Source organism: Bradyrhizobium sp. Gha (assembly GCF_900113735.1).
Lineage (GTDB): Bacteria > Pseudomonadota > Alphaproteobacteria > Rhizobiales > Xanthobacteraceae > Bradyrhizobium.
In genome coordinates, this window is sequence record NZ_FOQM01000030.1 from 1 (window position 1) to 57,671 (window position 57,671).

Below are 57,671 nucleotides of genomic sequence, written 5' to 3' on the forward strand. Positions count from 1 at the left end.
CTAAAGCGTGATGGCATTAGGTTTGATATCCTGAATTTCTGAGGTAGTTGGCGCACTCCTCGGCTGAGAAGGCATCGAGTGCGTGGCCGATTGCGGCGCAGACGGCGTCGACGGTTCGCGCGGCAGCTTTGCGGAGCAGATGTTTGAGCTTGGCAAAGACCTGTTCGATCGGGTTCAGGTCGGGGGAGTATTTTGGCAGGAAGAAGAGTTTGGCGCCGACCGAACGGATGAGCAGGCGAACTGCTTTGCTCCTGTGACTGCCGAGGTTATCCAATACGACGATATCGCCAGGTCGAAGGACGGGCAGGAGAACCTTCTCGACGTAGACCCGAAAGCTCACGCCATCGATCGGCCCCTCGATGAACCATGGCGCATCGATCCGGTCGTGGCGCAGTGCCGCCAGGAAGGTCATGGTCTTCCAACGCCCGTGAGGAACCTTGGCGTGAAGTCTGTGCCCACGCGGTGCCCATCCGCGCAAGGGCGCCATATCGGTCCTGGTCCAGGTCTCGTCGATGAAGACCAATCGTTCAGCTTCGATGCGACCTTGATACTTTGCCCACTGGGCTCGCCGCCGCGCCACCTCGGGACGATCGCGTTCGCCAGCCGCCACGCTTTTTTTTGAAGCTGAGCTTCTCGGCATGCACGAAATCCCACACCGAGTGGTAGTCGACCTTCAGGCCACGCCCGGCGAGCTGGGCAACGAGCCCGCGTATGGTGAAATCGCCGTCTTTGATCCGTTGCGACAGCCAGACCGCATGCTCGCCGGAGATTGCCTTTGGCTTGTAGCCACCGATCTGGCTGGGCTCAACGCTGCCGGTCTCATCGACCCGCTTCATCCAGCCAATCGCCGTGCTGATTGCCACCCCAAACTGTTTGGCAGCCCGATTACGGGACATCCCGCCCTCAATCGCGGCTACCACACGCTTGCGAAGATCCAGAGAATAAGGTTTGCCCATTCATGCTGACCTCCTATCCAGCCAGCATGGTGAATCAGAAACGCGCTGATTTGGGAATCCCAAATCGATTCAGACTAACCCCATCCCGCTTTAGCCGATGGACGGATCTCGTGGTGAAGACGCTGTAGACAAAGCGTCGCCGTTACGATTTTTCACTCGCTGGCCCCATATTAAAAATGGCTTACGCGATCAGGGCGCCGCGCTTTTCGCACAATGCTCGCTGCCGGGAGCCGCCGCGAAGGGGCAGTCGGAAGAGATCCGAAAATTCTTCTCTCAGAAGAAGAATAAACCCGCCTCGATGCTCCAGTGGCGGCTTGAGGCCTATCGCTGCGGGCTGATCATGCAGGAGCCGACCCGGGCCCGCGTCAGTTATCCCAAGATTGACTTCGAGGACCTATATTTCTACGCGGCGCCGAAGCCGAAGAAGACGGTGACCAAGCTCGACGGGATCGACTCGGATATCCTGAAGACCTACGAGAAGCTCGGCATCTCCTTGCGGGAAGTCGCGATGCTTCGAAAGGCGTCGAGCCGAAGCCCGACGAGGAAAATCCCGCGCGCCGCAAGGTCGCGAGCGATGCGGTCTTCGATTGGGTCTCGGTTGCGATCACGCTGAACAAGTTCGGCCTGATCTTCATGCCGATCTCGGAAGCCATCCGCGAGCATCCCGGGCAAGTGCAGAAATATCTGGGATCGGTGGTTCCGATCTCCGACAATTTTTTCCGCGACGCTGAACTCGGCGCGTTCTCGATGACTCGTTGGTTTACGTGTGGCCGGACGTGCGCTGCCCTCTGGAGCCGTCGACCTATTTCGCATCAACGAGCGCAACACCGGTTAGTTCGAGCGCTCGCTGATCATCGCCGACGAGAGTTCTTAGGTTAGCTATCGCGAGGGCTGCACCGCGCCGCAGCGCGACGAGCACCAGCTACACGCCGATACAGCGATTGTGGCCGATCGCGTCACGCCATGTCGCAGCAGGCGGGAAAAAAAGTCCACGCAGTGGTCGATGATTGCGGACGCTCGGTGTTTCAGGGGCGAATTGTCGTTCGTCCCTTCCGTTCGGAAGACAGACGCGAGCGATGCTGCTATCCGCCCGGGCCGAGGCCGATAACAAGTCGGAGCTCGAAATCCTGGTTGAAGACGTAACCTGCAACCACGGAGCGACGTCGGGTGCGCGGGACGGCAATCTCGTATTCCGTTTGCGCGCGGGGCTCTCCGAAAAAGATGCGCAGATGTATCGCATCAAGAATCTTCGCGAGTGCGTGACCGCGTGAGCTGAACACTGGCTGCAGGGCGGGGTTTCAGCAAGATAGACGCTTGGCAAGCCTGGATTGGTCAGCGCGCATTGCAGGCAACTTCCCCTTGGTCGGATGGAGCTGCTGCCGCGGGCAAGCTCCAGACCGCGAGGAAGGTTCACCCACGACCCGCCTTGTTCCATTTCGAACAGGGGCAAAGCGAGGGTTCTATGACAAAGCGTGATGTCGGATTGGCAACAACACCCGCGATCGCTGGACTAAGCGCACTAAGCAATTTTGATTGTTGGACTTTTTGTGCTCGGGGCACGCTGGCATGCTGGTTGCAAAAGTTTTGGATCAAGAAGCCTCCCTCGCAACAGCTAACCTTAAGGACATCAGATGAGTCTCGCCACGACCCGGAGCACCGCGGAAATCAGGGCTCGCAACAAAGAGCTGATCGAGGAGGTGCTGAAGGTCTATCCGGAGAAAACCGCGAAACGGCGTGCCAAGCACCTCAACGTTCACCAGGCCGGCAAGGCCGATTGCGGCGTGAAGTCCAATATTAAATCCATACCTGGCGTGATGACGATCAGAGGATGCGCCTATGCAGGCTCAAAGGGTGTGGTCTGGGGACCCATCAAGGACATGGTCCATATCAGTCATGGCCCGGTAGGCTGCGGCCAGTATTCGTGGGGGTCGCGGCGCAACTATTACGTTGGGACGACGGGCATCGATAGCTTCGTGACTTTGCAGTTCACCTCCGACTTCCAGGAAAAAGATATCGTATTCGGCGGCGACAAGAAGCTTGTCAAAGTCCTTGATGAGATCCATGAGCTCTTTCCACTCAACAACGGCATTACGATCCAATCTGAATGCCCGATCGGCTTGATCGGCGACGATATCGAGGCCGTGTCAAGAGCGAAATCGAAGGAATATGGAGGCAAGACCATCGTTCCGGTCCGTTGTGAGGGCTTTCGGGGCGTGTCGCAATCACTAGGCCATCACATTGCAAACGATGCGGTGCGCGACTGGATTTTTGACCACATCGAGCCCGACGGAAAACCGAAGTTCGAGCCGACACCATACGATGTTGCGATCATCGGAGACTACAACATCGGCGGTGATGCCTGGTCATCTCGAATTCTGCTGGAGGAAATGGGCCTGCGGGTAATTGCTCAGTGGTCCGGAGACGGTTCACTGGCAGAGCTCGAAGCAACCCCGAAGGCAAAACTCAACATTCTGCATTGCTATCGTTCCATGAACTACATCTCGCGTCACATGGAAGAAAAGTTCGGTATCCCTTGGTGCGAGTACAACTTCTTCGGACCGTCAAAAATCGCGGAGTCGTTGCGCAGGATTGCCGGATATTTCGACGACAAGATCAAGGAGGGTGCCGAGAGAGTGATCGAGAAGTACCGGCCGCTGGTGGACGCCGTGATCGCAAAATATCGCCCGCGCCTGGAGGGCAAGTCGGTGATGCTGTACGTCGGTGGCCTCCGTCCACGTCACGTGATTGGCGCATACGAGGACCTCGGCATGGATGTCATTGGGACCGGATACGAGTTCGGTCACAACGACGACTATCAGCGCACAGCTCAGCACTACGTGAAGGACAGCACGCTCATTTACGACGACGTCAATGGCTACGAGTTCGAGCGCTTCGTCGAAAAACTCCAACCCGATCTTGTCGGCTCGGGCATCAAGGAAAAGTACGTTTTCCAAAAGATGGGTGTGCCGTTCCGGCAGATGCATTCATGGGACTATTCGGGGCCATATCACGGCTACGACGGTTTTGCCATCTTTGCGCGCGACATGGACATGGCCATCAACTCGCCGGTTTGGAAAAAAACGAAGGCCCCCTGGAAGAAAGCGCCCATCGCCAAGCTCCAGGCTGCAGAATAAAGCCATTCATCTCGCTCTTCGGGAAAGCCGGGGCGATACCAATCTCGATAGTGAAGGATTTCACCAATGGCGCAGAGTGCCGAACACGTGCTGGATCATGTCGAACTGTTTCGCGGTCAAGAATACCAGCAAATGCTGGAGAAGAAGAAGATATTCGAGAATGCTCGCGATCCCGCTGAGGTCGAACGTATAAAGGAATGGACGAAAACGGCCGAATACCGCGAGAAGAACTTCGCGCGGGAGGCGCTAACTGTCAATCCGGCCAAGGCGTGCCAGCCCCTTGGTGCAGTATTCGCTTCCGTTGGCTTTGAGCGCACGTTGCCCTTCGTCCACGGCTCGCAAGGCTGTGTGGCCTATTACCGCAGTCATTTGTCGCGGCACTTCAAGGAGCCTAGCTCCTGTGTCTCTTCGTCAATGACGGAAGACGCCGCCGTATTCGGCGGCCTGAACAATATGACCGATGGGCTCGCGAACAGCTACAACATGTACAAGCCCAAGATGATTGCGGTCTCCACAACCTGCATGGCCGAGGTGATCGGCGATGACCTTAACGCCTTCATCAAGACGTCGAAAGAAAAAGGCTCGGTTCCGGCGGACTTCGACGTGCCGTTCGCCCACACGCCGGCCTTCGTCGGCAGCCACGTCACCGGTTACGACAATGCGCTCAAGGGCATTCTCGAGCATTTTTGGGACGGCAAGGCCGGAACAGCGCCGAAGCTAAAGCGCAAACCTAATGGGGCGATCAACATCATTGGTGGGTTCGATGGCTATACCGTCGGAAACCTTCGTGAGATCAAGCGCATCTTGGAATTGATGGGCATCCAGCACACGGTTCTCGCCGACAATTCCGAAGTGTTTGATACTCCTACAGATGGCGAATTCCGTATGTATGACGGTGGCACGCCTCTGGAGGATGCCGCAAGCGCTATTCACGCCAAGGCGACTATCTCCATGCAGCAATGGTGCACGGAAAAAACGCTGACGTTCGTGGCGGAGCATGGGCATGACGTCTTATCCTTCAATTACCCGGTTGGCCTATCCGCGACGGATGACTTCGTCGTCGCGCTGTCACGCATCAGCGGCAAGGAAATTCCCGAGCAGCTCGAGCGAGAACGTGGTCGCCTGGTGGATGCCATTGCCGACTCAAGCGCTCATGTTCATGGCAAGAAGTTCGCGATCTATGGCGACCCGGATCTTTGCTATGGATTGGCTGCGTTTCTGCTGGAACTCGGCGCGGAGCCGACGCATGTGCTGTGCACCAACGGCAACAAAGCGTGGCAGGAGAAAATGCAGGCGCTGTTTGCAAGCTCGCCATTTGGGCAGGGCTGCCAAGCGTATCCGGGCCGAGACCTCTGGCACATGCGCTCACTCTTGTTCACCGAGCCGGTCGACTTCCTGATTGGCAACACCTACGGGAAGTACCTAGAACGTGATACCGGAACACCGCTGATTCGTATCGGCTTTCCGATTTTTGATCGGCATCACCATCACCGCTCCCCAGTATGGGGCTACCAAGGCGGCCTGAATGTGCTGGTGAAGATCCTGGACAAGATCTTCGACGAGATCGACAAGAACACTAACGTTCTTGGCAAGACGGACTACAGTTTCGACATCATTCGCTGACGGGCGATCGGACGCGCCATCGCCCAAAGCAATGGCACGTTCCATGCTACGCGATGGCTTTTCATTGTTTGCCCTGAGAGGACACAGGATGAGTTCACTAGCGGCCACGGTCCAGAAGGTCTTCGATGAGCCGGGCTGCGCCAAGAACGGCAGTAAGTCGGAGGCTGACCGCAGGAACGGCTGCACCAAACAGCTGCAGCCGGGTAGTGCTGCCGGCGGCTGCGCCTTCGATGGCGCCAAGGTTGCGTTACAGCCGTTCACCGATGTCGCTCACTTGGTGCATGGTCCCATCGCCTGCGAAGGTAATTCCTGGGATAATCGCGGCGCGGCGTCATCAGGTTCGAACCTATGGCGCACCGCATTCACAACCGATTTGACCGAAACCGATATTGTCTTCGGAGGCGAGAAGCGGCTCTGCAAAGCGATTAAGGAGATCATCGACAAGTGGGATCCGCCCGCCATCTTTGTCTATCAAACCTGCATCCCCGCGATGATCGGCGACGACATCAACGCAGTTTGCAAGGCAGCATCTAAAAGATTTGCCAAGCCCGTCATCCCAATCAATTCTCCTGGGTTCGTCGGCTCGAAGAACCTCGGTAACAAGCTCGCGGGCGAGGCTTTACTCGACTATGTGATCGGGACGCGTGAACCTGACTACGTCACACCGTATGACATCAATTTGATCGGAGAATACAACCTTTCGGGAGAGCTCTGGCAAGTAAAGCCGTTGCTGGACGAGGTTGGAGTGAGGATACTCTCCTGCATCTCTGGCGATGGCAAATATCACGAAGTCGCTTCATCTCATCGCGCGCGAGCAGCGATGCTGGTGTGCTCAAAGTCCATGATCAACGTGGCACGCAAGATGGAGCAACGATACGCGATCCCATTTTTCGAGGGGTCGTTCTACGGTATTCAAGATTCAAGTGAAGCGCTACGGCAGCTAGCCCGCTTGCTGGTTGAACGCGGCGCCCCGATAGATCTGCTCGGGCGCACCGAAACGGTGATTGCGCGCGAGGAAGCGCGGGCCAGGGCTGCCATCGAGCCATACAAGCGGCGGTTCGAAGGTAAAAAGGCCTTGCTGATCACGGGCGGTGTAAAATCATGGTCGGTCGTTGCCGCACTCCAGGAAGCCGGGCTGGAGTTGGTCGGAACCAGTACCAAGAAATCGACCCGAGAAGACAAGGCGCGCATCAAGGAGCTGATGGGGCAGGACGCCCACATGATCGAGGACATGACCGCCCGCGAAATGTACAAAATGTTGAAGGACGCAAAAGCGGACATCATGCTATCGGGCGGCAAATCGCAGTTTGTTGCGCTGAAAGCGGCGGTGCCATGGCTTGATATCAACCAGGAGCGTTGCCACGCCTATATGGGCTACGTCGGAATGGTCAAGCTGGTGCAGGAAATCGATAAGTCGCTCTCCAGTCCGATGTGGGAGGAGCTACGCAGACCAGCGCCATGGGAGGCATTGGCCAAGGCGAGGGAGCAGATGCAATCTCCGATGGTCGCGGTCGCCCCTGATCCGGCACACGCCGAAGCGGCGCGCCGCAGGCGAAAGGTCTGTGAGTGTAACAGCGTTGATCTGGGTACGATTGAGGATGCAATTTGCACGCACGGATTGAGGAGCGTCGCCGCGGTCCGAAAGTATACCAATCCGGTCGGTGGCTGCTGCCAGAAACGCATCGAACGTATATTGGTGTCTGAGCCATCTGACATGCGACAGGCCGCAGAGTAGGGAATCGTCATGGCCCTCGTCGTGCCGCCATCAAAAGCCTGCGCTGTCAACCCGCTCAAAATGAGCCAGCCGATCGGCGGCGCATACGCCTTCATGGGGTTGCGCGGGGCGATGCCGCTTCTGCACGGCTCCCAGGGGTGTACATCCTTTGGATTAACGCTCTTTGTCCGGCATTTCAAAGAAGCAGTACCCCTGCAGACCACCGCGATGAGTGAGGTGGCGACCGTCCTCGGCGGCTGCGAGAATCTCGAGCAGGCGATACTGAACATCTCTAACCGCGCCGCGCCGAAGGTCATCGGAATCTGTTCGACCGGTGTCACCGAGACCAACGGTGACGATGTAGATGCGTACCTAAAACTGATCCGGAGCAAGTATCCGCAGCTCGCAAAGTTGCCGCTCGTATATGTGTCAACGCCTGATTTCAAGGGGGCGTTCCAGGATGGCTGGGAGAAGGCGGTCGTACGCATGGTGGAGGTGCTGGTGGACGGGGCCAGCGCCCATGGTCTGCGGGATCCCTCGAAGGTCAATGTTCTACCGGGGTGCCACCTGACCCCCGGCGACCTTGATGAACTCCGTGTCATCATGGAGGATTTCGGATTATGCCCCTCCTTCCTCCCTAACATTGCGGGATCGCTCGACGGGCATATCCCCGATGAGTTTACGTCAACAACCCTCGGCGGCATTGACATCGACGAAATCGCGAGCATGGGGCGCGCGGGCTGGACGATTGCAGTCGGCGCGCAGATGCTGCGGCCAGCTGAGGTCATGCAGGCTAAGACCGGTGTGCCTTTTCGTATGTTCGACCGGCTGTGTGGTCTCGGTCCCAACGATGAATTTATGACGTTTTTGAGCGAGATTAGCGGTCGCCCCATACCCCAAAAGTATCGACGTCAGCGTAGTCAGCTCGCGGATGCTATGCTTGACGCTCACTTCCACATTGGTGGTCGGAAACTCGCGATCGGTGCTGAGCCAGACCTTCTATTTGATTTATCCGGCATGCTGCACGATATGGGTGCGCAGGTGACCGTCGCCGTGACGACCACTCAGTCAGAGGTGATCGAGCGGATTAAGACCAAGGAAGTTCTCATTGGCGACCTCGAAGATCTGGAAGGGCTTGCCAAAAAGAGGCATTGCGACCTGCTGATCACGCATTCGCATGGAAGGCAAGCGGCGGCGCGGTTGAAAGTGCCGTTCCACCGCGCAGGCTTTCCGATGTTCGATCGAGTTGGCGCTGGGCACCAGGTATCGGTGGGCTATCGTGGTACCCGCAATCTGATCTTCGAAATTGCCAATCTCGTGATCGCGCATCGCGACGAGAACGAAAGGCCTACGCCAGATAGCTGGCGGACGACGCCCGGACTACCGCAACGTTTGTCGCATCACCGCTCCGCCGGGGCGACTGAAAGGTCAATTGCATGAAGGTCGCTTTTGCCACTCAGGACCTGAGACGCGTCGACGCTCATTTTGGTTGGGCAAAGAATATCGCAATCTACGATGTCTCGCCCTACGGGCATGTCTTCCTAAATGCGATACAATTTGAGGGTGATCTTAGGGAAGACGGCAGCGATGATAAGTTGACGCCGAAAATCGAGGCGATCAAGGATTGCGCGATCCTTTATGTCGCTGCCATTGGTGGTGCCGCGGCCGCGCGGGTGGTGGCTAACAAAATCCATCCTATCAAGGTGGGGAAACCAGAAAGCATTCTGGTGTTACTAGAAAAGCTCGAGCGGGTGCTGAAGGGCACGCCACCTCCCTGGCTGCGCAAGGTCCTGGCAAAGGACCAACGGCGAGCGTTCGAGTTCGACGAATGAGGTGATATGACCACAAAAGGTGAGCATGAGAGCAACGTGATCGAGGCACCGTTCCTCACCGAACTGGCCAAGATTTGGCGTGCTCAGGACACCAACGGAGCCTGGGGCGGGAAGAGCGATCTCGATCTAGTTGAACCCTATATCCTGAACAAGGAGAAACGGCGCGCATTGCCGATTATTGGTGATCCAGATCCCAATACACTGTGGCGACTTGAGCTGTTCTTCAATGCGGTCGCGCTGTCAATAGAGCGGGAGACCGGCATTATGATCCAGCCGATACTGAAGCTGCATCCTGAAGGGTTCGGCCGCATAGTGCTCATCGCGGGGCGGTTGGTCGCCGTAAACAAGCAGCTTCGCGATGTGCATCGTTTCGGGTTCGATAATTACGTCAAGCTAGCTCATGAGGGCGACAAATACGTCAGCCAGGGTATCGGTCTGATCAGGAAATTTCCAGACGTGGCGAACTATTGAGGATACCCACTCATGGGCGAGCGTGAAACACTTAAGGCTGAGCTAAGGAAATTGTCCGTCAGGGCGATACAAGCCAAGATGGATCTGCACGACCTTTCGGAAGAATTACCTAACAACTGGATCTCGATCATGGCAGTGGCGCAGAAGGCGTACGATGCCTATGCCGAACTTGAGCGCAAGGCTCGCGACTTGAAGGCGCTGGAAAATACCTGAAGGGGCAACGCATGTCGTTTCAAACACGAGACGGGCGCAACTGGATACCACAATACCTGATCTCGATCGATCCCAAGAAGTGCATCGGATGCGGCCGCTGTTTCAAGGTGTGCGGCCGAGATGTCATGACTTTGAAAGGAATCGGTGAGGACGGCGGACTTATCAACGCCGACGACGAAGACGATGAGATCGAAAAGAAGATTATGGTTCTGAACGATCAAGGCGCCTGCGTTGGCTGCGGTGCATGCGCCAGGGTTTGCCCGGCCAATTGCCAGACTCACAGTTCGGCCGAATCTGAAGCGGCTTGAGCGAACACTCCCGTCGCGGCCGGTGAGATATAAGGAGCGAAAGCGCAATTGTGATCAGGTGAACTCATCGCGAGGCGGCGCGCCAGGAAGGTGTCGGTCAGACATCGAACATCAGGATCGAGCGAGCTAAGGCGCAGGCAAGGAGCGGCAAGCGTTGGGCTCCAGCTATGCACGCCGATAGCATAACCGTTGCCCGGAAACACTCGTTCTCCAATAGTCCACGTATTCGTAGAAGGCGAACTGCGCCTCGCGCAAAGCTAAGTAGATCAAAGTGTATCAGCAGAGTTCAAAGACAGTTCGCCAAACATCAGGCGGGTATGATCGAAGCGGATGCTATGCACGTTCGCTTGCCGATCGTACGAAGGCTAGTTGGCCCCCGCTGCCGATTGTGGCCAATGATGTCCGCCTAGATGGTTGGTTGATTCCTTGATAAGGTGAGCGGGGAACGCTTCAGATGGTCTCTGGGCGCGTCCGGGCGGCACGACATTTCTCTGGACAGCAGTCCTTGCAATCGAGCAGCGGGCATCGAGAGCACATTGCAAAAGCACGACGCAGTTCGCGCTTTTTTCCAATTCCCGTTGCTCGCGTTCTCGGGCCAATGTTCCTAGTTGGCCGAGCACCATGTGCTGTTAGGAACGGGCGGGTCATCGCCATTAAGTATTGGCTTCTTGGAAGGACCGGGTTTAGGGGAGTCCACCTTACAGCTCGCCGCGGTTACAAGTAGATATCTGTAATTCAGGCGCAGATTGCACCCGTAGTCGCGAGGAGGGCGCTCAGAAAGCTCTGGTCAGTTTGTGGTCAGCTAGGATTATTATCCTTGTCGGCAGAGCTTGCACGGCACGAGCTCGTTTGCGTGCAATTTTGCCGACAGGAGAGCGGTCTGATGTATGGCAGAATCGTTGGCTCATCCAGCCAGTTCACAAGCGGTAACCAAGCTGACGATTCGTCAGACGCGGGAGATAGTCCTCGGTTTGCGGATACAATTGCGGGGATGGGGCCAGCGGGCTCTTCATCCGAACCAGCGGCGTCATACTTTCTCGTCCCCGAGCCGCCCATTCGAGAGATCGACCGCAAAACTTTCAACGATGAAGTTGGCAGATACTTGGGCAGTGATATCAGGGACATTGCCAAGAGCCCAGAAGAGTACTCGGAATTCGTGTCTAACAAGGCTGCGCGTGCAGCAATGGTCGCTGGAAGCTACGCCAACACCTATGACGATTCAAATAAGCCAGCACGATTTTTCCGCTACAGTTTGGGCGACGAAATTGTCGGGGTTCTAAGAGCCGGAGGTCCGGTGTGGATTAAAGGAGATGATTTTAAACAACAGTTTGGGCGCAACGATATCACATCCGTGGTAGATCTTAGGCTGACTCATCCACTTGTCGAGAACGCTGGCGATATCCTGCTAGAACATCAACTGCGAGAGGACGGCAAAGATCCGCTCATTCTGTCGCGGCCGGCGTTACCAGGCATGGAACCGCGTCTGGCCGAAATGGGGTTTGTTCACGTAGGTCGTAACCACTGGGTGCTGGATCCTCGCCAGAACCCGGATGTCTGGACGAAGAACGACAATGACAAGTGGCAGCGGGTAGGCAAGCCTACGCAGTATCTTTCGAAGGCTGGCGGCAATGACGTCGGTCCTCAAAGAGGCTACGAGACGGATTCGTCCGACGATGATCCTTCATTCTACTTGGAGCGGGCTCTTAGTGGGATGCGCATGGAGTGAATTGGTTGCAATACAGCAACGCGTTGCGGATTTCACCGTTCTAACCGGGCTCGGTTTCAAAGGGGGGACGCACGCTCGCCGCGTCCCCCTCGCGGGCTGAAATGACTGTTCAACCCTTCTCAAAAGGCAGCTATGGCGCTGCCACGAGATGCACAATCTGCGGGCCTAACGGAACTTGGTGGTATTAATGGGAAGCAACGACTAGCCAAGGCGTCCAGCTATCCGGCCAACGGAGTAGAATGCCCAGAGCTCAAAGCTGCAGTTGCGCAGCCATCATGGAAATGGCATCGGGTCCAATTGCCGAACAAGTCCGGAGTTTGCGCCGGATAGTTGGATGAGCCACCAGCACGGCTTCGGGCTAGGTCACCACGGACACGAAACGCTCCAAGACTTGTACGGTTCTTGCAAGTCGATTGCACGCCGGCATGAACAGCGTCTTGCAACAAACGTGCGATGAAGCAGACAATACCAATCTACGCCATTTGCGGCTTTAAAGACATTTCGAACCGCCAGGCCATAGGATTCCATCTTATGATCGTCGAAGATGACGGCAAGCAACGGCCGTGGCCCGTTGTCGTAGTTCGGTGGGGCAAAAAGGTGCTTGGCTATGTCAATGAATGTCCGCACAACAGCGTCCGCTTGGATTGGGAGCAGAACGAATTCCTCGATCCATACCGTATCCGGCTGATGTGCGGCAAGCACGGTTCGACCTTCGAACTCGGTAGCGGCCGGTGCGTCGAAGGTCCATGTCAAGGTAGGGCGCTCACGCCGATCGCGTTGGCCGTTCTAGAGGGCGATATCTGCGTCGTGGGAGTTCATCTTGTCGAAGACGATGCATCGACCATCGAGTGAGAACCCCGCTCAGACCGGTCGGTTCTCGTTGCGGTTTTTCACAGCGTCCATTCTCTTCAGTCCATCCTCATACGAGATGTCATCATAGGACAGATCGATATTTTTTGCAGCGTCGAGGAGGATATCTAGCTTGCCGCCCGGGTCGAGCCTCTTGATGTCGTCCTTGTTCAGCCCAGTCAGGTCCATCATCTCCTTCCAAACTGTGGACTCGTCGCACGGTAAGACGTGGAAGTTTATATCGCCAAACTTGACTCGGTACTTTGCCAGCAGATCGACGTTGTTGCAGAACATAAAATAGCTGCCTGTTGGGCGTAAGGCACCGTTAAGAACGGTCGAAACGTCGCCGAGATAGGCAAAGGAGTGTAGGTAGCCGGCCAGCACCGGAATGGTGCGTTCTCCTTCCTGCGCGATGGTGAGAACTTGCTCGATCGAGTAGTCCGGCGGTCGTTTCTCATCCGCGACCTGAGTTTGGAACTTCAGCGCGATGTCGCCGCGAAAGCCGAATCGACCCGGCTTAGTAGTCGCGCCTTTGAGTACGGCGTTGAGCAGGCGGCCCTCCCTCTCAAATCTGCCGAGTGCGGTATTTTCGATTGAAGTCATCAATTTCGTCCTCGATCTAAGCTCTTCACCGACCCTGGGTCAGGAAGCCAGATGCGATGCAATTTGCCTGCCGCCGGATGTGCAGCGGCCAAGCTTGGAAGAAAGCGGGCGGGGCGACTCAACTACTTGTCAGGAATCTGACATCTGTTCCAAAGCCAACGGCACCGAACCAAGCATCAATGAGGAGCTGCGCGGTGGCACGTGACTTGCTCTTTGCGAGGTACACAACTGATGGGGCAAAGACATGATCAACCTGACCGACAGTGCTGTGACTGCGATCAAGGGCGCGATGTCGTCATCGACGCACTCGCCTGGCGGTCTGCGCGTCGCGATTGAAGCGGGCGGCTGCAATGGATTCAAATACAAAATGGGTCTTGCGGAAGAGCCAAAGCCTGACGAGACCGTGATCGAGTACGCTGGTCTGAAGGTGTTCGTCGATAACAACAGTCGAGAGTATCTGATCGGTACGACCATTGATTTCGTGCTGGCACCGGAGAGCCCTGGCTTTACCTTTCACAACCCGAACGCGACTGCAAACTGCTCCTGCGGAAAATCGTTCAGATGATGGAGGGACCTGATCAGCCGATGAGGATGAAGACATTGAACCATGCTGACCGAGCCAGAGTAACTGACGAAGTTGTCGCTGCGGCGAGGCTGGCCAGTACTTGTACGTCGTCAGAGATTTCGAGGGTGCGGCTTGCAGGTATTCAGGCGCAATTGGGGCGTGAGATCGGAGGATTGGATCGCCTGGTCCTCGTTACTGCTGCAGGCGAGGTGCTGGATTGAGCAAAAATCGAGTGCCGATTTACCTCGATAACAATGCAACAACGCGGACTGATCCATCCGTCGTGCAAGCGATGTTGCCGTTCTTTACCAAGCAATTCGGCAACGCGTCGTCCACGCATGCCTTCGGCAACGAGGTCGCAATCGCTCTGAGGCAGGCCCGGAGAGGCTTGAGGAGCCTATTAGGTGGTGCATACGATCACGAAATCGTCTTCACCTCGGGAGGGACCGAAGCCAATAATGCGGCAATCCTATCTGCGCTTGCGACGCAGGAAGGTAGAGACGAGGTGGTCACCACATCGGTTGAGCACTCGGCTGTACTTGCGCTGACGGAGCAATTGACGACAAGGCGTGTCAAGACGCACATTGTACCCGTAGATGCCCGGGGCCGGCTCGACATCGAGGCGTTTCGCTGTGCTCTTGGACCACGGACAGCGATCGCCTCTGTTATGCTGGCCAATAATGAGACCGGAACGATGTTTCCTGTGGAGTTTTTGGCCGAGTTGACCCGAGAGGCAGGCGCGCTGTTCCACACGGATGCGGTGCAAGCCATTGGTAAGGTGGGTTTGAATCTAAAGGACAGCGCTATCGACATGCTGTCCCTATCCGCGCACAAGCTGCACGGTCCCAAGGGCGTCGGCGCGTTATATCTCCGCAAAGGGACGAAGTTCTGGCCGCTGATCCGCGGCGGATCACAGGAACGAGGGCGTCGCGGGGGGACCGAGAATGTTCCCGGAATTATCGGCCTGGGAAAAGCTGCCGAGCTTGCGGCGGAACGGCTTGAACCTGAGCGCATTCGCATCGGCGCTTTACGCGACCGCCTTGAGCAAGGGATTTTACACAATGGCGGCTGCGTCGTGCTCGGCGACGTCACAAATCGGCTCGCGAACACGACGAATATTGCCTTCGACTATCTCGAAGGCGAAGCCATTGCGCACCATCTCAATCAGGTCGGCATCGCCGTGTCGCTCGGATCAGCCTGCAGCTCCGGCTCAATGCAGCCATCGCACGTCCTGCGCGCTATGCAGGTGCCTTCCTGGCGGATGCACGGCGCTGTGCGCTTTTCGCTTTCGCGTGAAACCTCGTTCGCTCAAGTCGATGAAGTCTTGTGCGCAGTGTCAGATATCGTGGCTCGCCTGCGCGCCAACTCCCGCGTTACAGCCGGAGAGTAGACCCATGAAAATCATGATCCGCCGTTCTCCGGATACGGGTCTGTCGATCTACGTGCCAAAAAAGGATCTCGAGGAGCCAATCATAGCCTCGGAGTACGAGACCCTTTGGGGCGGCTGGATCAAAGTAGCTAACGGCTGGGTGCTCGATCTGCCCGAGATGGCGAGCGACACGCGATTACCGATTACGATCGACGCGAAGAAGCGGGACGGAAACGGCAGCAATCCGTGAAGGACTCACGCAAATCACCCTGCTGATGCGGATGCAGAGGTCACTCTCGTGGGGCCCCAGCGCCGGGTCTTCGGACCGCGAGCATTGCACTATCTCATTCGGGCTCAGGGAACTATGCAGATGCGATGTGCTGAAGACCGGCCAGAGGCGTCGGCCTGCCTTTGCGCCGGCAAGTTGGCGAGACCCCGCCGTCTCTGGGAAGCGAATGGCTCTGTCGACATCAGCAAAACGCCCTCCACGACGGCGTTGATAATACAAGGACTGCTCGACCAGCCGGCAGAAGAGATTGCACTACCATCTTTGGCACTCATTGCTGCCCGTCAGCGTAGGCCGCGTCGTAGCGACTATTGGCCTTATAAGTCCGAAGCGGCCGGTTCGGATCCGCTTGCTGTGAGAACGGCAATGCGTGAACCCCCTTTAGATTTAGCCGGGTCGGGCGAGCGCAGCGCGAGAATGAAAGGACAAGCCATGGAGCTCTGGGTGAGAATAGAGACCCATCTGTCGCTTTGCCAACAAGCTCATCATTGCTGTTCCTGCAAGCGCGAATGCGAGCTGCGCTACACCGCGACCGCAATTACTTAATTCTTGCTATGGCATGCAAGTTGCTACCCCGCTTCCTGAGGCTCGCTCGAGGATGATCTTGGGAGGGCGATGATGGTGGGGAAAGTGGGAATGATCGCGGTCGACGGACGCGGAAAATATATCAAAGCTGCACTCAACAGCAGCCAGATGATGCGACCCGTCACCGAGCACAAGGGCTGCAGCGCTTCTGCCAAGACCGGACAGGCGAGCTGCGGCTCGGCGACCGGCCAAGGCGCGCTCCCGACCGAAATCTGGGAAAAGGTCAGAAACCATCCTTGCTATAGCGAGGATGCGCACCATTACTACGCTCGCATGCATGTCGCGGTCGCGCCTGCCTGCAACATCCAGTGCAATTACTGCAACCGAAAATACGACTGCGCCAATGAATCGCGCCCGGGTGTGGCGAGCGAGAAACTCACCCCTGAGCAGGCGGTAAAAAAAGTGATCGCAGTCGCGACGACAATTCCGCATATGACAGTGCTTGGCATTGCTGGTCCCGGCGACGCCCTGGCCAATCCCGCAAAGACGTTCAAAACGTTCGAGCTAGTCACCAAGGCTGCTCCCGATATCAAGCTTTGTCTGTCAACCAACGGACTCGCGCTGGCAGACTATGTTGACACCATCGCGAAGGCCAAAATCGACCACGTCACCATCACCATCAACATGATCGATCCGGAAATCGGAGCCAAGATTTATCCCTGGATCTTCTTCAACCACAAGCGATATACCGGCGTCGAGGCGGCAAGGATACTCAGTCATCGCCAGCTGCAAGGCCTCGAGATGCTTACCAGTCGGGGCATCTTGTGCAAGATCAACTCAGTGATGATCCCCAACATCAACGATCACCACCTGGTCGAGGTCAACAAGGCGGTCACCTCGCGCGGTGCCTTCCTCCACAATATCATGCCCCTGATTTCCGCGCCCGAGCACGGCACAGCGTTTGGCCTCAAAGGTCAGCGCGGGCCGGCGGCACAAGAACTGAAGGAGCTGCAAGATGCTTGTGAAGGGCAGATAAGCGTGATGCGGCATTGCCGTCAGTGCCGCGCTGATGCGGTCGGTCTACTCGGCGAGGATCGCAGCGCAGAGTTCACTACGGATCAGGTGATGAAAATGGACGTCCGGTATGATTTGGAGAAGCGCAAGGCGTATCAAAAGAGAATAGAGGATGAGCGAGTTGCCAAAGCCGCGGGCGGCCAACAGGAGCTGACCCAAACATGTGGAAAGATGAGCGCGATAACCCTTCTAGTGGCTGTCGCAACCAAAGGCTCTGGGTTGATCAACGAGCACTTTGGACATGCCAAGGAATTCCTGGTCTATGAGCTTTCCACATCCGGCGCCAAGTTCATCGGACCGCGTCCTGTGCAGGGGTACTGTCAGGGCGGATTTGGCGAGGAAGACAGGCTGTCCGCCATCATGCGCGACATCAGGGACTGCCATGCGGTCTTCGTGGCTAAGATTGGCGGCTGCCCGAAAAACAATCTGATCGAGGCGGGGATTGAGCCGGTTGATCAATTCGCCCATGAGTTCATTGAGAAATCGATGATCGCCTGGTTCGAAGCCTATCTAGGCAAGGTGAAGCGCGGTGAGATCCAGCACGTGCAGCGCGGCGAGCACGCGTAGCGTTAGATAGAATCCATCTCTACGGCATAAGGAGGAATATGTGCCATTCAAAATCGTAGCCTCGCAGTGCACCGGCTGCTCAGCTTGCGAACCTCTATGCCCGAACGTTGCTATCTCTGAGAAGGGCGGGAACTTTGTCATTGAAGCCATCAAATGCACCGAGTGCGTTGGCCATTTTGATGAGCCGCAATGTGTCGCTGCCTGCCCGGTCGACAATACCTGCGTGGTTGACAGGTCCTTGCCTCGCTACCAAGCGCCGGCTTAAAGCGCGAAGCCTCATCGGCGGTGCGCCATTGCGTTGGCATGAGGAGTGGGAATGAGCAGAATTCTTCGGGACAGCGACATCGTCGAGCTAAGCGGCCCGCCGGTCTTCAGCTTTGGCCAAAAGCTTCGAGCCAATCGCGTCATCCGAAATGATGGCACCTATCGCGGCAGGGAGGTTGGCGACGTCTTAGTAAAAAGAGGGGAGGTCGGTTACGTCGTCTCGATCGGAACATTTTTGCAGCAATTCTACATCTACGGTGTGGAGTTTTTGGAAAGTGGCCACCGCGTTGGCATGAAACGCAACGAACTAGAGCCAGTGGATGCCTGCGAGGAGGTCGATGATTTGCCGTTACCGGAGGAGTCATGACTCAGCAGAAACTTCCGAAAGATCAGCGGGGCCCGCGGGTCGAAGCTGCAGTCGACCTTGTCAAACACCGCTCATTGGGAAGAAACGGAACACCATGGAGCTTCGCTCCCCGTCGGAGCGACACGCAAGACCATCATCGCTGTTCTCGATAACGAAGCTAACGAGCCAATCTATATTGTTTGATTCTGTCGAGGCGTCTCATTGGCTGTATTGAAGAGGAAAGGAGGCCTTCGCGATGAATGGCGCGCTGATGAGGAAAGTAAAGACGGGACCGGTGCCTCACCCCAACGAGCTTGATCGCAAGCGCATCCAACGCGGCTTGTGCGAGCGCAAGCGTTATCTCTATGTCTCACCAAGCGTGAGGCCGGTGAGGGGCGGCTATCTCATCGAGAGCCCTTGTTGCTCGCGCAACATCGACAAGGACGGCGCTCTCGTCGATGTAGCTCTGATTCTTTATGATGCCGTGAGCGGTATCTGGAAGCTGTTTCGCAAGAATCACGCGGTCGGAATCTGGGAAATTTACAGCCTTTACGATCGCTTGACTCCTGCTATCGAGGAATTGAGCGCGGATCCAGAGCGCCTGTTCTGGCAGTGAGGGACAACCGTCCTCGAGGCACAGAGAGCGACAATGGCACTCAGCACGGAGGAGCTGATCGAAATCGAGCGACTGCTTTCTGCTGGTGGAACCGAGGTCGGGCAACTTTCTGAGCTGCGGCGCCGCTTTCCGCAGCTTGCTTTTGTGCGGTGTGATGCGTCGGACTTATCAGATATGCCGTTTCGGCAGGGTCCTCGCTTCGATCTTCATCTGCTCGATGGATCGAACTACTGCGCTCAGGGCGATCCAACGCGAGTGGGATCGTATTGGCCAAAAGGAAAGATACGAGGTGAGTACCGGGCCCCAAGCCTTGAGTGGTGTCGAATGGCCGAGCAGCGTTCCGAGCGCATCTGCAGCTTCCGATGCCCAAAATCACCTTCAACTCCGGCTGTCACGCGGCCAATTCCTGGATTGGATGGGATGTGCGATCGCGTCATGGCACGCCCATTTCATGTCAGTCCCATGAACAAGTGGCTCGAGTTTATCGTTTAGACCGGGATGCATCGACAGACCTCGCGATCGAGCAAGAGTCTCGTCCCTAAGATACGGAAGCACGAGGAGTTCATTGTGGACATTGTAGGGTTTATCAGCGGGAGGTGGCAAGCTCACGAGTAATGTGTACCAGCGCCGCCAAGTTTGAAGTGCGTGCCAACATCTCCGCAATCAAACACATGAAAAGCGAGATTGTCGGTGTCCGGATCGTGATCGTAAGTGACCAAAAGCAGGGACCGATATGGACTCACAAGAAATCATAATCCACGTCCGCTTCGCCCCAAACGGGAGAGTGATACAGATCAGCGAGCGGCCAGCAAAGCTCACTCCGAACCAATGGTTTGATGTCCTAAACACCCGTGCCGCCTCGGCTTATCGGCCGCTGTCTCGTGGCCGCGGGGTGTTTCGGTTGAGCCGGACTGCCGTCGATGAGTTAAAGCAGCAAACAGTGAGAATTGGATGAGAAAACCGAGAACCGGCGACTTGATGAGCCGCGTCTGTTGGGCCGATGCCATCAGTCTAAGTGAGAGGAAGGGCTTTTAGCACGTCTCCATCGCTCAACGGGGCGATGAGCGCTGGCAATGACGGCGCTAATTGTGAAGGACGTCCGGGACGCATCTGGTGTTCAGCTTCCGTTGGAGCGTTTTGATCATGAGTGGGTGATGCGGGTGATTGCAATGATGGACGAACGGGTTGGTCGAAATCAGGACTTCCCACGGGAATATATCGCTCGCTCATTTTCCGCGAAGATAACGACTATAGCCGCCGATGGCTCTCAGCGGCTTTCGCAAGCGAGAATGGGAATCGTAACATATACCGGCCAACGAGGGTTCATCGTTAGGCATTGTGGGGCGCTATGTGCTCACATGCCACGCTTCAGCTGAAGTTGAGTAATGAGAGGATATTCGCGTGAGCTCAGAAAATAAATTCGTTCTCCCTCAGATCTACAGGCATCATGTCTTTGCGTGCAACACGCAACGTCCGGCAAGCCATCCCCGACGGCAGTTGTGGTGCCTCGGGGGCGCAAGCTTTGTGGGATCGAATGAGCAAAGCGATCGAAGCGCAAGGACTAAACGATATTGGCTTCGCGACGGCGGGGTGCCTCGGCTTTTGTAACTCTGGTCCCTTGCTGGTTGTCTATCCTGACGGAGTCTGGTATCGCGCGAGCACGCCTGAGGACGTCGACGAGATCGTCAGCTCGCACCTCAAGCAGGGCAAACGTGTCGATCGACTTGTGATGGTGCTCAAGCGAAGCTAAGGGGGTGGCTTGGCGGCCGCTTGCCGGTGCTGGCAAGCATGGGTGGCTTGTCGACCATGAGTCTGCCGCTGAGAGCTCGGCTGGTCTGAGTTAGCCTGGCACTTCGCGCTTCGGCGTCATGTGACTGGTGCCTACGTCCGCTTCGCTCCAATAGCGACCAAGTTCGTGCGGCAGCGCGATATGTCGCGATGGCCCATAGGCGACGTTCTGGCGGCGCGTTCGTATCGAAGTCGCTCAGATCATGCCGAGCCACCGCCAGTACGTCGATGCGCAAATCGCATAGACGATGCAGGCGAGTAGGCTGATCGGGACACCTACCTTTGGGAAGTCGAGGACCGTCAAGCGGCCCGTGCCGTAGACCATGATATTCGGCAGCGTGTTGTAGAACATCAGTACGGGGTAACCGCCGATGATCATGCCAGCCGGCAGGACGAGTACACGCGGATCCACCTGAGCGGTCTCCGCGAGAGCCAACACGATCGGAATGATGCCTGTCGCCATCGCAGTTGTCCCGATGAAGAGCACATGCAGCAGCTGCAGGACGATCATGACAACAAGCAGCATAGTGAGCCGACCTGCCGCGCCCAGACCGAGTCCATGAAAGATCTCCCCTGCAAGCCAGTTCGCAGCACCGGTCTTGATCAGCAGATCGCCGAGCGTGATGCCGCCTCCGCATATGAGGATGACTTGCCAAGATATCTCGCCGTTGGCATCGGCCCAGTCGATCACGCCGAGTTTCGGCAGGAACAGCAAACTGGTACCGGCCAGGCAGATGACGGTCGTGTCGAGCTTCGACCATCCCTGGGTCACCCACCCGACCACGACTATAATGAAGATTACAAGGGTTCGCCATTCCGCGGCGGTGGTGCGGCCCATCTCGGAAAGCGGCTTCGCGATGGCATCGCCGGCCAGAGGCGCGTCATGTCGCTCTTCGGTCCCGACGACCACTTGAATGACGAACCACGTCAGGAAGGTCATGATCAGTGCCGGCGGAAAGCCGAAGGTCAACCAGTCGACGTAGCTCACCGGCCGTTCCGCCTTGGCAAGAAAATCCGCGGTCGCCGGATTCGGTGCCGTCGCGGTCAGGATGCCGGCGCTGATCGCCGCATTGGTGAAGGCAAGCGTCAGGAGCAGATTCACGACGAATCGGGTGCGGCCTTCGCCTCCGATGACAGAGGCGATGCCAAGGCACACCGGGAGCAGCACGGCAGTTCGTGCGGTTGAGGACGGGATCAGGAAGGCAAGCACGATATTGGCGATCGTTATTCCGAGAGTGATACGGGTCGTCGTCCCGCCGGCGATCTTGAGAATCCCGTATGTCATCCGCTCGGCCAGCCGCGTCTTGACCATCGCTGCGGCGAAAATAAATGCGCCGAGGATGAGATAGACGGAGGGCGAGGAGAATCCACTCAAGGAACTCGCCGGGCTCGCAATGCCCAGAAGAACCGCTGCTGGCGCGATGACCAGGCTGGTGATCGCGAGCGGGATGGCTTCCGTGAGATAGAGAATGAACACCGCCGAGAACAGAACGAGCGCGCGATGACCACTCGGCGAGAGCCCCTCGGGCGCGCCAGCCGTCCAGACGGCGAGGCCTATGCCTACCGCGAGCGGAATACCCATCCCGCGCCGTATCGCGTCAAACGAGGCATGATCCGTCAACGTCAAAGCGCTCATTGCGCCTCCCCGGCGGCTCTAAGTTGATAAAAGCTGGTCGCCTTGTCGCGGAAGAGTGCAGCCCTTTCGGAGGGAGACGCACCCGACGCGAGGCGCTCGAACGCTTCCAGCAGGGGCCGTAGGCGAAGGAGCCCTTGTCGAGCGGGAAATTGCTTTCGAACATGCAGGGCTCGGCGCCCAAAGCTTCGATACACGTCTCGAAAGGACGCCATGCACTCGCCAGTTGTCTGGATGCCGGCGGATCTGCTTCCTTTTCGAACCAAAGCCGTTGATGCGCATGCCGAGGCCGCCGAGCTTTACGAAGACACTGTCGTGCCCGGGGGCGAGCCGCGCAAGAATGCGGCGCGATATCAATGGACGACATTTAGTGCTCCCTAGGGTCTTTGGTGACCACGCTTCTTTTGGCGCTTGGTTCACGATCGTTAGGCCGGGCTGAAGTCGCGTGGTGGCTTACCAGTGTAGGAATAGGGGACGCCTGGAGGCATCGGCCCCTTGATACGACCGCCCTGCTGCTTCTGCTCCCAGGCATGCGCGAGAATACCGACCGAGCGCGATAGGATGAAAAGTCCTCGACCGAGTGGCGGCGCGAAACCGAGTTCGGAGTAGATGAGGGCGGTGGACCCGTCGATGTTCATCGGGACCTTGCGGCCCTTGCCCTTTTCCAGATGTGCTTCTACCGCACGGCCGATGTCGGCAAACTTGCCGGAAATCACGCCGCGCTCATGAGCGGCATCGACCAGCGACAGCAGCCTCGGCGAGCGAGGGTCGATCGGGTGAAAGCGATGGCCGAAACCGGGCAAGATTTTCCCGTGTGTCTCGACGAAGGCGGCGATACCGGCCTGCGTCGCCGCTACAAGCGGCATACCTTCACTCATCCGTCGAGCGATGTCGGCGTACAGCTCCATGCATTGTTGACCGGCGCCTCCATGAACGTCGTCGAGCAAATTGATGGCGGACGCCATTGCTGAATTGAGCGGCAAGCCGCAGGTGATGGACATCCTGCTAACCGCGATCGAAGGCGCCTGCGGTCCGTGATCGGCCGCAGCCACAAGAGCTGCTTCAAGCAGAGCGGCATGATCGGCGGACGGGAGGTCGCCACGCAACAGAAGCCATATCATCTGTGGAAAGCTGATCGAGCCAATCATCTGCTCGATCGGAAAGCCACGAAAGCGGATGACGCCCGGCTTAATGTCGATAATGTCGGTCGACCACCACTTGGTTGCCTCGGTCAGGAGATCGGCGGGATTGGATTCTGACATGACCAGGATTCCTTATCAAGGGACGCGGACCACGCCGCGGTCAGCCATTTGGTCGATCTGTGCGCGCGTGTAGCCGAGCCGTTCGAGCCATGTCGCCGTGTCGGCGCCGAGTAACGGGGGAACGGACGGTTCGGGAAAGCCTTCGTCTAGAAGGAAGCCTGGGCGCGTCACCCGTAGCTGTTGCCTTTCGGCCGGTTCGAGAGGCAGCCTCTCGACGAACCGGCGTTCGACCAGCTGTGGCTGCTGCAGTGCGTCCTGGACCGAGAGCACGCACCCTGCCGGAACGCCGGCGGCGTTGAATACCTCCTCCCATTCCTCGGCGGATTTCGACTTGAGCGACTTGTTGATCTCGTCGCTCAGGGCTGCGCGATGCAGCTTGCGCGTGTGGCGCTCACCGAACCGTTCCTCACTCAGCAGATCGGGTCGTCCAATCAGTTCGCAGAGCTTCTCGAATTGTTTCTGTTCGTTGGCCGAAATGTTGAGCGGACCGGTCTTCGTCTTGAACGTGCCTGATGGCGCCGCCGTGAAATTCTCGTTGCCCATTGGCTCGGGGAGGATGCCGGCGTTGAGGTGGTTAGAGACCACCCAGCCCATTGCCGCCAGAGTCGATTCCAGGAGCGACACATCGATGAACCGGCCGCGGCCCGTCAAACGCTGCGCGACCAGTGCCGCCGAGATTGCGAAGGCTGCCGTGATACCGGCCATGGTATCGGAGATCGGAAAGCCGGTGCGCAACGGCGCCGATCGGTGGTCGCCGGTTACGCTCATCGCGCCCGAGAGACCTTGCACGATCTGATCGTAGGCCGGCCGGTTTGCCCAAGGCCCTTCCTGACCGAAGCCGGATATGGCGCAGTAAATCAGCCCGGGATTGCGCTTCGCGAGGACCGCATAGCCGAGCCCGAGCCGCTCCAAGACTTTGGGTCGGAAGTTCTCGAGCAGCACGTCGGCCTGGTCGACAAGTCGAAGAAATACATCCCGGCCCTCCGGCGATTTCAAGTCGATCGCGATCGATTGTTTACAGGCATTCACCGCAACGAAGGACAGGCCGAACAGGCGCTGTGCCATCGTGGGATCGGCCCCGAGATGCCGAGCCAGATCGCCGCCCTTCGGATTTTCGATCTTGATCACTTCCGCGCCGAGCCGCGCCAAGTTGTAGCCACAGAAGGGTCCGGCGAGCACGTTGGACAGATCGAGGACGCATACGCCCTCAAGCGGCAAACTCATGGCGATCTCCCTAACACGCTCAACCCCAGTTCTGTTTGGCAGAACATTATTCTGTTGTGCAGACCACGTGTCCCGGCAAGCATCGCGGAAGGCGAACGACTGGTCGCAACTGCCATTGTCGGCCATGACGCGGGTGACAGTGACGCCGATGCTTTTGTAGTAGGCCACGGCCGCTTTGAGAAAGGGAACGGCACTATCGGCCGTCTCGTCCGGCTTGATCTCGGAGAACGCGAGGCGGGAATGGTCGTCAATGCAGACGTGGACGAAACCCCAGCCAGCGCCGCGGCTCTTGTTCGGAGCACTCGGATCACAGGTGATGCCGTGGCCGACCCGCTGGAAACGACCGAGCTTTTTCGATGTCGTTGTAAATGATTTGCTGGGGTTCTCGCGCTCATAGCGGCGCTCCGGCTCGAGTGCCTCCAAATCGCGTATCCGGTTTAAACCCCAGGCGGCGTAGAACGCGCTTGACGGTAGCCGGCGAGACCTCGACCTCGGCTCCGATCTGCTTGCCGGTTTGGCGCTGCCGGCGCAAGGCCTCGATGGCGGTGCACGTGGCTGACGGGTTTGGCTTGGCGATGAGTGAGGTCGCGACGAGCGGTCGGGCAAGCCAGCCACACCTCCTGCGCGGAAGCGCTTGGCCCATTTGGCGACGGTCTTCGGCAGCCTGTTGAAAAGGTCAGCCGCGCCGGCCTGGCTCAACCCACCCTCGACCACGCTTCGCATCATCGCCTCTCGACCTTTGGGCGTCAAAGGCGCATTCTTATAGGACGTTCATCTGGTCTCTCCTTGGAACACTGAAGCTTCGCAGCCTCAGCTTCCTCGGTTCAGACCAGATGGACAACCTCATGACAGGCCACATCCTAGTACGCCGAAACTTTCGTGCCGCGTACCGCATTTTTATTTGGAGAACAAGAAAATCGCTTACAACGTGCGACAAGGCAAACATCTCATACGCGGCGTCGATCTATCTGTTGTCTGTCACCCACGCGCGGCGCGATCCCTTAACGCGAAGCGCGAACGATGCTACGAACGGTTCTCTCTCTCTCTCTCTCTCTCTCTCTCTCCCGTTCGCGTGCGAGCTGACGCGTTGACGGGTCACCCGGTCTCCAGCCATGCTGCGGCAAGGACTAGGAGACGCACTCGATGAGCTTGCTGCGTTCCGAGTTGATGAAACGAAGTCCTCGTTCTGGCCCATTCTGGCGTCAGAACTTGTAAGCGACGCCGCCGCTGACGAGCCATGGATCGATATTGGCGTGTCCGCTAACGGCAACCGCATTGTTCACGGTTGCGAAGTACTCCGGCCGCAGCCACAGCTTTTTCACGTCAAAGTTCAGGCCCCAGTGACGATCAAGCATGTAATCAAAGCCGAATTGGATCGCCGCGCCGAATTGGTTCCTGATGTGAAGATCCGTGACGGCAAGACTAGCGAGCGACGTATTGGCTGCGGATTGGTTGAAGAATACAGTGTAGTTGATGCCCCCGCCGATATACGGTTTAAGCGGCCCAAAATCGGTAAAGTGATATTGCAGGGTCAGTGTTGGCGGCAACAGCCAGGCTTTGCCGATATCAAGACCGGTTAGCGCGCCATTGCCGCTGATGTGATGGCTCGTCACCCCGAGAATTAGTTCAGTAGCTAAGTTCTTTGTGAAGAAATAGGTAATATCGAGCTCTGGTATGGCTTGATCGCTGATCGAAAGCCCAGCACTTGGTGAGGACAGTGATGGCGCCCCGGGGACGTTGACCGAACTGCCTCCGGCATCCGGCAAAACGCCGAGCACGCGCAGGCGGATCATCCACGGGTTGAAGGGTTCAATTGGGGAGGCTTTATAGTAGACCGGATCCGATCCCAAATCCGCACCGCGGACTGAGTTGCTGGCCAACGAGGTCGCTAACGCGAGGGTCGATACCGTCGCTAGAACTGTTCTTGCTTTCATCGAATTCTCCATTCCAAGAGTCGCGCGAGAAACCGCGCAAGGTAGCTGTTGCAGCCGCGTCCGAGAGCCCCTTCGAACTGTCTGCCGGCCAGCTCCGAAATCGGCGCGCCGAGTGTCACAATGCATTTGCGACAATCCCTGCTGGTTGGGATGATTGGAGCGCCTCCGGCGTATTCACTCTTCTCGAATTGCTGGCGTTGCGAGAGGAGCAGCAAGTTCCGTTCCATAGCTGCAGGCGTCGAGATGGTCCGGCCCACACCTGTTCTTGCGCGTTGATCGTTGTGGTTTTTTTGTTCGTTGTCTGACAATAGCGACGCAGACACCCTGTTAGATCCTAAACACTCAATGAACACGCAACGGCTGGCTGCATTTTGCAGTGCAATCATAAACGTAAGGTACGCAGTCGAGTGTTGGCACAGGCGTTGCTACCAAGGGGCAGCAACACTGAGTGAGGGCTGAGTGCACGCCGACGCGCAAAGCGAGCGATGCGCTCCTTCCCTTGAACCCGTGTGCCCTCGCTTTTGTGTGAGAATCAAGCTCACACAAGAAGCGCGCAACTTTTGGCAAATCGGTTGATGGAGAACAACATGTCTTCACTAAGACAAATCGCGTTCTACGGGAAAGGTGGCATCGGGAAGTCCACCACTTCGCAGAACACGCTGGCGGCGCTGGCCGAGATGGGGCAGAAAATTCTGATTGTGGGGTGCGATCCGAAGGCGGACTCGACCCGGCTGATTCTGCACGCCAAGGCGCAAGATACGATTTTGAGCCTTGCGGCCAGCGCCGGCAGCGTGGAGGACCTAGAACTCGAAGACGTAATGAAGGTCGGCTACCGGGACATTCGTTGCGTGGAGTCCGGCGGTCCTGAGCCAGGTGTCGGCTGTGCGGGTCGCGGTGTCATCACCTCGATTAATTTTCTGGAAGAGAACGGCGCCTACGAGAACATTGACTATGTCTCATACGACGTGCTTGGCGACGTCGTTTGCGGTGGCTTTGCCATGCCGATCCGCGAGAATAAGGCACAGGAAATCTACATTGTGATGTCCGGTGAAATGATGGCGATGTATGCCGCAAACAACATCTCCAAGGGCATCCTAAAGTACGCCAACTCTGGTGGGGTGCGGCTGGGGGGACTGATCTGCAACGAGCGGCAGACCGACAAGGAACTGGAATTGGCGGAAGCGCTGGCCAAAAAGCTGGGCACTCAGTTGATCTACTTCGTGCCGCGTGACAACGTGGTGCAGCATGCAGAGCTACGCCGTATGACGGTGCTTGAATATGCACCCGATTCCAAGCAGGCCGATCACTATCGGAAGCTCGCTCATAAGGTTCATAACAATGGCGGCAAAGGTATCATCCCGACCCCGATCTCCATGGATGAGCTCGAGGATATGCTGATGGAGCACGGCATTATGAAGCCGGTGGATGAATCGATCATCGGGAAGACCGCCGCCGAGCTCGCAGCCTCGTAAAGGTCGCGAGTCGCGGCCTTGTAAGGGCGCGCGACAGATGCCGGTCTCCTCACCGTCCCTCCCGGGAGACCGGCATACTGACGATCGACCGTCGCCAAAATTAGTGCGCGCCGTTGCAGACCTCGCGATTGTCAAAACTCACAAGATTATGTCCGAACCGCACGTCCCTTCGTTCATGGCTATAGGCGCTGCTGCTTCCAACAGCCAGTTGCACGAGGGAGTTGCCGCCTACCGTTTGCTCACCGGTGAGGCTCCTGCGGATGCTAATATCACTACAGACGCTAACCTCGATCGCCATGTCCTGGCGTCCATCCTGGCGGCTGCCACGATGGATGGTGGCTCCCTTCTTGAGAAGGTTGGCCTGTCCGGCGTTGAACTGGCGGCCCTGCTGGAACAGTACTTCCCCTCAACCACGATCAATGGTGGGGAGCAGGCCTGGCGCTCCAACGGCGAAGATCACGAGGAGATCGCCATGCTTCGCGATCTTTTGCTCAAGGAGCGCTCGACGCAAGGGGATATCGGACGATGGCTGGCTGCAATGATCGCACGTCGCGCCATGGAGCCGGACCATTTGTGGGAAGCTCTCGGCTTGCGTAATCGTGGCGAACTCGCTCTCGTGCTGAGCCGTCATTTCGGGCCGCTCGCCGCGCGCAACGTCAACAATATGCGGTGGAAGCGTTTTTTTTACCGCATGCTTTGCGAGAACGAGGGCGTTGTGATGTGCACGACACCCGTGTGCGACCAATGCAGCGAATTCAACGTCTGCTTCGGTGAAGAAAGCGGCGAGAGCCGGATGGCCGAGCGGCGGTGCGATTTGTTATTGCAAGAGGCTGCTCGGCCGGTTGTTGACGGTGACCCGTCATCTGAACAGCCGAAATGGTCGGAGATTGCATCGTCATCCGATAAGGCCACGCCGGATCTGTAGGCAGCGCGGGGAGGAGGCTAGTTATGACGTTTGGCTGCTAGCGCGTGGCAATGCGTCCAAGGCGGCAGAATGTGGACTGGCAACCGGAACACGATACCCGCCATGAAGGCTGGCGCGAACCGCGCATGAACAATTGCCTCGGCGAGGCGGCCGGGGACACTAGGCTTAATGAACTCGCGGTGACATTCAAGCAGAGTTCCTGGAGGCCTGGGTCATGCTCCCGAAGTTCAAGAGCGCGCCCAAGCGCTAGCCAGCCGCACCGCATGTGCGACGGTCATGAGCACTGCGATGATCGGTGAGTGCGTATTGAGCACGAATCCGGCGGTCACGCCATTCGAAAGACCAGCACACCTATCAATCGCTTGATGTTGTTTGCTTGAGCGCGGCCCAGAGGTAATCCGAAGGAGAATGCTTGATGATCAACTCGTCCCCGGCAGCCGGTATCCTGGATCGGCTCGGCAAGGCTTGTGCGGCAGAGGAGTTTTTTTCGCTGCTAGGTGTCGCATACGATCCTAAGATCGTGAATGTCGCGCGCCTTCACATCTTAAGGCGAATGGGACATTACTTCGTGCAAGAGCAATTTGCTGATGCACCGGAGGCGGAAATAAGAGCGCGGTGCAAGGCAATGCTGGAGCAAGCCTATGCCGATTTCGTAAGTTCTTCACCGATCGAGCAGCGGGTATTCAAAGTGTTAAAGGATGCCGTCGCAGATCCTAAGAAGGTTGGGGCCTTTGTTCCTTTGAGCGAGTTGAAGTGACGAGTACTCCACTGTAAGCGAACTGTGCGCGACGGACGCCGAGGCACTCCGTTGGCGTTGGCGTTCTCTTCATCGGCGCAAGTCCATGCGGCCATGAGCCGAGCGGTGGCTGTTCTATTCCTGACGCTTGTCTGGATTGTTCGTGCCAACGATATCAGGAGCTGTATGAATTGCCGCGCAGGCCATTACTTTCTGCTGACGTTCTATCGTCTTTGCGACTGGTACGACACTTGCTTTTTGGAGTGCTGATCGGATCATCGATGCGACAGACGCTAGCGTCCTCGATGAGTTCGAAGGAGGACCTCTGATGCTGCTTTTAAGTGCCTGCCGTGCCGCCCAGCGCCATCATATCGAGGCTCATGATCCCGTCAGGTACGTTCGCAGTGGACTTGGGCGCGGCCGCAGTCTTGCAGCGGCGGTGAAATGGTGACCAATGAACAAGTGTCCCCTTCGTGCTACTCCTGCAACGGGTATGCACAGTGGCATTCGCATCAAATCGGCCTTCGATCCCGATCAGAGTTGTCTCCATCTCATGGCGGATAGAAATCACGCCACAAAGAACGGGAGCATCGACCCGTGCGGATTGCTGCTGAAGGCACAGCATGTCTTGCGTGGCAGACGCGTTGCCAGGATCGATGTTGTTGCCGCCGCCAATGTGGAGCCGTCGGACCGAACAGAGGCGCAGTTACTGCGCAGCAAACGGTCTCGCACCTTCCGATCCGAAAGCGATTGGTCAAGATCATTGCGCCGCCCTAGCCAGCCGCGGTCGTGCTCGTCAAACCGGCGTGCAAGGGCTCAGTTTGCAATAACCCTCCAATCCGCCTGAACGGGTGCGTCTGTCGCGACGACATGTTGTTGTGTGACCCGGTCCGCGCACGCAGGAATGGTGTAAAGCCAGCCACTTGTCGGCCAAAAGTGCTCTTCAGGTTACGAAAGCGAGAAAGCAACCGTGGCGCGGGGGCGCGCATTGTTGAGAGGAATTTAGACATGAGCAACGTCAGCAGAACGGCCATGCCAGCGGGGGCCGGCCGCGCAGCAGCTAAAAAGGAACTGCCGGAGCACTTCAAGTCGTACAAACACGTCTGGGTCTTCGTCGAGCTGGAGCGTGGCCAAGTGCATCCGGTTTCCTGGGAGCTCATGGGTGCGGGGCGCACCCTCGCCGACAGGTTAAAGGTGGATCTTGCTGCTGTCGTACTCGGTCCGGAGGGGCAGCACACACGTAATGCCGCGCTTGAAGCCTTCTGCTATGGCGCTGATCTGGCCTATCTCGTAAGCGACAATGTTTTGTCGGACTATCGCAACGAATCCTATACAAAGGCGCTAACCGAACTCGTCAACGCCTACAAGCCTGAGATCCTGCTATTGGGTGCGACGACGCTCGGTCGCGATCTCGCAGGTTCTGTTGCGACGAACTTGTCGACGGGGCTGACTGCCGACTGCACCGCGCTGGACGTCGATGCAGATGATTCGCTTGCGGCGACGCGTCCGACCTTCGGCGGCTCGCTGCTCTGCACGATCTATACCTTGAATTATCGTCCGCAGATGGCCACCGTCCGCCCGCGAGTCATGCCGATGCCTGAGCGCGTTGCACGCGATGCCGCTCATATCATCGTTCATCCGCTCGGCCTTATGGAAGAAGATATCGTCACAAAAGTACTGTCGTTCCTACCCGACCGCGATGCGGAATCGTCCAATCTGGCCTATGCCGATGTTGTGGTTGCGGGTGGCTTAGGACTTGGATCGCCCGAGAACTTTCGATTCGTTCGCGAGCTCGCAGCTCTGCTTGGCGCTGAATATGGCTGCTCGCGTCCTCTCGTGCAAAAGGGGTGGCTTACGTCTGACCGGCAAATTGGCCAGACAGGCAAAACCATCCGCCCGAAGCTCTATATTGCTGCTGGCATCTCGGGAGCGATCCAGCACCGGGTTGGCGTCGAGGGCGCGGATCTGATCGTTGCTGTCAACACTGACAGGAACGCTCCGATCTTCGACTTTGCTCATCTCGCGATCGTCAGTGATGCCATACAATTGCTACCCGCGCTGACTGCCGCATTTCGCGCGCGGCTTTTGCCGGAGTCGCGCGCCCGGATCGCGGTTTAGAGGAGATAATGATGATCGAAGAGAGATTCGATGCAATCGTGGTCGGAGCCGGTATGGCCGGCAACGCAGCCGCATTGACAATGGCCAAACGGGGCATGAAGGTGCTGCAGCTCGAGCGGGGCGAATATCCCGGCTCGAAGAATGTGCAGGGCGCAATACTCTATGCCGATATGATGGAAGAGCTGGTCCCAGGATTTCGCGAAGAGGCGCCGCTCGAACGTCACCTGATTGAACAGCGGTTCTGGATGATGGACGATCGCTCCCATGTCGGCATGCACTACCGTTCGGAAGACTTCAACGAGGAGCGGCCGAACCGCTACACGATTATACGCGCCCAGTTCGACAAATGGTTGTCTTCAAAAGTGCGGGAGGCTGGCGCGATCGTGCTGTGCGAAACCACCGTCACAGAGCTCGCGCAAGACGACAATAAAAGGATCATCGGTGTTCGTACAGATCGCCGAGACGGCCAAATACATGCCGACGTCGTGGTCTTGGCGGAAGGGGTCAATGGCCTGCTCGGCACGCGTGCAGGTCTGCGTGCGCGCCCGACCCCCGATAACGTGGCGCTGGCGGTGAAGGAAATGCACTTTTTACCTCGCGAGACCATCGAGGCGCGCTTTAATCTCCAGGGCGATGAAGGCGTTGTGATTGAGGCGGCCGGTACTATTTCCCGCGGCATGACCGGAATGGGCTTCATCTACGCCAACAAAGAGTGCATTTCGCTCGGCATCGGTTGTCTCGTCGCCGACTTCCAGCGCACCGGCCAAACGCCGTACGGTCTACTCGAACAATTCAAGAGGCATCCGTCGGTGGCGCCTTTGATAGCAGGGTCCGAAGTGAAGGAATATGCGGCTCATCTCATTCCCGAAGGCGGTTACAAGTCAATTCCGCAGCTCTATGGAGAAGGCTGGGTCGTGGTGGGCGATGCAGCCCAACTCAACAATGCCATTCACCGAGAGGGCTCCAATCTCGCATTGACCTCCGGTCGTATCGCTGCCGAAGCGATAGGTCTATTAAAATCGCGCGGCGCATCGATGAGCGCAACAAATCTGTCAATCTATAAGAAGATGCTAGATGAATCCTTCGTCATCAAGGATTTGAAGAAGTACAAGGATATGCCGCCCCTAATGCACACCCACTCCCAAAATTTCTTTCTTACCTATCCGCAGCTCATCTCGAAGGCAATGCAGAACTTTGTGCGCGTCGACGGTACGCCAAAGGTGGAGAAGGAGAGGGCGAGCCTGAAATCCTTTGTCAAGGCGCGGTCGTGGTCGGGTCTGGTCGGCGATGCTTGGCGCTTTGCCCGCGCCTGGCGCTAACCGCAACAGGAGAAGTTCAACAATGGAAGACCACACATGAGTTGCGATACCCCAGTGCGCGTCGAAGACAAGCTGTATTATAATCGTTATCTCGTCGACGTCGGATACCCCCACGTCAAGGTCCGTCCGCACACGACGCCGTCCCCGCAGCTACTTGCACTTCTGAAAGTCTGCCCCGCGCGATGTTACGAGCTCAACGATAACGGCCAGGTCGAGATAGCTGTTGACGGCTGCATCGAGTGCGGTACCTGTCGTGTGATCGCCGAGCCGACCGGCGACATCCAATGGAGCCATCCGCGCGGGGGATATGGCGTGTTGTTCAAGTTTGGGTGATGGTAGACGCTCGTCGAGCGACCCAGGCTAGGCGACAGGAACGCGTCCTTTCCGAGGCGCATTCGGTGTCCCTCGCAGGCCGGCGGGAATTCGACGAGGACGCTCCTCCGAGAACGCTGGGCTGCCGAAGTGGCCAAAAGTGACGCTGGTTCAGTAGCCGGAACGGGCTCGATGTGGGGCCACTCAGTGGCAATCAAGCTCCGTTGACCGGATTGTGGCGTAAAGATCAGCCTCTCGCCTGAGGGAGCACGGCCTCAGGAGTGTCGATTGCAATTGCCACTGCATGACTGATCGCAGCAAGGCGCACGGGTGTGTGTATCGCTTCGGAGTCGACACCCGCGGCTCTCAATGTCTTCCCACGGGCATCAATGCCGGCACCGCAACCGTTTATGACGGAGACGGCAAGCGACCACGGCTCGAAATCTGACCTGGTCACGCCGGGATTGCCGGTCACTTCCATATGTGGTCGTGGCGGCATCGTCTTTTATTCCGTGGGTGGAAACGAGGTGAGCGAAGCGGTAGTAGAGGCTGTTCATCGCCTCCACTGGGGCTGCGGCTTTTGCCGCGGCAATCGCTTCAGAGGTCATCAGCGGGTTCCATCGCAGCAACCGGAGCGGTATTACGGGTGGCTGTCGTGCTCGCCAGCAGCAGCCCGTACTTTGGTTGTGGCGAATGCGTCTCATCGGCCACCAAGAAGGTCAACTTAAGCCCGACATCCTCGGCAAAATCGGGAATCATGGCGTAGATCTGCTCGAGCGATGACATGCTGCGTCAAGCAACTTTCAAGGTCTCGCCGCCAATATCGCGGTTGCAGGCGCAGAGCTCGTCCGTTTGCAGCGCGTCGAGAACACGGAGCGTGTCCTTGGGACTTCGCCCGACACGAAGATTGGTCGCATAGACGTGCTGAATCGTGTTCTGGGGGTCCACAATAAAGGTGTACCGGTAGGCAACCCCATCGGGCGATCGCACTCCAAGGCCGTCCACGAGCGTTCCCTTTGTGTCGGCAAACTGCCAGATTGGTAGTTTGTGCAAGTGGGGATGTGAGCGCCGCCAAGCAAGCTTGCAGAACTCGTTGTCAGTCGAACCACCCAGCACGACCGCATCGCGGTCAGCGAATTCGTTGGCAAGGCGGGCAAACTCAGCAATCTCCGTCGGGCAGACGAAGGTGAAGTCCTTGGGATAGAAGAAGATGATTTTCCATTTTCCCGGAAAGCTCATTTCAGTCAGCGTCTCAAATGCACTCTGCCCTTCTTCTTCCTGCGCTTGAAAACCTGGCTTGACGCCCGTGATGTCGAATGACGGCAACTGACTTCCAATTCCGAGCATGCTGTCCTCATAAACTTGCGTTCTGTAGATCGTGAGTCCACCGTTGAAGCAAGCCATATGCCATCCGTTCTCGCGAGAGGAATCAATCGGGTTTAGACAGGCATGCTCGCGCTGGGCGCCTCAATCAGCGCCCTTACGTAGCCAATCGCTTTCTTTGCTAAACCCAACAAGTCGTTGGTTGCGGACAGCGCACTGACCGGTGAGAAAGTCTAGCTTTGCCGCGAGCGCCTGAGATGTTCGCGTACAAGCGTTGATCTGGCCTGATAAGGCTTGCGTCAAAACCGCCAGTTCTCGCGCCCCGCAGACGCTCGCTGACATTGTTCAACAGCAGATTTGCCGTCTTCAGCAGGCTGAGCGACATCAGTTCCGCTGAAAAAGATTAGCTAGATCCTCCACCTTTGTGTTTGTCGTGGAGCTTCACTAAATAATAAAGCGCAAATGCGCTGAGTCCAAGAAAGGCTGCTAGGAATTCGACAACATGCAATGTCGCCGGCTTCAGCGTTCCTAGTGGATTGCCGCATAGATAATTGTCTATCTCAATTGGGATATTATTGTCGCCGCTTAGTTGCGTTCGATAGCGCCAGCTTGAGGCGGTGCGACATCGCGGGCTAATCAAGGATCCCTGGGCTTCAGTAGCTGATTTGACACTTGGGTTGGGAGCGATAGTCATGCCCTCCGCATTCTCGGGTGCGAGGAGGGTCAAAGCTAAGTCCAGCAGGATGAATCGGATAAGTCTCATTCGGACTCCAGCGCAGCGGCGACTACTTACCCCCGCGAATCTGCTCGACCGTTTACGCGAGCAATTCGCGTGCCGTTTGTTGGAGTATCGGCGGAACTAACTCGAACGACGCCTTAACGCTCTCGCCTGCAGCCTTCACCCGCCGCAACCCGCTGTAGGGCTTTAGACGCTCGCGTCGCCAACCGCAGGTGTAAGACTACGTGATGAAAGTGAGGTTGATCTACCGCCGTTCTATTGGAGATGGAGCTCCGCCGGTACTGCTGCGCGTGCTGTGTAGACGCAGCTTGTCACTGCTCCGGTCAATGGATGCCCTTTGCACCCTCACCCCGCAATAGGCGAAGCGCCATCCAGGAAAATCGGGACTTTCGTAAACGAGAGCAGGCCGTCAAGCCTGTAGTCGTTGGAGATTCATTGTACCGCCCCCCAAGGGGGGCTCTAAGAATATATTTACAATTGCCGAAAGCCAAAAAAGGCTTGAATCGATCGTAGCGTCAGGTTGTACGCCTTACATAGGAGAGCGCGATGTTCGAAGCGAGCATCGCCCCACAAGCGTGCTGACCAGGTTGTGCCGCCCTCTTGCCAACGACCGTGTTGCGCTTGTCGACGATGATTCCAGAGGCCTTAACCAGGAGTTGCTTGCCGCACAGCGAGACGGCCGCAGACGCGGCCAATCCGGTGAACTGAACATGCTTGGGGAGAAATAAGTACAGTGAAGGACATGCGGCCTAGAACAGGATGCGTGGATCAAGAGCTACGAACGAGCCGCGTCTGCGATGCACATCCGCGTGTGGTCGCCCTTGCTGTGATAGTGATCGCAGCATCATGGTGGATAGGACGGGCAGATGCGCGAGACGGTCGGGCTGAGCAGGTCTTGACCTCGTGCAGATCAGAAGTGACGCGCTTCTGTGGCCAATTTACACAGCGTGGCGATGAGGACGTAGCCATTTTCTGCCTTAGAGACAATTTCGAGAACTTGCGAGATAAATGTCGCCGCATGGTTCCGGCCGCGGCAGAGAAAAGTGATGGACCGGTACGGCGTATCAACAAGCTTCCGCTCGTCCTCCATCGAGGGAGGAAACAGTCCGGGCGGCAATTGCAAAAGTCGACCGTCACTGAGGAATTCAGACGATGGTCGCCGGAGTTTGGCCAGCTTGGTATTGAAAGATGATCTGTCTGGAGTCGGCGCCCTGTCCAGCCACGACTCATCAACTGGAGGACTGAGCTCCGTGCATCAATTGGTCTCGACCACGGTAGTGGGGAACAAACTGCCATGACGATGGTCTCGTGCACGGAAATCCTCAGACGACCGATATGGGACGATCTGCTCCCCACATCTATTTGACCAAGATGTCATACATCTATGTCCAGCCGGAATTAGAACAGCTATCGTGCCGCGGTTTTGCTGCACGGCTGATGCATACCTGACTGGCTCGCCGCTGGGTCCGCTAGAGATTGAGCACGTCCTCCATGCGGGCGACGTATTCGCCATCAACCTGCGGAATGCACCCATGTCCTTGCGCCTAGGCGTACCGTACCGTCATTCTCTGCCAGACCTCGTGGACTTTCTCGTGCGACGGCCTTTTTTCTTGGGTGAGCTTGACGAGTGCACCTGCGGGCAAATCGAGCGTCCAGCGGGGACGCCCTTTGGAGGGGCCCACAAGCAGCTGCCAACAGCGAGGCTTCCTCCTTGTCCGTGAGCGTGCGGTCCGCCGCGGGGCACGTCCTCATTCAGCGCCAATTCCAGATTGCGCTCCACAAAAGGGCCCCTGATCCGGTACACGGTCGAGCCGCCTACGCCCACGTTCTTCGCGATCTCCACGTCGCCAGCCCCGCGCATCGGCAGCCAGCAAAGTCTGGCGCGCTTGAGTTTGCGAGACATGCTTGCTGCCGCTAAGAGCCGCCAAAGTCCATCACGCTCGACCTGGCTGAGCTCGGCTCGGTAACGTACATTCATGCTTGGCCCCTGGGCAGGCACAAACAACTAAAATCGGGATAGCCGGTGCGAGGCCCCCGGCAAAAGCCTCCACATTGCGGATTCCGACGAAGTCGCCCAGGCGTACCGATATGAAGTCGCCCGTGGATTCCGAGACGATGTCGCCCACCTTTCCGATTTGATCTCGCCCAGCGGCGAGGCGTTCTGGCCGGCTGGTTCTCTGGCATCGGTCAAGCCGCGCGGTCAATCTGGAATCGCGACTTCAACCTTTTTTCTTCTTGTGCGGTTGCTGTGGGCATGTGGGCAACGCGATTGCGTTGTCCAAGCGCAGCGGCATGTCCACAGCGCTCAGGTGTTTCGGGCGGATTGCCGGGTTCGGCGCAGGCTCTCACCGGTGAGGTCGAGCCGATGGGCGTTGTGGACGAGGCGATCGAGCACGGCGTCGGCATAGGTGGGATCTCCAATGAGCAGATGCCACTGGTCCACGGGGAGCTGGCTGGTGACGATGGTGGAGCGATGACCGTAGCGATCTTCGAGGATTTCCAGGAGGTCGTGACGGGCGCCGGCATCGAGCGGCTCGAGCCCCCAATCATCGAGGATCAGCAGATCGACACGGCCAAGGCCGCGCAACAGGCGTGGGTGACGACCGTCGCCGCGGGCGAGCGCCAGATCGTCGAACAGGCGCGGGACGCGCTGATAGAGCACGGAGCGATTGTCGCGACAGGCCTTGTGGCCGAGCGCCGAGGCGAGCCAACTCTTGCCGACGCCTGCCGGTCCGCAGATCAGGAGATTGACGTGGTCGTCGATCCAACGGCCCTCGACAAGCTTGGCGAACAGCGGGCGGTCGAGACCGCGCGGGGTACGATAGTCGATGTCCTCGACGCATGCCTGCTGGCGCAGCTTGGCGTAGCGCAGGCGAGTGGCGAGGCGTTTGTCGTGCCGCAGCGAGGCTTCACGTTCGAGCAGCAGGGCAAGCCATTCGGCGTGACCGAGGCTGCCAGCCTCACCGGCGGCTTCGATGTCGGCGAAGGCCTTGGCCATGCCGTGGAGGCCGAGGGCGTTGAGGCGGTCGAGGGTCGGATGGGTGAGCAAGGGACGGTCTCCTAATTGTAGTAGCGCGGTCCGCGGATGTTGGCATGCAGGATCGGCGCATCGTCCGCGGAGCGCTGGTGAGCGGGACGCCGATCGAGATTGTTGGCGAGGATCGACTTGACCGAGCCATAGGTGCGCGCGCCGATGTCGATCGCGCGCGCAGCCGCCGCGTCCAGCCGTTCGCGCCCATAGGAGGCGGCGAGCCTGAGGATGCCGAGGCAGGCGCGGAAGCCTTGTTCGGGGTGCGAGCGCTCGTCGAGAATGAGGTCGCACAATGCGCTGGTTGCCGGCCCGATCGCGGCGGCGTCCTGACGGATACGCCCGATAGTCCAGCCGGCGTAGCGCCGATGGCTGGAGGCCATGTGCTCCGGCACGGTGGTGTGCTTGTGATTGCCACTCATGCGCTGATGCGCGGCGATCCGCTCGCCTTTGTGGAAGATCTCGACGGTGCGGGCGGTGAACCGCACCTCGACCTCGGCACGCGCGAAGCGATGCGGAACGCTGTAATAATGCTTCTCCACCTCGACGTGGTAGTCGAGGCTGACGCGGCGGATCCGCCATTCGGCGAGCACGTAGGGGCTCGCCGGCAACGGCTTGAGCGCCGGCCGGTCGATCTCCTCGAGCAGCCGGCGGCGCGTCACGCCGAGCCGCCGGATCGGCCGCTCCTCGTTGAGCCTGGTGAGCAACTCGCCGATCGCTGCGTTGACCTCGGCGAGGCTGTAGAAGACGCGGTGGCGCAGGCGGCCGAGCAGCCAGCGCTCGATGATGAGGACGGCCTGCTCGACCTTGGCCTTGTCGCGCGGCTTGCGAGGTCGCGCCGGCAAGACGGCCGTGCCGTAATGCGCGGCCATCTCCGCATAGGTGCGATTGATCTGCGGGTCGTAGAGGCTCGCCTTGATGACTGCGACTTTGGTGTTGTCAGGCACCAAGAGCGCCGGGACGCCGCCGATCGCCGCGAAGGCGCCAACATGGGCGCTGATCCAGTCGGCGAGCCCCTGCGTCCACGTCGCTTGCGCGTAGGTGAAGCTCGAGGCGCCGAGCACGGCGACGAAGATCTGCGCCGTCCTCCGCTCGCCGGTGAGGCGGTCGACCACCACCGGCATGCCGTCGCCCGCGTAGTCGACGAACAGCTTGTCGCCGGCCGCGTGCGCTTGGCGCATCGTCACCGACAGGCGTCCCTCCCAGGCGCGGTAAAGCTCGCAGAAGCGCGAGTACCGGTATCCGCCGGGCTCGGCACCGATGTACTCCTCCCACAGGATCGACAACGTCACGTGCTTGCGCTTGAGCTCGCGGTGCACCGCCGCCCAGTCGGGCTCGGCGATGCGGCGATGACCCTGCCGGTTGCCGTTGCCGGTCTTGGCGAACAGGCGGGCCTCCAGGGCCGCGTCCGTGAGTTCGTCGGGCAACGGCCAGCTCAGGCCTGCGGCCTCGAACCGCCGGATGGTCAGCCGCACTGTCGAGGGCGCCGCGCCCATCCGCCGAGCAATCTCGCGGCTCGGCAGCCCAGCCGCCTTCATCCTGATCACATCGCGCACATGGCGCATCGCAAGCCTCTCCGTCGGCATCCAGGGTCCCCCTTCGCAAAACCGAAAGGTTGACCCTATGGGAGCCAGAAGAGGCCTCGTCACCCGGGCGACATCATCTCGGAACGGGTGGGCGACTTCAAATCGGAATGGTGGGCGAGATCATCTCGGAATCCTGGAGGGTTCAAATAGGTCCCGCGTCACAGATCTCACCGCAAGCGCTGCGCGGGACCTGTTTGAAGCCGGATTGAACGAAGCCGCGTCTTGTGAGCGCGGACCTATGGGCGCTCGATGCAGGAGCCGGTAGGCGCGGTTGATCCGATACTGAGCCCGCGGACGAGCGAGGCCGCCGATTGTTGTTGAGATTGGCAGCAAAGGATACCGCCGTCGATAGCGGCGAGCCGCGGGTCATGCATGGGCGGCCGACGCCAGCCCTTTCGCCAAGCGTTGTGAGCGTGCTTGACCGGTCCGACGGAGAACGTCGGCATGACGATGCATGCAACGGGAGCGAACAAGTTGAGGTGGTTGGTCATGATGTATCGCAGCGAGGTGTTGCGCGTCGCTGCGTTGGCGCACGCGGCACAAGCCCAATCTCGACCATGCGGCCTCCGCAGACGGGGCACAAATCGAGGCGGTGACCGGTGAGGATGGCGCAGCGCTCGCGATAGTCGACAGCTTCGGCACGTGGAGGTGGCTCCTGCGCCGCAAGCGCCGCTCGGATCCGCGCGAGTTTGGCGGCGCGGCAGGCGTTCGCCAGGAACCCAAAATGACGGATGCGGCGGAACCCCTTCGGTAAAACGTGGAGCAGAAAGCGACGAATGAACTCCTCAGTATCGAGCGTCATCACCTTGGATTTGTTGCCGGCGCGATAATCCTTCCACCGGAAGCGGACTCGGCCCTGCTCACAGGTAAGGAGCCGTCCGTTGGCGATCGCAACGCGATGGGTGTAGCGCCCGAGATAGGCCAGAACCTGCTCAGGCCCGCCAAAGGGACGCTTGGCGTAGACGACCCACTCGATCTTGCGAAGGGGGTTTAGATGGCGGGCGAATGCCGCTGGTTCGACGAGGTGCGCGAGGTGGCCGAAGAACTGAAGCTTGGTGCTATCGAACGCCGCCTGGAGGCGCTCCAGGAATAGCCGACGATATAATCGTGAGAGGATGCGAACGGGAAGGAAGAAGCCAGGGCGACAATGTATCCAGCTTCCATCAGGTGCGATCCCGCCGCCTGGCACGAGGCAATGGCCATGCGGATGATGCGTCAGGGCCTGGCCCCAGGTATGGAGAATGGCGATCACCCCGGGCTCGGCACCGAGATGCTTCGGGTCGGCGCTGATGAGACGGATCGTCTCGCTGCCGCCTTGAGCAGGATGTCGTAGATCACAGCCTTGTTCTGCAGCGCGATGGCGGCCACGGGCGCTGGCACGGCAAACACGACATGGAAATAGGGCACCGGCAGCAGGTCGGCCTGGCGATCGGCGAGCCATTGGGCGCGCGCGAGCGCTTGGCACTTTGGACAGTGCCGATCGCGACAGCTGTTGTAGGCGACGCGAACCAGGCCGCAGTCGTCGCACCGCTCGACATGGCCGCCGAGCGTCGCTGTGCGGCACGCCTCGATGGCTGCAATTACACGGCGCTGGTCGGACGAGAGCCGAGGGCCCTGCGCGGCACGGAACGCGACACCGTGGCGGCGGAAGATGTCGGCCACCTCAAGCACGGGGCGCATATGCGCGGCTCAGTCGGGAGGGATCACCGTGATGCAGAGCCCATCGAATGGGCTGGTCGTGCGGGCGAGCAGATTGGTCGCGACCTGTGCGTAGCGCGCGGTCGATCCGAGGTCGGCATGTCCGAGCAACACTTGAATGATGCGGATGTCGATCCCGTTTTCCAGAAGATGGGTCGCAAACGAGTGCCGGAGAGTGTGGACGGTGATCGGCTTGGCAATCCGAGCGCGGCGCCGGGCGGCCCGGCAGGCTGCCTGCACGCCGCGGACGCTGATATGTTCACCTGGGTCTTGGCCTGGAAATAGCCACATCCCTGGCCGTGCTCGCATCCAGTAGGCACGCAGAACGTCCAGCAGCCGCGGCGAAAGCATCGCGTAACGATCCCTCCCGCCCTTGCCGTTCTCGACGTGGATCAACATTCGCTTGCTGTCGATCGAGCTCACCTTCAGGCGTACGACCTCGCTAACCCGTAGGCCTGCCGCATAAGCCGTCGCCAGCGCGACGCGGTTGCGCAATCCCGTAACCGCGTCCAGAAAGCGCCCGATCTCTTCGGCACTGAGGACCAGCGGGAGCTTGTCGGGCTTCTGGCCACCGATGATCCGTTCGAATGCCTCCCTCTGCCCGAGGGTCACGCCGTAGAAGAACCGCAGCGCGCAGGCCACCTGATTGATGTGGGACCACGAACGCTTTTGACTGATAAGATGCAGTTGGTAGACGCGGACCTGCTCGAAGCTCAGCCGGTCCGGAGCGCAGCCGAAATGTCGGCTAAACTTTGCGATCGCATAGATATAGGATTGCTGAGTCGACGGCGACAGATTGCGGACCGTCATGTCCTCGATCATGCGCTGGCGAAGAGGGCTCATCGTAGCCATCTGGGTCTCCTGTCTTGAGAGGGGTGGTGCGAAGACCAACATCCTCTCAGACAGGGCACCTCAGTTCACCAGGCTTGCCCTCACTCCCGCGCAGCGGGTTCGTTCAATCCTGGGCGACATCGATCGGAATCCGCATCCACATCAAACAGCGGCAGTACCTTGCCTCCATCCGCCTTTATACGCTCTGCACTGCAGATCCCCGGCGAAAGTGCAATGCAGGATTATTTCCGCGTCGACGCGCCTTCGATCCACCAAATGGTGCCGAGATTGGAACGAGCCGATCTCATGGGAAAGCAAAGGACACCCGTAGCATCGAGGTCCTCGTGGATCCCAAACGGGCTGGCGGAGATAATCTGATCGCCGTCACACGCAGTCCGTCATAGTCCCGGTGCAGAGCGATTCGGACGGACGGTGGAGGCTGCGAAGAGCGAACCGAGACGCGGCGCGCCGATGATCTAGAGGGCTTACGACCGGACTAGGGCCACAGCTCTACTTAGGCGCGCGCCGACCTGCTGGTTGAAAGGCGCGGGGTGAAGCTCCCAGAATGAGCTGAGAAAGATATGGAATGTCGCGTACGGTTCGGCGCACCAACAGCGTGACGAGAACAATCGCTCCCCCTAGAATTCCCGCCTCGGCCAACCTGTTTGTGATTTCCGAAGACTCTGCGTACTGGATTGAATCCATGAGGCGAAATACCGTACCTTGAATTAAGTACAGAACAAGCGTGCTCTGTCCCATTTCAATTGCGATAAAGCGGACGACTCGATTTGAGCGGCCAAATCTCCAGCATTGTATGAAGAGCTCAATCATGATCGCTGAGGCTGCCGCAGATCCAAAAAGCATCAGGAGTACGTTCTTCGCCGACATCATATCTCGAACCAAGGCGAGATTGTTGTAGACGTACGTTGCCTTCTCCCAGGATAGAAAGCACGCCAGCGCCGCCGTGCAGAGAGACGCGATTAAGAGCAGCTTGCAACGGCCTCTTATGCTCGTCCAGCGGTCTCTCGACTGGCCAAATGAGAAGCCCAGGCAGAAAAACGGGTAAGTATACTTTATAAGAGGAAATATGGAGAATGTCAGCGGCACAAGGCCGACCGCTACGACTGATACGAACAAGCTCCAAGGCGAGCAATGATCGAAGGTCAAAAGAAGCTTAACGAGAAGAAAACAAACGAACGCGGCCCAAATGAACCAGTACGTGCCGGTGATATCGTATAGCAATGGCAAAATGTAGCCCGAAGCGTCAGGCACGCGGGGAAGCACAGCCAACTTTGCTGTTTCCAGGAGAGCGCCCCAAAACAGCACGGGCAGCAACAGCTGCATTGCCCGATCGCCGACGGCCTGCGCCAACGATTTCCGCAACAGCGTACGACAAACCAGAAATCCGCTTATCGCCATAAAGAGAGGCATGTGGAACATATAGATCCATTTGAAGCATAGCGAGTCCCAGAAGGCTTCATCTCGGTAAAGGATGTACTGGATGAGGTGACCGACAATCACCAAAATGATCAGCACTCCTTTGACGAAATCCAAAGCTAGATCGCGATCGTTCGCCCCTGGCGCTCCAGGCGCAGTCGGTCCGGTCAAATTTCGCAATGTTAAATTATTCGCTGCTGCAGCTTTGATCATTCAAGATCGATTCGCCCGATCGTCGTGGAGGCAATTACCAACTAGAAGCTATGCTCCAATAGTTGGCTCGGCACCGATCTTCAATTATATGGAGGGGCGTGAACGGTATAAAGAAAGAGGGAGTGAACTATACGAGGGTTTGCCGATATCAAGTCGACGTCACTACGATCGGCTTGCAGGTTGAGCGGTTACCTCGTTTCAAGAAGTACCTGAGCCGATCATGCAGGAGGATTCGGCCTTGCCATCACATGCAGCGCCACTGCTGCGTCAGCCCGCTTTCGGTCCTGACTGTTGCCGTCGAACGAAATAGACGTCATCCATCGGCGTCAAGCCGGCGATCCCAGAAGCATCCACATCCTCGTGTCCCCGGAAAACTTAGCGATCCTAACCTGGCTCGATATCCAACCATCAAAATCTCTGTGACGAGCTACTAGTTAGTTCGGTCCCGACTGCCAGGGTTAACGTACAGGCAGTGCTAGAGAAGCTCCCTTTTTCCCTGACCAGCTTTACGAGGTGAGTGTGCTTGATGGCATTGCGCGCTCTTGATCGCAGGCTCAGGGGCAATCGGCTCGCTCGATGGCAGTGCTCTTGGGCGACTGTACGTTAGGACTCAAGGTCAAAGGGAATGCCGTCGACAAAAGCCGTTCAAAGGCAAAAAGATGTTGAACCAGACGCTTCTCAACGGTGATGCGCTCCGCACCAGGCGGCCCACTTTTAAGTAATCGACGGCAGCGCCAGATTTCGTTCCGCAGCCATCTGATCTCACTTAGTGTATCGTCAATTGAAGTCATCTCGGATGTGGTGGCCCTGGAGTGTCAAGCATAGCCAGCGTTATCGTGCGGCACGCTTTATGCTAAATTCAATATCACCATCGCGCCACGACTGTGGCGAGGAGTCTCGGCAGATCATGACGTTTTACGGCGCTCCGGTTGGGTGATTTGCATAATTCCTGCGCGGCGCATCATTGACTGGTGTGCAAGCAAATAACCAAGGGCCGGAGAACCAGCTGATCGAGCTCCGACAGCGTAGGAGCTCGGCAGAACGAATGGACGCCGAGCAGATCGGATCTCAAGTAGCCCTTGTGTAACGTAGACTGTCGATATCTGTCCCCCGGAATCGAAAGGGCGTTCGCAGCATCACGCTCGCATCTAGGTCACGAAACATGTTGTAATTCTGACGGATCCACTGATGTAGCTCGGTAGACCAGTCCTTCTCGTTGCGCAGATAACCAGTGAAGGAAAAGCCAAGCCGATCTATATATCTGTTAAGGAACGGCGGAAGCGCGGCAATCCGAAGAATGCGTTCGCCGTCCATCGCTTCAGATAATCCGCCACGCAGCACGAATTCATTGTGAATGGTGACCAGCGACTCGGCCGGAATTCGCCGCCGCAGCATCTCGTAACCGCGAAGAGAAATGCGTTCAGCGCCTGAAACGAAGAGAATCATAGGAGCGACATAGCGGCGCACCGTCTCCTTCATGAAGCCAATCTCCTCACACATCTTGAAGAACTCATCGAAGGCGTGAAAGCCGAGATCGATCACCTTGGGCACCCGATCGTGGATGACAAGAGGGTCCATCAGCTGCATCTTGCTATAAGTGTCGATCAGATCCGCGGTTTCAGTGATGTTCGGCAGGTAGTCGAGCAGCGATGGCTCGTTCAAGTTGACATCAATCGACAGCGCTGTGCCGTGTTTTAGCAACAAGAACTCGCTCATAATGCGGGCGATGAGAGTTTTACCGACCTGCGGGCTAGGAGAGCATATGATGTAGATGGGCGTCACTAACATAGCCAGCAAGTCAGTTTTGTTTCGTACGCGGGCAGCCGAAGCTTACCGAATATGCGCCTAATTGTCGCCGGCTCGGGTGCCGGACTTGGCGCCGGCCAATTCCGTCAAGTTAATTCGGTCAAATTCGCTCCAGACATTTGCCAGCCAGTGACGGACATAGCCGCGAAGCACAAAGGAGTTGTTCGCAGGTTCATCGTTGCGCCCCTTGTTTGCGACGAAGTCTACAAAAGGCACTGATGCGACTTCCACCTGCTCATATGCCATCTCGTTAAGCTTTGGTATTACCAGCTCCGTCGCATGTTTGATGCGGTGAAAATACGAATTATACGTCGCTTGATCCCACTGGAAGAATTGAGTGTCGTTGATGAAGTTCTTGACTAGATAGTACTTTGCGCCGCTCATGAAGGTCGCGGTTTCCGCGATCTCGTCCAGCGAAGCGATAGATGATCCTAGGATATGGAACACAGCAAACGTAATCTGGCCAGACCGCGCCGAGTCCAGAAATCCGATGTCGCGTAAAGAAGCCAGCGCAGACGATAGTAATCCTGCCCGAGCATCAATGACAGTAACGGACAGACCTGCGTTCAGCGTGTCGAATATCTTCATCTGGTCCGCCGTCGTCGTCATGTCGACGATCTCGGTAATCTCGGGATAGAAGCGCTTCAGCGTTCCCCGTGGAGACTCCGTGTCAAAGGCGCGAGTTTGAACTTTGTTGACGCTGAAGTAGTCCAGTAGCGTTCGTGATACGGTCGTTTTACCCACTCCACCCTTATCCGCACCTACCACAATTACAACTGGCTTCACCATAGAAATCTCCTGAGACACTCGCTTATGCCGTGCGCAAGATGCGCAACCGACGCGGCTCTGCTTTGGTTGCGAACGTGGCAGAAAGAAGGGGCAATGAACCGACTGCGCAAGTGATCTGCGACCGATGGACGTTTTCAACATCAACCGAGTGACGTCCTTGGATCGCAATGACTATGCAGCCCGAGATGGGGAGTAAATCACTTGTACTGGTTGTCTACGTGAGGTTTGTAAGCGGCTGGAATGCGCGCCGCCACCACGTCTATTGCGCCGCTATCTAGATTGGCATGATGCGATCGAATCTTACGTAGCGTCGGACTACGAGCGCGGGAAAGCGCAATCGAGTCGGGCTACGCTGTCCCGGCTATAGATCGGGGTCAACAAAGGGTTGATGGATCAGATCGGTGTCTGTTCGGCAGACGAGCGTTGAGAGATGACCCTCAACAGCCGATCTCTCAATCTGCTGAAAGAATATTGAGATATGAGGGTGCTGAGAGGAGTCTCTAACGCAAACGGCAGACATGCAGATGTTCAAGCCGAGGCGAGAATATCGTATCATGCGGAACGAGATCGAAAGGTGAGCGGGTCGAAGACCGGCGGAGGAACATCGGCGGCGAAGCGACATCGAGAACGCTCCGCTCCAAAGAAGCGGACGGATAACAAATGCGACCGGAGATTGCGCCGCGCGCTCAACCGGCTCACTGCGCTGACATTCACAGCTTCCACTCCGACCGCTAACCTATCGAAAATAGTTTTCGAGCAAGTTCTTGCCCGAGAGGATAGCAGAGGAGGAGATCCACACATGACCGGACCGGCCGTTATGGAAGACGTGCGCCGCTATCGTGCGATAGCTTCGTTGTGCCGTCAGTCCGCCGCATTTCGGCCAATCCAACGGGACTCGTTGCTAGCGCAAGCTGCAGAGTGGGAGGAACGCGCGATCACCGAGATCGAGCGATACTTCAGTTGTTCTGTTGCACGTCCTGCTTGATTGCGCTCGACGATCAAAAAGCTCCACCATCTAGTGAATAGGCCTGATCATGAAAGGCAATGCTGGCCAAACGATCCAGTCGGCAAGCGGGCGCGCTGGAATTCACGTCGAGCTTCGAATAGAACGCTCTACACCTCAGCTCTGCGGATGCTTTCGCCCTCGTCGACGCTGTGCCAAAGTCGCCCCTAGGACGAGGTCGCGGGGGCTGGCGCCGATTGAATGTTCGGCGCTGATGGTAAGCCTAGCCATCGGCATGCTGAAGCAAGGCATCAAGACGCTACGATTTCGATCCGCTCCCGCATTGGCTCGTTCGAGACAGCGCCGCGAAGGGCCGCCCGTCTTGTTGCGGTGCTGGGTTGGCGCCGTGGGTCTCCGTCTTACCTTCAAAGGCCAGGGACAGTTTTAAATTATTGCGCAGCATCGGGTTTGCGGGCTCTGCAGCGAGAGCTTGGCGGTAGAGTTCTTGGGCCTCCTGATGCCGGCCCTCGTGATCCAGAACAACTGCCTTGGCATTCAGTGCGCGCAGGTCGCCAGGGGCTGCCAACAAGATGCCGTCGAGCACCTCAATCGCATCATTCGGGCATTTGCGTGCCAGCAAGGCCCTCGCAAGAGGAATCGCCGCATCGACATTGTCAGGTTGTTGCTTCAGCGCATCGCGCAAGGCGTTCTCGTCAGCATCCCGACCGAGGGCGTGAGCGATGCGCTCGCGCATAGCAGGATCGACCTCCTTGGTCCCGACCAGCTCTGCCGTGGACGTCGGCTGCTGTGAAAGACCGGACTTGTGTGAGCCAGCACAACCTGCGAGCAACACCATGGCAAGCATGGGGAGAAAGGCCAAGCACGAATGGCGACGAAAGTTACGCCAGCGGCGCAGAGCGCTAGTCTCATGTGAATTCATAAGCGATCTCACGACCTCACACCTACTCTAGTCAGCCAGCCGCAGGGAGGAGGTCACGATGGCCGCCTGTAGGAGCCTTGTCCTTGCCGGGCGCAAGTTTTACGGAGCCAATCGGCTGGACGGTAAAATCCGACGCGAGATCCTGATAGGAGAGAACGGGTAGGTCTATTCCATTGCGGGTGAGAAAGCCGCGGACGAAGCGCCGGATATCCATTGAGCCCAGGATTACCGGCTTGTTCTGACTGCGTGCGATGCTCAAATGGATCTGACGAAATTGCGCAAGCAGCATCTCGCTTTGCTGATCTTCCAAAACGAGGTAGGGACCGACAGCGGTCTCGCGCACCGCACTGCGCACGATATCCTCGGTCTCACGCTCGACGATAAAGGCCGCCACAACACGATGGGCATTGGCATAGCGGTGACAGATCTGTCGCTTCAGCGCGGAGCGCACATATTCGGTGAGCAGTACGGTGTTTTGCTCGCGTTCGCTCCATTCTGCTAGCGCCTCCAAAACCAGACGGGTGTTCCGGATCGGAATGCCCTCGTCCAGCAAGCGACGTAGGACATCCGCGATGCGAGGGATCGGTGTCGTACGCAGCACCTCTTTCACCAGATCGGCATATTCCTGCTCCATCCGGCCAAGCAACTGACGTGTCTCCTGAATGCCCACCAGGCGCTGTGCATAGCGTGTCAACGTCGACTGGACCCGCAGGGCGATGATTTCGCTGGGACGGTGATGCCCTATTCCAGCAGCTTTGAGAGCAGGCGCATGGCGTTGTTCGATCCAGATCCGATTCGTGTCTGGGTCGTGCCAAAAGGGGATCCCGCTCAAATCAATGTTTGCCACGTCGTCGTTAAGCAAGAGTTGTGTAGGGTTAATGGCCCCCTCTTCCACGGGAACTCCTTCGACATCCACCCGGAATTTCGATTGGGCCAGGTGCTTTGCGCTTTGGGCGGGAATGCGTGGAATTGTGATGCCAAGATCAGCTGAAACCAGCGCCGAAACCCGAGCGACGCACTGCTCCAGTTCCGCTATGTCGATCGCCTGCATCAGGCTCGGCCCTAGCAACAGCGTAATCGGAAGTGCCTCCGCGGGCACGGCTTGCTTCTGACCCTGTGCGGGAGCGGGAGCCGAACCGGCAGGAGCAGCGCCGGCCTTGGGAGCGGTCTTGCCCTCTTGCACGCCAACTTTGAGAAAGCTGGCGGAGGAGAAGAGGGCGGCCAGTATGACAAAGGGGAGCAAAGGGAACCCAGGAACGAACCCCATCACAAGCAAGACACAGGATGCCAAGCGTAGCGCTTGTGTGCTGGCCGTAAGTTGGCTGACGATATCGGCGCCTAGATTGAGTTTGGAAGGGCCGTTGACACGAGTGACAATGGTTGCGGCGGTAATTGACAGCAGCAGGGCAGGAATCTGCGATATGAGCGCATCACCGATCGTTAGGATCGTGTATTGATGCATCGCTTCCTCGAGGGACATGCCCTTGGAGAGCGATCCGATCGTGATGCCTCCCAGCATGTTGATGCAGATGACTATGAGTCCGGCTATGGCATCGCCTTTCACGAATTTCATAGCGCCGTCCATCGCGCCGTGTAGTTGGCTTTCTCGCTCCAGCGCGCCGCGCCGGCTGCGGGCTTCGTGCTGGTCGATATGGCCGTTGCGCAGCTCTGCGTCGATCGCCATCTGCTTGCCGGGCAACGCATCGAGCGTGAAGCGTGCCGATACCTCCGCCACCCGTTCGGCGCCCTTAGCGAGAACCATGAACTGCACCATGGTCACGATCAGAAATATGACAATGCCGACGGCGATGTTGCCGGATATGACGAAATCGCCGAAAGTTTGGATGATGCTGCCGGCATCACCCTCGGCTAGGATCAGTCGCGTCGTTGCAACGGTAAGAGCGAGACGAAAGACGGTAGAGATCAGTATGACGCCCGGCAGGGACGAAAAGTCGAGCGGCGTGTTGAGATACAGGGCTACCATCAACAGCAATATGGCAAACCCCAGATTAAAGCCGATCAGCATATCGATCACAACGATCGGGATCGGCATGATCATCATTCCGATCGCCAGAAGGAGCATCAACGCGACCATCAAATCAGGGTGAGCCGGCGCGCGCGTGATGAGTTTTCTTAGAAGATTGGCCATGAGAAGCCTTAATGTTGTTCGATTGCAGCTGTGCTTCCCCGCAACGAAACATAGCGTTTGAAGACGGCTCGTGCTTCGGTCATGCGGCCAGAGTGACGCAGGGCGTGGCTGCGCATCAGCATCAAGGGCAAACACGAAGACGGCTCGTCATCCAGTTTGTCAAGCTTGTCCAATACCGACAGTGCTTCGTCACCGCGACGCTCCGAAATGAGAGCGTAGGCCAGGATGCGGAGCAGGTCGATGTCTTGAGACTGTTCGTGAGCGACCAGCCGTAACAGAGCCACGCTCTTGGCGCTTTGTCCAGACGCAAGGTGGGTATAAGAAAGCACGCAGAGCAAATCCCGCTCAGGCCCGGAGATCAGCTCGACAGCGCCGGTTTCGGAAGCGATTGGCGGCTGTGCAGATGTGAAGTGTTGCACTTTGTCTGATCCCGCCATTACTAGCCTTTGATCAAGCCGTTGTGGCTCTGTCGGAGCAGGATTAATCGCTGCAGCTCCAGTTGCAGAAGCGCGGCCCCTTCACGTGAAGCCAAATCTGTTGGGGGCGCGGCTGATAGCGTATCAGCCAAACGCTCCAGAAGAAGGCCATGCTGCTCTGGACGCAGAACATGCGAATGACGTAAGCGCGGCGTCACGAAGGAGAGCAGACTGTGCGCGAGGTTGGGCTGGTTGAGCCAAGCGAGTTCCGAGCCCGGTTCGACTTGACCCGGCGGGGCGCGCGCCTCGTCGAGATTGATGCGTGAAACTGCATCGATCGAACTGAGCTCGAGCGCGCTCTCGATCGTGGTGTCCACCAACAGATCCAGCACGTGGCTATGATGAGAATTTGAGGTGTGGCTCTTGTTATCATTCCCACGTGTCCGATCAATCCAGATGGACTTGGCTCGAGAATTAGCCGGAGTGTTGTCAGATGCATGATGATCAACGTTTGGCTCCTGAAAAGAGGTGCCAGGCTCGAGGGGATTGGGGGGCAGCCTAGTCATGGCACTTTCCTTCCTTACCTGCGGCCTAAACACTAATAGGGTAGAGTGGCAAGCCGGCCATCCCGGCTCAGCAGAACACGCCCTTCCTCAATCCTGTAGACGGTCCATCCATTGCTCAGGAGCGCGCCGACGAAATACTTTTGACCAGCAATGACAATATACGGATCGCTCCCGCGCCAAACAGCCTGGACCCCAATTGTGGGGGGCGTCTTCTCATCCTTGATGGCGACCGCATTGACGAGCGTATAAGCCCCACTGCTATTGTGATCAAACCGCTGCTGGACGTCTCGCCATGTGGCGACCGAGGCGGGTGTAACGGTGCCGTCGGCAGTGACAACGCCCGCTCCAGAGCCGATTTTGATGCCGACAAGGCCTGCTCTATCAACTTCCTCTTGTAGCCGCTCGGCAGCTGCATCGGTGGCGAGAGCATCAGGAGCGCTGAGCGCCAACTTGGGTGCAATGTCCGAAGCGGGCGAAGGCGGACTTGACGCCATAGTGGTGTTGGTCTGGACAAAACTGGATGAGGCTGCGCCAATCGCGGCAGAGCTGATCAGGATCAAAGCGAGAACCGTGAGCAATATACGCCGGCGGTGGATTGAGCCGGCTTGTTTGTAGTCCTCGATTGTCCAGCGAATGGACATCGCGCCGGCATGCAAAACGACAGGAAGAGCGACAACAATGGGCTCATTCGGTAAAACTGGCTCGTGCCCCTCGATCCTGACGTCCCCCGCAAGGGCCTCGATCCCAATTGCATTGGAATGCGGGGTGACACGAAGATGGTGCGGTTCAAGGCTTTGTTCGACGAAGATTAAGTCTGCATCGAGGCTGCTGCCAATCAGACACGATCCGCTTCCCACCTTACTTTTCAGCCCAGAGTAACAGCCCGACAGCACTTCGAAATGCGGGCAATTTGGTTCATTCACGGTCGGTTTCCTGAACAGCGAACGGGACCGTACGGCAAACCATACGGCCCGTTGCGACTTCACAGACTAAGCAGCCGGGGAATGGGGCGGCGACGTCGCCCCTCTCGTCCCTTACTGCACCCGCTCGTCGGCCGCTTTCTTGACAGTCGAGAGCTCGGTCGAGACGACGCGAAGTTCCACGTCCCTCTCAGCAGCCTTTGTGCTGGTCGCAGTCAGAGCGGCGATTTGCCGTTGGAATGCCGCCTCTCCAGCAGCTTCAGCCGCCGTGGAAGCGGCTGCAGCAGTTGCGGTGCCGGCTGCCCCACCTGCAGTTGAGGTATGAGACGCACCAACATTTTTAGTCATACTATTCTCCTGTGTGCTCGAATTTCGCCGCCACATGCGGCCTATTTCCTAGCGTCGCAAGATGCGGCGTCAGGAATCCTCCTCTGTCTCGGCCATGACATCGTCGAAATGGCTCATTGCACTGTTCGCAAATTGGAGAGCAGCGGCTCCCAGAGCGACGCTGAACGCTTGCTGCATAGCGGCTTCATGCGAGTTACCGCCTGGAGTGGAGGCGCCGCCGTTTGCGGGAATGTTTGCATCAGGCGATCGGCCATGATTCTCTTGCTCGCCCGGCTTGTGAGATCCTTTTTGGCCGGCGCTTTTGCTGCCGGCCTTATGGAGGTCAGCATCAAAGTGCCCAGCGGCGTTAGAGCTCGTAACGCGCATCGGGTTCTCCTATGTCATTTCGATGTGCCAACGGAGGCAGTTTCCACCCTCCACTATGCAAGTCTTAGCTTTCGACAAGCTGACGAGCTGTAGAAAGTGCAATGAGCAGATCGTCGATCCTCATTACCGTCTTCACCAGCAGGCCGTATTTGAAAGGTTGCCGGCGAAACGCTGGAAATCAGATGGTTAGAGACAAGCGATGGTTTGGGGAGCTTGATCGGGCGAGCACTAGGAAAAATCAATTTTTCGCGGCCGACGTGCTGCAAGCTCCGGCTCACGTTCCTTGCGATGCCTCCGAGCTCTTTCAGCTAATTTTCTTGCGGTCAGGCGAAGCGGCACGGAGCTCGACGTGGTCGGGAGGGAGGCGGACAGTCAGAGTGATGGCTGATTTAGGGCCGGAGCGGTCCATGGATCCCGAGGCGGACTCATGGCAGATCCGTCGATCGCGACCTTTCAGGGAGAGCGATTAGGAGCCCGCCGCTCGACAAAAAGCCCTCGGCTCCTACCGCTCGCGACCAATGTGCTCTCGATCCTTGTGCAATCGACAGGCTTGGCGGGTGCGGCCAGTCTGTGGCGTAATGTTAATGCATCGTGTGTTGAGAGGCGGCGTCAGCGGCAGACTGGGTTTAAGGTCGGACGCGGGCGATGGAGTGCGGCCATCATACTTGCGCAGTTAAGTGCCGAAATTAGTTCCCGGGATTCCGGGGCGGTCTCAATTATCTGGTAGAGCTTGCGCCACCTACTGCTCGGCAGAGAGGCCCAACGGCGCGGAGGCCGCGCAAGCTCAGTTTCCAGCGTGATGAGAGGATAGCTCTTGACCTAAGCGTAAGCGCCTGCAGCTTGCAAGCGATCGGACTCGATGCGAGCCTTCAGGCTATTCAGATAATCCTCCGCGTAGGACTGGGCCGCCGAAACAGGCAGGTTGATGCCGGCGGTCGCGGCTTCTTGAATTGCCTGCTTCACTAGGCCTTCTCGCATTGCTAATTTGACCTCGGGTCCCGCGATGCAGCCCACCGCCTGTGCCGCAAGGCTGAGCCCGGCTTCTTCCAGCGCTTGCTTTATGTTGCCGCCACTGATCGCAGTGTGAAGAAGATTTGCAGCTTGCGCCTCGGCTTCAAGCACCATTGACGCGAGATCGGTCAATTCACCCAAGCCTGGAATGAAGCCAAGTACACCAACTGCTGTCGCGGCCCAGTCGAGTACCTTAGAGCCAACTTTGAGCACGTCATTAAGTGCGTGCATGAAGGCGCCACCGTTCTTTTTGGGGGATTTGACATCGGGCTGGTCTGTCACGCCCATCGTCATGTCCGCGACCGCGTCTTGCTCGGCAGGCGTTCGGGCGGGATGCGTCTTCACCTGATGGATGGTGCGGTTCGCCCCCGACATGTTGTTGAAGAACTGCTTGAAGTCGCTGTTGCTGATGTTGCCGGAATCGACAGTATGCCCGCCGCCGAAGTCGAAGAACTTGTGGTGGGTTTTGTAGCCCGTAATCGCGTTGTTCATCAGCCCGAACAACACAGGATCCGAGAGCAGCTGGGAGGCCGCCTTTCGCACCTCGGGCGCGAGGCTCTTATCATCGACCATGCTCGCCAGCTTTTCCAGGGTCAGGTCGCCCTTCCCGAAGAAAGCGTTTTGGTTCTTGCTGATGGTATTGAGAGTATCGAGCTCGGCGTGCGTGAGATTCATCGATGATGAAGCAACCTCCAGGAAGTCCTCCTTGTGAACCTTGTCTATCGAGCCACCGTACAACTGCTTCCATTCATCCGGGTGGTCGATGAAATATTGAGCGGCCGCCAGGACCTGCGGCGGGCATTTGCCGGTTTTAGCTTCGCCGTCGACGATCCGCTTGAAATCCGCAAGGCTCAAGTTCTTAGGCAGGTTGTCTGAATACCGATAGAGCTCTCGCAATGCATCGGTCTGGGTCATAACCGATGGCTCGCCATTCCGGGTGCCGTCGGAAGGGATGTAGTTTTGCGTATAGCTCTTTGCCCGCTGCTCCTGGAACGCAGCAACTTGAGGGTGGTGATCGGAGAAGCCGGAGAGATCATCTGCTTTGATCTTCCCGCCGCAGCGGCCGTCACCTTGCGAGCCTATCGCATAGAAGAGCTCTGGGTCCTGTTGCAGAGCCTCAATCGCCGCCTTTAGATCGGGCGGTGTGGAGGGATCGTTGGCCAGATCTCCAAGAGATTTCCAATCCAGCGGGCATTTGTCTTTGTGTCGGTTCAGCACTGACACAATCTGCAGCTCGGGATCAGTCAGCGCGCCGCTGTTCCACGTAATCCTGGAGCTTTGTACGGGTGCCTCTGCAATCTTCGGGGCGCTCCGAGCGGTGGAGGACTCCGGGGAGGATGGCTCTGGAGGCTGCTGACATGCGTCCAGTGCGGCCTTGATCTCCGGCGGGAGAATGTTCCGCACCTCATGCGTTAGTTCCGCCGTTAGCTGCTTGGCTGAGTCTGCAGCGCCCGGAGCCTGCGGCGCGGAACGATCATCGGTCTTGTCTTGCAACGAGAAACCAGCCAGCATCGCCTCGAATTTTGAAAGATCCAGCGCCGATGAGGGTCCGGTGGTCAGCCCGGATAAAGTCGAGCTGGCAGTTAGCGATAGGTTGTTGACTGACATCATACGTCCTCTGATTTGAGATTGCACCACAAGCCGGTCATGTGGCGCAGACCGAGAATCGCGACGAACAACGAGCAAGAGATATCGATAGGCCTCGAGGGCGCCTACCGCTTGCTTCCGATTGGTCCGTGCGCCCCCCGCGCTCAGTTCCGCTACAATCTACAGGCACATCGCCCCCAGATATTCACGCCGCATGGTAGGTTTGATTAGCTTTCCAAAAGCTGACGGCGCTCGGAGGTTTCAGAACGGGACGCAAAATGACAGTGTGAAAGACAGCGATGGGTTCTCGATATTGGAATCGGCTTGCTTGCTGTCGCTCACTACGGCCCTGCCCGTGCCTCACATCGCCGAATGCGAGAAGAAGGTTTTATTCACCTCCGGCCGTCGCTGGACTCGTCCTTTAACGTCGGTTCGAACGAAAAACTCGCCAAGCGGCTAAGCATGATGGCATGTAGATGCCAATCACAGTCGTAGATCCGGAAGAATGTCGGACTATCTCGATTATCTAGTCAATCGATACGATCATTCGGACTATGGCTCATCGGGTAGGCGCAGTCGGTATAAGATCGCGTGTTTATCAGCATTTTTGATCAGAGCACACGTAGCGGGTTGGGCCAGTGAAGAACCACTGGTCTGCCCATGACATTTCGCCGCGGCGAAATCTCCAATTTTCAGCGGAGCAACCTGTGCGCGCAACGTGGGCTCTGCTAGAGACGGTCCAGCCTGAGGTGACCCGGCCTGCATTAGCCAAGGATCTATAATTTGCCAAACAGGGTCGTTGCCGAAATCGGAGGCGTTCGCGGTGTTGAGCGATCGTCTGTTGGGATGTGGACCGCTCGCTGATGGCTCGAGACGCGATGATCGGCCTCCGAGTTCCTGCCAAATTAGGTCCTGGGTGTACGGGTATTTCATGCAATCTATTAGTTCACGCTCAAACTTCCTTAGACCGGCGCGCGACGAGGACGAATGAGGCGCTGGGCTGTTGTCCGCCGGGCTTAGCGCGTCGAAGTCCAACCTGTTCGTCCCTTTGAAAAACCGAGTGGCTTTCATTCTTATGCGACGAAGCTCGTTTGCAGTTGTTCAAAAGCTCTCGTGAGGCGCTAAAGTGCAAAGCGCGGCCGCCGATGCTGCTGGCCAGGAGTCTGGGTCGCATCCGGCTGCGGTCTGGACTTTTATTGCGCCGTGCTGCG

47 protein-coding genes and 5 pseudogenes are annotated in these 57,671 nt (G+C 57.8%); 28 read left to right on the forward strand and 24 right to left on the reverse strand.

Features of this window, described 5'->3' with window-relative positions; all coding sequences use genetic code 11:
• Positions 1-16: 16 nt before the first annotated feature.
• Positions 17-956, reverse strand: a protein-coding gene (locus tag BM222_RS28670; protein WP_210188520.1) for an IS630 family transposase whose coding sequence is annotated in 2 segments (ribosomal slippage) — positions 17-611 and positions 610-956 — 942 coding nt in all. Because the reading frame shifts where the segments join, the coding sequence is not laid out codon by codon here.
• A gap of 232 nt (positions 957-1,188) precedes the next feature.
• Between BM222_RS28670 and BM222_RS28675 the strand changes: the two are divergent.
• From BM222_RS28675 to BM222_RS28730, 12 genes and pseudogenes are all read left to right on the forward strand, one after another.
• A pseudogene (locus tag BM222_RS28675) lies at positions 1,189-1,827 on the forward strand (SufB/SufD family protein); the annotation flags it as partial.
• Positions 1,828-2,032: 205 nt separating this feature from the next.
• Positions 2,033-2,227: a SufD family Fe-S cluster assembly protein gene (locus BM222_RS28680; protein WP_349509879.1), complete on the forward strand. Its 195-nt coding sequence runs from the start codon at positions 2,033-2,035 to the stop codon at positions 2,225-2,227.
• Positions 2,228-2,587: 360 nt separating this feature from the next.
• Positions 2,588-4,090, forward strand: coding sequence for a nitrogenase molybdenum-iron protein alpha chain (nifD, locus tag BM222_RS28685; RefSeq protein WP_092235627.1), 1,503 nt, complete (start codon positions 2,588-2,590; stop codon positions 4,088-4,090).
• A gap of 66 nt (positions 4,091-4,156) precedes the next feature.
• Entirely contained in the window at positions 4,157-5,713 is a 1,557-nt protein-coding gene (nifK, locus tag BM222_RS28690) for a nitrogenase molybdenum-iron protein subunit beta (RefSeq protein ID WP_092235632.1), read from the forward strand.
• Positions 5,714-5,801: 88 nt separating this feature from the next.
• On the forward strand, positions 5,802-7,448 hold the full coding sequence (gene nifE, locus BM222_RS28695) for a nitrogenase iron-molybdenum cofactor biosynthesis protein NifE (RefSeq protein ID WP_092235637.1): 1,647 nt from the start codon (positions 5,802-5,804) through the stop codon (positions 7,446-7,448).
• Positions 7,449-7,457: 9 nt separating this feature from the next.
• Entirely contained in the window at positions 7,458-8,867 is a 1,410-nt protein-coding gene (gene nifN, locus BM222_RS28700; RefSeq protein WP_092235642.1) for a nitrogenase iron-molybdenum cofactor biosynthesis protein NifN, read from the forward strand.
• Complete coding sequence (nifX, locus tag BM222_RS28705) at positions 8,864-9,259, forward strand: nitrogen fixation protein NifX (RefSeq protein ID WP_092235645.1); 396 nt, start codon at positions 8,864-8,866, stop codon at positions 9,257-9,259. The genes nifN and nifX overlap by 4 nt, the downstream gene beginning before the upstream one ends.
• 6 nt (positions 9,260-9,265) lie before the next feature.
• On the forward strand, positions 9,266-9,730 hold the full coding sequence (locus BM222_RS28710) for a NifX-associated nitrogen fixation protein (protein ID WP_092235648.1): 465 nt from the start codon (positions 9,266-9,268) through the stop codon (positions 9,728-9,730).
• 12 nt (positions 9,731-9,742) lie between these two features.
• The gene (locus BM222_RS28715; protein WP_092235652.1) at positions 9,743-9,943 is read left to right on the forward strand and encodes a CCE_0567 family metalloprotein; all 201 of its coding nucleotides are present in this window, start codon (positions 9,743-9,745) and stop codon (positions 9,941-9,943) included.
• 11 nt (positions 9,944-9,954) lie between these two features.
• Entirely contained in the window at positions 9,955-10,251 is a 297-nt protein-coding gene (gene fdxB, locus BM222_RS28720; RefSeq protein WP_092235655.1) for a ferredoxin III, nif-specific, read from the forward strand.
• An 883-nt stretch (positions 10,252-11,134) separates the two neighbouring features.
• The gene (locus tag BM222_RS28725) at positions 11,135-11,977 is read left to right on the forward strand and encodes a host specificity protein (protein WP_244547282.1); all 843 of its coding nucleotides are present in this window, start codon (positions 11,135-11,137) and stop codon (positions 11,975-11,977) included.
• 453 nt (positions 11,978-12,430) lie between these two features.
• Positions 12,431-12,829 carry a Rieske (2Fe-2S) protein gene (locus BM222_RS28730; protein WP_092235660.1) on the forward strand — a complete coding sequence of 133 codons (399 nt, stop codon included), beginning with the start codon at positions 12,431-12,433 and terminating at the stop codon, positions 12,827-12,829.
• 9 nt (positions 12,830-12,838) lie between these two features.
• Here the strand turns inward: BM222_RS28730 and BM222_RS28735 are convergent, their stop codons facing one another.
• The gene (locus tag BM222_RS28735) at positions 12,839-13,429 is read right to left on the reverse strand and encodes a hypothetical protein (RefSeq protein WP_092235663.1); all 591 of its coding nucleotides are present in this window, start codon (positions 13,427-13,429) and stop codon (positions 12,839-12,841) included.
• Between the two features lie 244 nt (positions 13,430-13,673).
• Between BM222_RS28735 and BM222_RS28740 the strand changes: the two genes are divergently transcribed.
• The 9 genes and pseudogenes from BM222_RS28740 to BM222_RS28790 all read left to right on the forward strand — a co-directional run bounded on the left by BM222_RS28740 (position 13,674) and on the right by BM222_RS28790 (position 20,791).
• Positions 13,674-13,994, forward strand: a complete 321-nt coding sequence (locus BM222_RS28740) for a HesB/IscA family protein (protein ID WP_092235666.1) — start codon at positions 13,674-13,676, stop codon at positions 13,992-13,994.
• Between the two features lie 217 nt (positions 13,995-14,211).
• On the forward strand, positions 14,212-15,384 hold the full coding sequence (gene nifS, locus BM222_RS28750; protein WP_092235672.1) for a cysteine desulfurase NifS: 1,173 nt from the start codon (positions 14,212-14,214) through the stop codon (positions 15,382-15,384).
• 4 nt (positions 15,385-15,388) lie between these two features.
• Positions 15,389-15,613, forward strand: a complete 225-nt coding sequence (nifT, locus tag BM222_RS28755; RefSeq protein ID WP_092235675.1) for a putative nitrogen fixation protein NifT — start codon at positions 15,389-15,391, stop codon at positions 15,611-15,613.
• Positions 15,614-16,345: 732 nt separating this feature from the next.
• Positions 16,346-17,815 (forward strand): nitrogenase cofactor biosynthesis protein NifB, encoded by a 1,470-nt coding sequence (nifB, locus tag BM222_RS28760; protein ID WP_092235828.1) that lies wholly within the window; start codon positions 16,346-16,348, stop codon positions 17,813-17,815.
• A 40-nt stretch (positions 17,816-17,855) separates the two neighbouring features.
• Positions 17,856-18,080, forward strand: a complete 225-nt coding sequence (locus BM222_RS28765; protein WP_092235678.1) for a 4Fe-4S binding protein — start codon at positions 17,856-17,858, stop codon at positions 18,078-18,080.
• A gap of 51 nt (positions 18,081-18,131) precedes the next feature.
• Positions 18,132-18,446, forward strand: a complete 315-nt coding sequence (locus BM222_RS28770; protein ID WP_092235680.1) for a nitrogen fixation protein NifZ — start codon at positions 18,132-18,134, stop codon at positions 18,444-18,446.
• 235 nt (positions 18,447-18,681) lie between these two features.
• Positions 18,682-19,041 (forward strand): DUF3024 domain-containing protein, encoded by a 360-nt coding sequence (locus BM222_RS28775; RefSeq protein WP_092235682.1) that lies wholly within the window; start codon positions 18,682-18,684, stop codon positions 19,039-19,041.
• A gap of 33 nt (positions 19,042-19,074) precedes the next feature.
• Positions 19,075-19,533: a hypothetical protein gene (locus BM222_RS43085; RefSeq protein WP_349509880.1), complete on the forward strand. Its 459-nt coding sequence runs from the start codon at positions 19,075-19,077 to the stop codon at positions 19,531-19,533.
• Positions 19,534-20,442: 909 nt separating this feature from the next.
• A pseudogene (locus BM222_RS28790) lies at positions 20,443-20,791 on the forward strand ((2Fe-2S) ferredoxin domain-containing protein).
• Positions 20,792-21,025: 234 nt separating this feature from the next.
• On the opposite strand, the gene BM222_RS28795 reads toward BM222_RS28790, so the two are convergent.
• The 5 genes and pseudogenes from BM222_RS28795 to BM222_RS28815 form a co-directional block, all read right to left on the reverse strand.
• Entirely contained in the window at positions 21,026-22,465 is a 1,440-nt protein-coding gene (locus tag BM222_RS28795) for an SLC13 family permease (RefSeq protein WP_092235688.1), read from the reverse strand.
• 422 nt (positions 22,466-22,887) lie between these two features.
• Complete coding sequence (locus BM222_RS28805) at positions 22,888-23,724, reverse strand: citryl-CoA lyase (RefSeq protein WP_092235691.1); 837 nt, start codon at positions 23,722-23,724, stop codon at positions 22,888-22,890.
• A 15-nt stretch (positions 23,725-23,739) separates the two neighbouring features.
• Positions 23,740-25,074 (reverse strand): CaiB/BaiF CoA transferase family protein, encoded by a 1,335-nt coding sequence (locus tag BM222_RS42875; RefSeq protein ID WP_349509883.1) that lies wholly within the window; start codon positions 25,072-25,074, stop codon positions 23,740-23,742.
• A gap of 453 nt (positions 25,075-25,527) precedes the next feature.
• A pseudogene (locus BM222_RS43090) lies at positions 25,528-25,701 on the reverse strand (helix-turn-helix domain-containing protein); the annotation flags it as partial.
• 449 nt (positions 25,702-26,150) lie between these two features.
• Positions 26,151-26,894 (reverse strand): OmpW/AlkL family protein, encoded by a 744-nt coding sequence (locus BM222_RS28815; protein WP_177243533.1) that lies wholly within the window; start codon positions 26,892-26,894, stop codon positions 26,151-26,153.
• A 575-nt stretch (positions 26,895-27,469) separates the two neighbouring features.
• On the opposite strand from BM222_RS28815, the gene nifH reads away from it, so the two are divergent.
• The 6 genes from nifH (at position 27,470) to BM222_RS28855 (ending at position 33,785) form a co-directional block, all read left to right on the forward strand.
• The gene (gene nifH / locus BM222_RS28825) at positions 27,470-28,354 is read left to right on the forward strand and encodes a nitrogenase iron protein (RefSeq protein WP_092235830.1); all 885 of its coding nucleotides are present in this window, start codon (positions 27,470-27,472) and stop codon (positions 28,352-28,354) included.
• 148 nt (positions 28,355-28,502) lie between these two features.
• Entirely contained in the window at positions 28,503-29,279 is a 777-nt protein-coding gene (locus BM222_RS28830; protein WP_092235833.1) for a nitrogen fixation protein NifQ, read from the forward strand.
• A 415-nt stretch (positions 29,280-29,694) separates the two neighbouring features.
• Complete coding sequence (gene nifW / locus BM222_RS28835) at positions 29,695-30,036, forward strand: nitrogenase stabilizing/protective protein NifW (RefSeq protein WP_092235703.1); 342 nt, start codon at positions 29,695-29,697, stop codon at positions 30,034-30,036.
• Positions 30,037-31,023: 987 nt separating this feature from the next.
• Positions 31,024-32,133 carry an electron transfer flavoprotein subunit alpha/FixB family protein gene (locus tag BM222_RS28845; RefSeq protein WP_092235709.1) on the forward strand — a complete coding sequence of 370 codons (1,110 nt, stop codon included), beginning with the start codon at positions 31,024-31,026 and terminating at the stop codon, positions 32,131-32,133.
• 11 nt (positions 32,134-32,144) lie between these two features.
• Complete coding sequence (locus BM222_RS28850) at positions 32,145-33,452, forward strand: FAD-dependent oxidoreductase (RefSeq protein ID WP_092235834.1); 1,308 nt, start codon at positions 32,145-32,147, stop codon at positions 33,450-33,452.
• A gap of 36 nt (positions 33,453-33,488) precedes the next feature.
• Complete coding sequence (locus tag BM222_RS28855; RefSeq protein ID WP_092235712.1) at positions 33,489-33,785, forward strand: ferredoxin family protein; 297 nt, start codon at positions 33,489-33,491, stop codon at positions 33,783-33,785.
• 226 nt (positions 33,786-34,011) lie between these two features.
• Here BM222_RS28855 and BM222_RS28860 read toward each other — a convergent pair.
• The 10 genes and pseudogenes from BM222_RS28860 to BM222_RS28910 all read right to left on the reverse strand — a co-directional run bounded on the left by BM222_RS28860 (position 34,012) and on the right by BM222_RS28910 (position 47,214).
• Positions 34,012-34,550: pseudogene (locus BM222_RS28860) on the reverse strand (carboxymuconolactone decarboxylase family protein).
• Between the two features lie 6 nt (positions 34,551-34,556).
• Positions 34,557-35,111 (reverse strand): peroxiredoxin, encoded by a 555-nt coding sequence (locus tag BM222_RS28865; protein ID WP_092235838.1) that lies wholly within the window; start codon positions 35,109-35,111, stop codon positions 34,557-34,559.
• 379 nt (positions 35,112-35,490) lie between these two features.
• On the reverse strand, positions 35,491-35,850 hold the full coding sequence (locus BM222_RS40350; protein WP_143106079.1) for a hypothetical protein: 360 nt from the start codon (positions 35,848-35,850) through the stop codon (positions 35,491-35,493).
• Between the two features lie 2,281 nt (positions 35,851-38,131).
• On the reverse strand, positions 38,132-38,875 hold the full coding sequence (gene istB / locus BM222_RS28875; RefSeq protein ID WP_092235715.1) for an IS21-like element helper ATPase IstB: 744 nt from the start codon (positions 38,873-38,875) through the stop codon (positions 38,132-38,134).
• Positions 38,876-38,886: 11 nt separating this feature from the next.
• Positions 38,887-40,419 carry an IS21 family transposase gene (istA, locus tag BM222_RS28880; RefSeq protein ID WP_177243538.1) on the reverse strand — a complete coding sequence of 511 codons (1,533 nt, stop codon included), beginning with the start codon at positions 40,417-40,419 and terminating at the stop codon, positions 38,887-38,889.
• Between the two features lie 508 nt (positions 40,420-40,927).
• Positions 40,928-42,120, reverse strand: a pseudogene (locus BM222_RS28885) (IS91 family transposase).
• Positions 42,121-42,129: 9 nt separating this feature from the next.
• Positions 42,130-42,990, reverse strand: a complete 861-nt coding sequence (locus BM222_RS28890; protein ID WP_092235721.1) for a tyrosine-type recombinase/integrase — start codon at positions 42,988-42,990, stop codon at positions 42,130-42,132.
• Positions 42,991-43,479: 489 nt separating this feature from the next.
• Entirely contained in the window at positions 43,480-44,619 is a 1,140-nt protein-coding gene (gene nolL, locus BM222_RS28895; RefSeq protein ID WP_177243534.1) for a nodulation factor fucose acetyltransferase NolL, read from the reverse strand.
• A gap of 1,068 nt (positions 44,620-45,687) precedes the next feature.
• A complete protein-coding gene (locus BM222_RS28905) occupies positions 45,688-46,407 on the reverse strand; it encodes a hypothetical protein (RefSeq protein WP_092235727.1) in 720 nt (239 codons plus the stop codon).
• Positions 46,408-46,464: 57 nt separating this feature from the next.
• The gene (locus BM222_RS28910; RefSeq protein ID WP_092235734.1) at positions 46,465-47,214 is read right to left on the reverse strand and encodes a P-loop NTPase family protein; all 750 of its coding nucleotides are present in this window, start codon (positions 47,212-47,214) and stop codon (positions 46,465-46,467) included.
• A 799-nt stretch (positions 47,215-48,013) separates the two neighbouring features.
• Between BM222_RS28910 and BM222_RS42325 the strand changes: the two genes are divergently transcribed.
• On the forward strand, positions 48,014-48,199 hold the full coding sequence (locus tag BM222_RS42325) for a hypothetical protein (RefSeq protein WP_092235737.1): 186 nt from the start codon (positions 48,014-48,016) through the stop codon (positions 48,197-48,199).
• Between the two features lie 277 nt (positions 48,200-48,476).
• Here BM222_RS42325 and BM222_RS28920 read toward each other — a convergent pair whose 3' ends face one another.
• From BM222_RS28920 to BM222_RS28955, 7 genes are all read right to left on the reverse strand, one after another.
• Positions 48,477-48,911: a tetratricopeptide repeat protein gene (locus BM222_RS28920; protein WP_244547283.1), complete on the reverse strand. Its 435-nt coding sequence runs from the start codon at positions 48,909-48,911 to the stop codon at positions 48,477-48,479.
• A 217-nt stretch (positions 48,912-49,128) separates the two neighbouring features.
• On the reverse strand, positions 49,129-51,246 hold the full coding sequence (sctV, locus tag BM222_RS28925; protein WP_092235743.1) for a type III secretion system export apparatus subunit SctV: 2,118 nt from the start codon (positions 51,244-51,246) through the stop codon (positions 49,129-49,131).
• A gap of 8 nt (positions 51,247-51,254) precedes the next feature.
• Entirely contained in the window at positions 51,255-51,665 is a 411-nt protein-coding gene (gene sctY / locus BM222_RS28930) for a type III secretion apparatus assembly chaperone SctY (RefSeq protein ID WP_244547284.1), read from the reverse strand.
• 20 nt (positions 51,666-51,685) lie between these two features.
• Entirely contained in the window at positions 51,686-52,039 is a 354-nt protein-coding gene (locus tag BM222_RS28935; RefSeq protein WP_244547285.1) for a hypothetical protein, read from the reverse strand.
• A 221-nt stretch (positions 52,040-52,260) separates the two neighbouring features.
• A complete protein-coding gene (locus BM222_RS28940) occupies positions 52,261-53,151 on the reverse strand; it encodes a SctD/MshK family protein (protein WP_092235749.1) in 891 nt (296 codons plus the stop codon).
• A gap of 414 nt (positions 53,152-53,565) precedes the next feature.
• The gene (locus tag BM222_RS28950) at positions 53,566-53,862 is read right to left on the reverse strand and encodes a hypothetical protein (RefSeq protein ID WP_092235757.1); all 297 of its coding nucleotides are present in this window, start codon (positions 53,860-53,862) and stop codon (positions 53,566-53,568) included.
• Between the two features lie 819 nt (positions 53,863-54,681).
• A complete protein-coding gene (locus tag BM222_RS28955) occupies positions 54,682-56,481 on the reverse strand; it encodes an HrpF/NolX family T3SS translocon protein (protein WP_244547297.1) in 1,800 nt (599 codons plus the stop codon).
• Positions 56,482-57,671: the final 1,190 nt, after the last annotated feature.

Bases quoted from the DNA above. Each gene is read 5' to 3' on its own strand.
- BM222_RS28680 (WP_349509879.1), top strand. From the start codon at position 2,033: ATGCTGCTATCCGCCCGGGCCGAGGCCGATAACAAGTCGGAGCTCGAA.
- fdxB (WP_092235655.1), top strand. From the start codon at position 9,955: ATGTCGTTTCAAACACGAGACGGGCGCAACTGGATACCACAATACCTG.
- BM222_RS28855 (WP_092235712.1), top strand. From the start codon at position 33,489: ATGAGTTGCGATACCCCAGTGCGCGTCGAAGACAAGCTGTATTATAAT.
- nifD (WP_092235627.1), top strand. From the start codon at position 2,588: ATGAGTCTCGCCACGACCCGGAGCACCGCGGAAATCAGGGCTCGCAAC.
- nifE (WP_092235637.1), top strand. From the start codon at position 5,802: ATGAGTTCACTAGCGGCCACGGTCCAGAAGGTCTTCGATGAGCCGGGC.
- nifH (WP_092235830.1), top strand. From the start codon at position 27,470: ATGTCTTCACTAAGACAAATCGCGTTCTACGGGAAAGGTGGCATCGGG.
- BM222_RS42875 (WP_349509883.1), bottom strand. From the start codon at position 25,074: ATGGCCGACAATGGCAGTTGCGACCAGTCGTTCGCCTTCCGCGATGCT.
- nifN (WP_092235642.1), top strand. From the start codon at position 7,458: ATGGCCCTCGTCGTGCCGCCATCAAAAGCCTGCGCTGTCAACCCGCTC.
- BM222_RS28830 (WP_092235833.1), top strand. From the start codon at position 28,503: ATGTCCGAACCGCACGTCCCTTCGTTCATGGCTATAGGCGCTGCTGCT.
- BM222_RS28730 (WP_092235660.1), top strand. From the start codon at position 12,431: ATGAAGCAGACAATACCAATCTACGCCATTTGCGGCTTTAAAGACATT.
- BM222_RS28795 (WP_092235688.1), bottom strand. From the start codon at position 22,465: ATGAGCGCTTTGACGTTGACGGATCATGCCTCGTTTGACGCGATACGG.
- nolL (WP_177243534.1), bottom strand. From the start codon at position 44,619: ATGATCAAAGCTGCAGCAGCGAATAATTTAACATTGCGAAATTTGACC.
- istA (WP_177243538.1), bottom strand. From the start codon at position 40,419: ATGCGCCATGTGCGCGATGTGATCAGGATGAAGGCGGCTGGGCTGCCG.
- BM222_RS28770 (WP_092235680.1), top strand. From the start codon at position 18,132: ATGAGCAGAATTCTTCGGGACAGCGACATCGTCGAGCTAAGCGGCCCG.
- BM222_RS28805 (WP_092235691.1), bottom strand. From the start codon at position 23,724: ATGTCAGAATCCAATCCCGCCGATCTCCTGACCGAGGCAACCAAGTGG.
- BM222_RS28735 (WP_092235663.1), bottom strand. From the start codon at position 13,429: ATGACTTCAATCGAAAATACCGCACTCGGCAGATTTGAGAGGGAGGGC.
- BM222_RS28890 (WP_092235721.1), bottom strand. From the start codon at position 42,990: ATGGCTACGATGAGCCCTCTTCGCCAGCGCATGATCGAGGACATGACG.
- BM222_RS28710 (WP_092235648.1), top strand. From the start codon at position 9,266: ATGACCACAAAAGGTGAGCATGAGAGCAACGTGATCGAGGCACCGTTC.
- BM222_RS28775 (WP_092235682.1), top strand. From the start codon at position 18,682: ATGAATGGCGCGCTGATGAGGAAAGTAAAGACGGGACCGGTGCCTCAC.
- nifK (WP_092235632.1), top strand. From the start codon at position 4,157: ATGGCGCAGAGTGCCGAACACGTGCTGGATCATGTCGAACTGTTTCGC.
- BM222_RS43085 (WP_349509880.1), top strand. From the start codon at position 19,075: ATGGCACTCAGCACGGAGGAGCTGATCGAAATCGAGCGACTGCTTTCT.
- BM222_RS42325 (WP_092235737.1), top strand. From the start codon at position 48,014: ATGACCGGACCGGCCGTTATGGAAGACGTGCGCCGCTATCGTGCGATA.
- BM222_RS28955 (WP_244547297.1), bottom strand. From the start codon at position 56,481: ATGTCAGTCAACAACCTATCGCTAACTGCCAGCTCGACTTTATCCGGG.
- sctV (WP_092235743.1), bottom strand. From the start codon at position 51,246: ATGGCCAATCTTCTAAGAAAACTCATCACGCGCGCGCCGGCTCACCCT.
- BM222_RS28850 (WP_092235834.1), top strand. From the start codon at position 32,145: ATGATCGAAGAGAGATTCGATGCAATCGTGGTCGGAGCCGGTATGGCC.
- BM222_RS28725 (WP_244547282.1), top strand. From the start codon at position 11,135: ATGTATGGCAGAATCGTTGGCTCATCCAGCCAGTTCACAAGCGGTAAC.
- nifX (WP_092235645.1), top strand. From the start codon at position 8,864: ATGAAGGTCGCTTTTGCCACTCAGGACCTGAGACGCGTCGACGCTCAT.
- nifB (WP_092235828.1), top strand. From the start codon at position 16,346: ATGCGACCCGTCACCGAGCACAAGGGCTGCAGCGCTTCTGCCAAGACC.
- BM222_RS28865 (WP_092235838.1), bottom strand. From the start codon at position 35,111: ATGCTCGGAATTGGAAGTCAGTTGCCGTCATTCGACATCACGGGCGTC.
- BM222_RS28815 (WP_177243533.1), bottom strand. From the start codon at position 26,894: ATGGAGAATTCGATGAAAGCAAGAACAGTTCTAGCGACGGTATCGACC.
- BM222_RS28905 (WP_092235727.1), bottom strand. From the start codon at position 46,407: ATGTTAGTGACGCCCATCTACATCATATGCTCTCCTAGCCCGCAGGTC.
- BM222_RS28910 (WP_092235734.1), bottom strand. From the start codon at position 47,214: ATGGTGAAGCCAGTTGTAATTGTGGTAGGTGCGGATAAGGGTGGAGTG.
- BM222_RS28845 (WP_092235709.1), top strand. From the start codon at position 31,024: ATGAGCAACGTCAGCAGAACGGCCATGCCAGCGGGGGCCGGCCGCGCA.
- BM222_RS28920 (WP_244547283.1), bottom strand. From the start codon at position 48,911: ATGCGCGAGCGCATCGCTCACGCCCTCGGTCGGGATGCTGACGAGAAC.
- BM222_RS28740 (WP_092235666.1), top strand. From the start codon at position 13,674: ATGATCAACCTGACCGACAGTGCTGTGACTGCGATCAAGGGCGCGATG.
- nifW (WP_092235703.1), top strand. From the start codon at position 29,695: ATGATCAACTCGTCCCCGGCAGCCGGTATCCTGGATCGGCTCGGCAAG.
- BM222_RS40350 (WP_143106079.1), bottom strand. From the start codon at position 35,850: ATGAGACTTATCCGATTCATCCTGCTGGACTTAGCTTTGACCCTCCTC.
- BM222_RS28715 (WP_092235652.1), top strand. From the start codon at position 9,743: ATGGGCGAGCGTGAAACACTTAAGGCTGAGCTAAGGAAATTGTCCGTC.
- nifT (WP_092235675.1), top strand. From the start codon at position 15,389: ATGAAAATCATGATCCGCCGTTCTCCGGATACGGGTCTGTCGATCTAC.
- BM222_RS28950 (WP_092235757.1), bottom strand. From the start codon at position 53,862: ATGCGCGTTACGAGCTCTAACGCCGCTGGGCACTTTGATGCTGACCTC.